The following is a 45,642-nucleotide window of genomic DNA, read 5'->3' as shown; positions in this document are numbered from 1 at the left end:
ACGTCGGCGACGGCGCGGGGCGCGGCCCCGGCGCGGTCGGCGGCCGGGAGGGTCGTGCCGGCGTCGAGCGGAAGCCGGCGCTCATCGCGGGTGCGTTCGGGCGTCGTGCCGACGGTCGCCGACAGCACGGTGCCGTGCCGGTCCGCGGCGAGCATGCGGTTGACCGGATCGACCCAGCCGGAGAACGCTGCCACCACGTCTTCGGCGGTTCGTGCGCGCAGCAGCCCGAGGAGCGCGCCGGCGCCGAGGTCGGCGTTCGCGCGTGCGGGCATGCGGACGCTCCAGCCGACCAGCTCCCCGCCGTCGGGTCGCAGGTCGGTCACCACGGTGCCGCGTTCGGTCTCGAGCGCCTCGACCTCGACGGCGCGCCCGCCGCGCACGCGCACGACGGTGCGTTCGACGTCGACCGGGCGCCAGCCGTCGGGGCCGAGCGCCTCGTATGCGCCGGCCACGGGCCGCAGACGCTCGCGGAAGACGTCGACCGCGTGCGCGATGGCGTTGGTCACGCCCCACGCCGCGTCGCCGGTGTGGCCGAAGTGCGCGATTCCGGGCACCCCGGGGAACGCGAGGCCGACGACGTCGAACTCGTCGCACGCCAGCCGCACCTGCTGGTAGACGCCGGGGAGCTCGAAGATGCGGTGCGGGTCGCCGGCGAGCAGCGGCATCCCGCTGTCGGTGCGCGAGCCGTGCAGCGCCCAGGCGTTGCTGCCCGACGAGGGCAGGGTCTCGTCGCCGCCGTCGCCGTAGCCCGCGAACACGTCGACCCACGCGTCGCCCAGGGTGTCTGCGACGTGCTGCCGCCACAGCAGCAGCGGGAACGTCGAGAACAGCGCGTGCGCGACGTGGAGCACGCCGAGCGGATCGTGGTCGGCCCACGGCTCGAGCGGTCGCGCGTCTCCGAAGATCCCGTCGAGCGTGCGGAACTCGGCTGCGTCGCCACCGACCTCGGTCATCCCGCGCCGGACCCCAGCGGCGTAGCGCGTCACGAAGGCGCGGGTCTCGGCATCCGCTCCCGCCAGCGCTTTGCGCGCGGTGTCATCGAGCCGCGCGCGGCGTGCGAACACGTCCCACGCGAGTCCTGCGTCGCCGATCAGCTCCGACAGCCGGCCCGCTGCGCGCAGCCGGTCGACCTCGATCTGCCAGCCGCGGTCGCGGGCGGTGACCTCTCCCTGCGCCTCGGCGAGTGCCCCGGCATCCGTCGCGCGGATGTGGGGGATGCCGAGGTCGTCGCGATACAGCTCCGCCATGGAGTCAGACTTCCAGAAGCTCGCGCGGGGCCGCGATCGGCGCACCCGACCGCGCGATCGGGTTCGTCAGGGTTCCGGCGTACATGAGCGACGCCGACTGATCGGCGAGGTCCACCATCTGCAGCGTGTTGCGCAGCTGCAGGCGGTTCAGGCAGGAGTGCGCGAACACGTGGGCGCGCAGATCGACGCGGGAATCGAGATCGGGATGCTGCCCCGCGTGCTCGTCGATGATGTCGGCGGCGATCCGCCAGAACTCGGCCTCGGGCAGCGTGCCGTCGACGTGCAGGATGCCGGCGAGGTGGCGCAGGACCCCGTCGAAGACGTCGGTGAAGATCGCGAGCGCCTTCTCCTCGTCGTCGACGGGTGACACGATGCGGCGGACGTCGTCGGGTACGGCGCGATCGGCGAGCAGCGCGACCTCCTCGCCGATGTCCTTCATGAACACCCCGGTGGGCACGTGACCCTCAAGGATCAGGATGAGGTTCTCGCCGTGCGGCATGAACGCGAGGTCGTGGGCGAGCAGGGAGTGCACGAGCGGGCGCAGGTAGACCCGCAGGTACGCCCGCACCCACTGCGTCGCCGGGATGCCCGACGCGCGCACGAGGGAAGTGGCGAAGGAGCGACCCGACGCGTCGCGGTGCAGCAGCGATGCCATGGTGGCGAGACGCTCGCCGGGGGCGATGAGGGGGATCGGGCTCTCGCGCCAGAGCGCCGCGAGCATCTTGCGGTGCGCCGACGGCGTCGGGGTGCGGTGGTATGCGTCGCCGGTGTAGCCGATCGACGCGCGCTCCCGCAGCACGCGGAAGCCGGACTCCCGGAGCGTGGCGTCGCCGGCGACGAGGTCGGCGACCCAGTCGTTGATGGCGGGTGTGACGCGCATGTACGCGGGAGACAGGCCGCGGAGGAAGCCCATGTTCTGCACCGCGAGGGCCGTCTTGACGTAGTGGCGGTCGGGGTGGGTGGTGTTGAACATGGTGCGCACCGACTGCTGGGCGCGGTACTCGTCGGCACTCTCGCCGATGAGGACGAGATCCCGGCGGGCGATGTCGGGAGCGAACGTGATCGAGATCCGGTTCTCCCACTGCCACGGGTGCGCGGGCAGCAGGTGGTACCCGTCGGGGTCTTCGCCGATCTCCTCGAGGCGTGCTGCGAACCGGGCGCGCTCTGCGGGCGAGAGCTCCTGGTGGAGGAGGGATGTCTCTTCGAGGCCGGCGCCGAGCGCGAGGTGGGAGAGCGACCGGCGGGCGGCGAGCCACACCAGCCGGAACGGACGGCCGGACTCGGGAGCGTAGGCGGCGTGGTCGGTCACGCCGAACCCGATGCGCCCGTTGTTGGCGACGAAGCCGGGGTGGCCCTCGGTCATGGCGGCCTCGATGGTCTGGAAGTCCGCCGTGGTGAGCTCGTCGGCGGAGGGTCCGCCCCGGGCGATCTTGAACGCGGCGCCGGCGAGCGTCGATGCGATCTCCTCGAGGTAGATCGGCAGCAGCTGGTCGGAGAGGCCGAGCAGCGGCTGCAGCTCGAGGATGAGCGCCTGGGTGTCGAGTTCGGCCGGTTCGCCGTCGACGAGACGGCGCAGGCTCGCCTCGTCGACGATCCAATGCTCGAGCTCGGTGCGGACGGCCTGGAACCGGTACTCGACGTCGGCGTGCGGCACGACGAGTCGCCAGCCCCCGACGATCGAGTCGGGGCTGAGCAGGCGTTCGTGGCTGAACTCGGCGATCGCCTTCGCGACGAGGTGGCGCTGGGCCCGGGCGAGCGCCACGGGGGAGAGGTGCGAGGCGGGGGAGATCATGCGAGTGCCTTTCCGGTGGCGGCCAGTTCAGAACGTCGATAGTCGTCGCGCGTGCACACCGACAGCACGGCTGCCTTGCTGTGGGCGCCGTCCTCGATCGTCACGTGGCGCAGTTCGGTGAATCCGGCACGCACGTTCTTACGGCGGATCAGGTGGTTGCGGGCGTCCGGTTCGACGACGACGCGCTCTGCGCCGAGTTCGTCGAAGCACCACGCCATGACGGCGGCGAACACCGCGTCGGTCAAGCCGTGCCGGGGGTGGTCGCCGGGCGGCGCGATGAGCACATGCATCCCCAGATCGCCGGGGACTGTGTCATGGATGCCGCTCAGCAGCACATGCGCCGGGTCGTACGTCTCGGCGAAGAAGGTCGGCACGCCGTCCACCAGCCCGAGCCAGGCATCCTGGTACGGGTCGGTGACCACGCTCGCGAGATAGTCGCAGACGGCGTCGACGTCGTGACCGCCCATCTCCCAGAACGCGGCGTGCGGGTCGGCGAGCCACCGCTGCAGCACGGGTGCGTCCCGGCGCGGGTCGGCGGCGACGAGCGACACGGACGCCATCATCGTGTCACCCCGGATCCCGCGCTCGCCGTCTCGAACGCGTCGGCGGGGACACCGAAGTCCTGGAAGGCGATGCGGCGTTCGATCGGATAGACCTCGCGGCCGATGATCGACGCGAGGATCGACGAATTGCGCCACGCCCCGAAACCGAGGTCGGGTGCCGTGAGGCCGTGGGTGTGCTCCTCGCCGTTCTGCACGAACACCCGGCCGCGGCCGCCGTCGACGCTGTAGTCGCGGGCGACCGCGAGACGCCCGAGAGCGTCGTGGTCGAGGCGCTCGGCCACGGGGGAGAGGAACGGCGGCGTCTCTGCGGCATAGCCGGTGGCGAGCACGAGGGAGGCCGTCTCGCGTTCGTGCTCGCGGTCGAGCTGTCCGTGGCGCAGGCGCAGACGGTAGCGATCGCCGTCCCACTCGGCCGACGTCACCTCCGTGTCGGTCAGGAGCGTGGTCGGCACCGGGCCGTCGGCGCTGAGGCGGTAGAGGGTGTCGTAGATGTCGTCGATGAGCTCGCCCGAGATCCCCTTGTAGAGGCTGCGCTGCTCACGGCCGAGGTGCTGACGGATGCCGAGCGGGAGGGCGTGGAAATGATCGGTGTACTCCGGCGAGGTCATCTCCAGCGTCAGCTTGGTGTACTCCATCGGGAAGAACCGCGGCGAACGGGTGATCCAGTCCAGTCGGTACCCGCCCTCGCGCACGCCGTCCAGCAGGTCGCGGTAGATCTCCGCGGCCGACTGCCCGCTGCCGACCACCGTGATCGAGTCCGACGCGCGCAGCTCGTCGCGGCGGTCGACGTAGTCCGAACTGTGGATCGCAGGGCCGTCGATGCCGCGCAGCGCCGGTGGGATGGTCGGCCGGGTGCCGACGCCGAGCACCACGTGGCGCGCCCGCAGCTCGCTCTGCTCGCCGGTGTCGGTGCGCATGGCGCGGACGACGTAGACGTCGTCCGCGAGGTCATGCTCGATGGCGACGACCTCGTGATTCCAGAGCAGGTTCGGCAGCCGATCCGCGGCCCACCGGCAGTATGCGTCGTACTCGGCGCGCAGCGCATAGAAGCTCTCGCGGATGTAGAACGGGTACAGCCGGCCGGTGTGCTTGAGCCAGTTGACGAAGGAGAACTCCGACGTCGGGTCGGCCATCGTGACGAGGTCCGCGAGGAACGGCACCTGGATGGTCGCGCCTTCGATCATCATGCCGTGGTGCCACCGGAACCCATCGCTGCGGTCGAGGAACACCGCGTCGAGCTCCGTGGGCTGGGCGAGGCAGGCCAGCCCGAGGTTGAAGGGCCCGATCCCGACCCCGACGACGTCGTGCACGTGCCCGGTCATGCGTTCGCCTCCGCATCGGCGAGAAGCTCGTCGAACTCCGGGGCGATCCCCGCCAGTGTGGTGGCGGCATCCTTCACCATCGCAAGGACCCCGCGGATGTCGTCGACCGTGGTCTCGGGGTTCAGCAGGGTGAGCTTCAGGCAGGGGCGGCCGTCGATCACCGTCTTGGCGACGAGCGCGCGCCCCGACTCGAACAGGACCCGCCGGACACCCGCCACCAGGGCGTCCTGCGTCGCGGCATCCGCTCCGTCGGGCCGGACACGGAACAGCACCGTGCTCAGCTGCGTCCGGCCGACGAGCTCCAGCTCGGGATCGGCCGCGACCGCGTCGCTCACCTGCCGCGCGAGGTCGATGACGGTGTCGAACATCTCGCCCAGACGCTCCGCGCCGACGGCGCGCAGCGTCACCCACAGTTTCAGCGCGTCGAAGCGGCGCGTCGTCTGCAGCGACACATCGACCTGGTTCGGCTCCTCGTTCTCGAGCGGATTGAGATAGTCGGCATGCCACGCGCCCGCCGAGAGGTCTCGCGGTTCGCGCACCAGCAGCGCGCTCGACGAGACCGGCTGGAAGAAGCTCTTGTGGAAGTCGACGGTGACCGATCGGGCCCGCTCGATCCCGGCGAGGAGGTGCCGGCGGCGGGGTGAGACGAGGAGCCCGCACCCGTACGCCGCATCGACGTGCAGCCATGCGCCGCCGGCGTCGCACACGTCCGCGATCGGTGCGAGCGGGTCGATGACACCGCGGTCGGTGGTGCCGGCGGTCGCGACGACCGCCATCGGAAGGCGACCGGATGCCTCGGCCTCGCGCAGCGCGACAGCCAGGGCCGCGGCATCCATGCGTCCCTCGCCATCGTCGGCCACGGCGATCACCGCGTCTTCGCTCAAGCCGAGAAGCATGGCCGACTTGCCCACGCTGAAGTGGCTCGACGCCGTCGCGAAAACGACCAGACGCGCAAGCGCCCGCGGACGCGCGAGCTCCGTCCGCGCGAGCGCGGCTTCGCGAGCGAGGAAGAGTGCGTGGAGGTTCGACTGCGTGCCACCCGAGGTGAACACCCCGCTGCCGTGCGGGAACCCGATGCGGTCTGACGTCCATGTCAGCAGGCGGCGTTCCATGAGGGTGCCGACGGTGGACTGGTCGTAAGTGTCGACCGAGGTGTTCACAGCCGCGAGGACGGTCTCGGCGGCCACCGCAGGCAGCGCGACCGGGCAGTTGAGGTGCGCCGCGTAGGACGGGTGGTGGAACCAGACGGCGTGCTCGAGGAACAGCTGATCGATCTCGCGGATGGCGCGGGCAGTCCCGACGCCGTCGGCGTCGAGCGCGACGCCGTCGACGAGTTCCTGCAGATCCGAGCGCGCCGCGCCGGAGAACGGCTGGGTCACCGTCTCGAAGCGCGTCGCCACTCGGGACGAGGTCTGAGCGACGAGCGAACGATAGAGGTCGGCAGTGGGGCGTGTCAGCAACTCGTGCACCAGCACTCCTTCAGTTAGGTTTGGCTTACCTAACTTCTACGATCCTGGTGAGGGTGTCAACTCGGACGTCATCGTCCGGTTCGCTACCCCGCGGTCGTCAGCACGCGGACGGCGGTATTGGCGGCGGCGCCATCCGGCTCCTCGCCGAGGTCTACGACGATCGGGCGATGGCGCGTCAGCTCTTCACGCTCGTACTGGCCGTACGACATCACGATGACGACGTCCCCGGTGTGCACGAGCCGTGCCGCCGCGCCGTTGATCTGCACCACCCCCGAGCCTCGTTCGCCCGCGATCGTGTAGGTCTCGAAGCGGGCGCCGTTGTTCACGTCCACCACGTGGACCTGTTCGTTCTCGAGGATGTCGGCGAGTGCGAGGAGGTCGGCGTCGATGGTGATGGAGCCGACGTAGTTGAGGTCGCTGCCGGTCACGGTCGCCCGGTGCAGCTTGGACTTGAGCATCGTTCGAAGCACTGATGTCCGTCCCATTCGACGCGATTGATGGACTGCATCCAAGAATAAGGGACCCGGGAGTGGCCGCGGAACACAGCGAGCCCGCGCTACGTCGCCCAGGACAGCGTCACATGTGCACTATCCCGAACACCTGTGTTCGGGTTAGTATCGACGTGAGACGAGCGATGAATCGGTTCCGAAAGTGAGGACAGTGCGATGTCAACGTTGATGGTGGACTACATCATTTCGCTCGACGGCTATGGTGCCGCCGAGGGCTGGCCCGGCTTCTGGGGTATGGAAGGACCCGAGTACCTTGACTGGCTGGGGGAGGACGGTCAGCAGGAGGTCATTCACCTCATGGGCGCGACGACCTACCGGCTGATGGCGGAGTTCGCGGGTCAGAACGACGATCCCGGTTCCGTGGCGCTGAACAGTGCGCGCAAGGTGGTGTTCTCCTCCACGCTCACCGAGCCACTGTCGTGGCCCAACTCCGAACTGGTCCGTGGCGACGCGATCGCCGCGGTCAGAGAGATGAAGGACGTCGAGTCTGCCGAGCTGCATACGCTCGGCAGTCTCAGCCTGAGCCGGTCGCTGATCGCTGCCGGGCTCGTAGACCGCTTCCGCGTGGTCGTGTTCCCCGTGATCACCGGGAAGACCGGGAAGGAGCGCATCTTCGACGGCTATCCTGACCTGTCCCTCGAACTCGTGCAGAGCCGTACCTTCGACGGCCAGATCCAACTGCTGGAGTACATTCCCACCGTCCTGGACGGACCTCCCGGGGCCGGTGCCTGATCCGGCTCATTCCTCTTGGATCCGTTTCGTTCATGTCGAAGCGGCCGGGTCGGGTCACTTCACTGGCTGGAGGAAGTGCCGATCAAGCCAGCGGGCGGCGCCTTCACCGATCCCTGCGCCCTGGACCTCGGCCTCCCGGAAGTGGAGACCTTGGTACACGCGCGCGTCGATGGTGTCGTCGACCACGGCACTGAAGTGCTTGTACTCGCGCGTCGCACCGGTCGCGATCCTCACCACACTGAAGTTCATCCTGTCGGTGCCGAAGAAGGCCATGCCAGCGTGCATGTATGCCGCCGAGACACAGTTGTAGCCAGATGGATGCTCGGAATACGGCGGAACTGCGAGGAGCGGCGCCCATTCTGTATCGCCCACGGTCTTGCGGTTGCCGTCATTGTCGCCTTCGTGGATGGCGGTCACCGGACGCCAGAAGTTCCAGAACGCCTTGTCGTCGAAGCAGCTGATGACACTGTCTGCAGTGGCCAGGTTCAACATGGCGAAGAGACGGGCTTCCTCGGCGAGCGTGAGTCCCTCCGCTTCGGATATCGCCCGGAATGTGCGGTTGAACAGCTCCGGCGGGTGCGCCGTGTACAGGTCGGCGACGAGGTTCTGCTTGGCGGTGCGGCGGCTGTCGATCGCCCCGAGGTCTTTCACCTCTCTGTAGTCCTTTGCGTAGTCTCGGCTGGTCAGTGCGTTCGGCCCTGCCGTCCGCAACTGGGATGTGCTCTCAAGCGTGAACGGATCGACCGCGCTCACCCAGGCAAGGGCGTTGCTAGGCTCCGGCGGCGAAATGGGACGCCATTCGCCTGGCCCGGTGCCGACCTGCCACAATATGGGCCCGCCGGTGGGAGAAAGCGCGTAGCGGCCATCATCGGTTCGTGCTTCGAGCATGGCCGCTGCGGCGGCTGCGCCTGCTGCCACCCCCTCGGTCTTGGCATCGCCGGCGGGGATGCTTGCGAGCGCAGCGGCATAGAGGCCATCAAGCCGGTCCCGGACCACCTGCGGCAACGCCGGTACCAGTCCGATCCCCAAGCCGACCAGCACGTGGTGCGCGGCGGTGGCGACGGCGGCGTCCTGCGACGCCGACCGGGACACCGGTGGAAGATCAGGCAGGTAGGGCTGGTATCCGCCGACGATCGCGTTGACCGCGTCGTAGACGGCTCCCTGCACCATCGCGAGGTGCAATTGCGAGACCGGCGGCGCCTGAGCGGCACCGGGGATATCCGCCCCTGTGGCGTTGATCAGCGCGTCCGAAGCATGGAGATTCCAGGCTCGCACCGCGTCGGAATGCTGCGGTTGTGCCACCGCGGGCGCGGCGCCGAGCGCTGTTGCCACCAGCGCGACGAGAGCTGTGAGCATGACCGTGCCGAGTGTGCGCTTGCGTAGTCCTGATCGCATGACCGTCCCCTCCTAGGACTCACCTGACCGCGGCTGGGCGGCTACGTCGCGACTCGTCAGATGACTGGTCGGTCTGGACGCAGTGCGAGTGGGTGCAACTCAACCAAAGCGGTGTATCAGTCCTGTATCGACCGCCCGGGTGCGTGAGGAGACCTGTCTCGGGCTCCTCGAGCGCGCGCGCCGTGATGCGCCGTGCCTCGGCGTCGTCGCGGCGAGATTCGCCTGGAGCCCCGCGAAGATGCCGGCCGCGACAGCGACGATCGCGAGGACGACGGCCCCTGCCGACACCCAGGACAGTCTGCGCACCATCCGGCGCTCTTTGCGGAGCTGTCCTTGCGCGGCGGCGAGTGCTGCGGTCTCATGTGCTGCAGCGGCGTCGAGGAACCCTCGCTCTACCGCCGTGAGGGCGGGGTCGACCGCATCCCGCCAGTGCTGGGCCGTGGACAGCCGGCCGCCGCGGTAGAGCTCGCTGTCGGGTCGTCCCATCGCGTCCCAGGCGGCGGCGGAGGAGCCGAGGTGTCGCATGATCCGTTGGCCCTCCACATCGTCCGCGAGCCACTGCCTCAACCGTGGCCATTCCCGTGCGAGCGCTTCGTGGGATACCTGCACCGACTCCTCGTCTGTCGTGATGAGGCGTGCATCGACCAGCCGGTCGACGATCTGGGCGTGCGCGTCGTCGATCGCGACGCGCGTGCGTTCGACGCGACGAGTGCCGACCGCACCGTCCGCGGAGGCTTCGACGAGACGGAGCAGGATGTCGCGCAGCAGCCGCACGCCCTCCTCCGAGAGCGTCGCGAAGACCTCCTCCGCGGTCTTCGCGACGGCACCATCGATCTCACCGGATGCCCGATATGCCTCGACCGTCAGAACGCGGCCCTCACGACGGAACCACACCTGACGCAGAGCGTGGGACAGCAGCGGAAGGGCGCGCCCATCCGCATCGCGGACCAGGATCTCCACGAGGCCCGGCTCCAGGATGAGACCCGCCTGATCTGCAGGCCTCTCGATCACGGTTCGGAGGCCGTCGGGCCCGAGCGCGGTGAGCAGGAGCAGGTGCGACTGGATGATCCGGGCGAATCCTTGGTGATCGGCCAGGTCTCCGAGACGGTCGGCGCGGATGGCGACGACGAGCATGCCGCAATACACCATCTGCGACAGGGAGTCGAAGAACTCGCGGATCTCGGCGGGGTCGTCGGCGGTGAAGGCCTGCTCGCATTGATCGACGATCAGCAGCGACTCTCCCACGGGCAGATCGACATCGCGAAGGACATCGATCGGATGCTCGCCGGGCGTCACGATGGCGACGTCGACACCTCGCGCGAGAAACTCGGCACCGATCCCTGCCCTTACGAAGGAGGACTTGCCGACGCCCGATGGGCCGGCGACGAGCAGCACGCCGCGCTCCTCGAGCACCCGAACAGCGCCGATCAGCTCCTGCTCGCGACCGAAGTAGCGCTCGGCATCCGCCACTCCCGCGGGAGGCAGGCCGAAGTACGGGCACTCCGGGCTCGCGGCTCGGAACACCCGGTCAGACATCAGTGCGGGATCCTGCCGGAGGATCGCCTGCTCGAGCTCGGCGAGTTCGGTGCACGGCTCCAGACCGAGCTCGGCGGCGAGCAGCACGCGCGCCCGGCGTACCGTGGCGAGCGCATCCGCTTGCCGACCCTGGCGGTATTGCGCCACGCTCAGCACCACCCAGCGTCGCTCGCGCAATGGTGCCTCGGCGACGCGGGCGCGCGCCGATGCGGTCAGCTCCTGCACATCACCTGCCTGCAGCCGCGCGTCCAGAAGCAGCTCCTCCACATCGAGCCGCAGCTCCGCCAGACGTCCCGACGCGATCCGCGCCGGCCCCCAGTCCATGAGCTCGACGTAGGGCTCACCCCGCCACAGCGCGAGCGCCTCCGAGAATGTGTGCGCGGCCCGATCGGGCTCACCGAGCTCCAGCTGTTGCGAACCCCTCGCGATAAGTCGTTCGAACCGCTCGGCGTCGACGTCGATGTGATCCGGGATCAATCGGTACCCGAGCGGGGTCGTCTCGATCCGGTCGGGCGCGATGAGACGGCGCAGCCGCATGATGCAGCCCCGAATGACATGGGACCGTGAGGCGGGTGGATCATCGCCCCAGACCGCGGCCGCGAGGGAGTCGACGGACAGGGAGGCGCCGAGCCGGACCGTGAGCGCACCCAGCACCGCACGATCCCGCGGAGCCAGTGGAATCCGGCCGTCGTCGAGAGTCAGCGCTCCAAGAACGCGAACCTCCATGGGGCCACTGTGCGCCCGGTTCCGACATCCGTCAAGACGGCTGATATCGGGCTGCGTCGGCGGGCCCGAGGAGCCGTCCGCTCACCCGCGAGCCCCCCGACAGGGCGACTTTCGGCTTGGCCCACGAGCGGCCGTGGGTGTCTTTGAGGATGTCGTACTCGACGTCCACGTGCGGCTCGATCGCGCTGTACTTGTCGTTCGGAGCGCCGATGATGAGCTGGAATCCGAGCCCGCGCCAGGCGCCGATCGCGCGCTTGGTGAAGTGCGCGTCGGCCTTGATGAGGGCCTCATCGAGGAAGACCGGCGCATACCGTGGGCGCTCGGCGCCGGCGTCACCCAGCTGGTATCGCAGCGCCGCTCCGACGATGAACGCGATGAGTTCCTGGGACTCGCCGCCGGACTTCTCGCCGATGTGATCGTAGAGCGCGACATGCTGCCCTGTGGTCGCGTGGATGCGCTCCGCGCTCACTCGCACGTGGTTGCGTACGTCGACGAGTTCGGCGAAGTCCGGAGCATTGCGGCGCAGGCGGCCGATCAGCCGCGACATCCGGTGGTAGGCGCGTTCGCGCTCCTCGTCGGTGGCGACGGATTCGATCAGCGCGCGCACCTCGCGGAGCTCTTTGCGGAAGCGCCGGCGCACCTCGGACTGGTTCTCGCGCGGCGTGATCTGCAGCCGATGGTCGTCGTCGTAGAAGGGGAGATCCTGCATGATCACGTTGATGGGCTCGATGCGATCGCGGATCTCCCGCAGCGAACGGCCGAGCGTCGAATCGAGGTTGGTGAGGTCGTTCCCCGAGAGCTTGAGCAGGCTGTCGCGCCACTCCGTCTCCAGTTCGTGCAGGCCACTGGTCTCGAGGTCGGCCAGGATGCGCTCGAAGTCGCCGAGCGAATGGTCCGGGTCGGCGAGAAGGTTCGGGTTGGGCCAGCGATCGAGGAATCCGCTCAGGGTCCGCCGCAGGCTCTCCCGCTGCTCCCTGACGGCGTCCTGCGCGGCGCGCTGATCGTCGCCGAACCGGCGCGCTGCGGAATCGAGCGCCGCATCGAACCGCGCGAGATCCTGCGTGCGTGTCGAGGATCCGGTCTGGTCGGGCGCAAGGAACTGCGTGTCGAGGTAAGACGCCTGGTCGTCGGTCAGCGCACGCCCTGCAGCCTCCGCCGCGTCGATCACGGACTGGGCGGCGTCGACCTCGTCGGTCGTGGCCGCCCACGCGTCGGCGAGGCGCTTGCGCTCCGCCTTGGCGCCGCCGATGTCCTCGCGCAGTTCGGCGGCCTCCCTTCTCTTCTGCTCGATCTGGGACTGGATGCCGGCGATCGCGGGGTTCGCGGCGGTGACGTCTGCGATAATCGCCTGCCAGCGTTCGCGCTCCCGTTCGAGGGAGGCGATGTCGACCTCTTCCCACGTGAGGCCCTGGATCTTCGCGTACGCGGCGAGCCGCGCGTCGAAGGCGTCGAGCTCGACGCCGGCCTCGGCGGCCGCCGTCCGGGCGGCTGCGAGCTCGGCGCGGACGGCCCCCAGCTGCGCATCGAGCTCGCCGAGGCGACGGTGGGTGGAGAAGCCGAGGACGTTGCCGCGACCGTGCCCGCCGTGCGCCCCGCGCGATCCGTGCGAGGTCTGCCCGGTGATCGTCAGCGTCATCCGGTGGCCAGCCGGCTGGGTGGCCGCGTCGACGCACACGTAGCCGAACCGTCGGTCCAGCTCCTCCTGCAGCCAGCCCGTGAAGGGCGTGCTCTTGTAGTCGAGCCGGCCGGCAAGGGTGTGAGGGTCCCGTGCGCCGGCCTCGGGGAGGCCGGTGTGCACGCCCTCGTAGCGGAGGCGATCGGCAGTGCGGACGGAATCGATGGCGGTGCGGAACGCCGGCAGCAGCGCGACGTCGATGAGCAGCGTCGTGGCGAAGCCGCCGAGTGCGAGGTTGAAGGCCTCCCGCCAGGGCTCGAACTCCGTGCGGACCTCGATGAGCTCGCCGACGAAGGGCAGGTCGCCGGTGGTCAGGCCGGCGGCGCGTGCCAGCAGCTCGCGGGATCGGCGGAGCCGGTCGGGGATGTTGTCGTCGCGGCCTTCGGCTTCGCGCCGCTCGGCCTCGAGGTGGGTCACGCGGGCCGCGAGGGCGTTCCTGGCGCCGACCGCCGCCGCGTACGCCTCGCGGAGTGTCTCCTTCGCTTGTGCGTCGGTGGCCGCCTCACGGGCGCGAAGCGACAATGCCTCGAACTCCTGCGCGGAGCCGACCTCGACCTGCAGCATCTCGAGCGCGACGTCGAGCTTCTCGCGCTCCCGTCCCACGCTCGTGAGCCGGTTCTCGAGTCCGCGCAGCTCCCGGTGGGCGGTCTCGAGCCGGTCGCCGCCCGCCGCGCGCAGCACCTCTCCGAGCCCTTCCCGCGCCAGGTCCGCTGCCTCGGCCAGCGTCTGCTTCTCACGCACCGCGGCATCGGCGGTGCGGGTCCCGGCCTGCAATTCGGCTTCGACGTCGCGCAGCAGGTCGAGGCGGCGGGATGCCCGCCACAGCGTCGTGAGCGAGTCCGGCTCGGTGAACCGGCCGATGTCGTCGAGCAGACGCAGCCGCTCGGCTGCCTCTTCGATCCGCGCCCGCGCCGATCTGAGCGGCTCCAGTGCGCGCACCTGCTGCTGCGCGGTCAGCATGCGGTTGCGGGTGCCCTCCAGGCCGTCGAAATGCGCGACCACCGCGTCGGCGGTCGCCAGTGTCTCGGGCTCCTCGAGCACCATGCGCTTGTAGAGGTCGTCGACGGTGGTGATCTGCTGACCGGCCTGGATGCGGGCGAGCAGGCTCATCGCCTTGGCGCCTGCGCCGGCCGCGCCGATGCCGAGCACGGTATGAAGACGAGCGGAGAACTCGCGGTCGGTCGCTACGGTGTCGAGTCCGACACTCTTCACCGCGGCATCCGTCAATCGCAGCGCTGCCGCGGCTTCGAGCGAGCTCAGATCGAACGGACCGTTGACCGTCGCGCGCACACGCACCGTGTCCTCCAGGACGCGCGCGGCCGCCGGGATGTACCAGGCGCGCACCGCCGTGAAGCGGGAGCCGTCGTGATCGAGCCAGGTCATCGAGATCGCCGACCAGGTGTCGGTGCCGTCGCCGCGGAGCACCGTCAGCTTCGTGCCGTCCTCGGTGCGGGTCTCGTCCGTCTTGCCCCGCCCGTACGAGAGGATGTTGCGCTGCTCCTGCCCCCGCGGCCGCCCGACGACGGCGCCGTTGGAGGCGCCGTTGAACGGCGTCGTGTGGGGCATCATGAGCGCCACGTAGGCGTCCATCAACGTCGACTTGCCGGAGCCCGAGCCGCCGCACAGCAGCGTGGCCGCCGGCGAGAAGCGCACACGGTGTGCGCCGTCGTAACCGCCCCAGTTGACGAGCTGGAGCTCATCGGCGACCCATTGCTGCCCGCGAGAAGCCGCCGGGATGAGTCCGAAGAGCGTGTCGAGCATGGTCACAGTGCGGCCTCCTTGTCGTCGACGTCGACGACGGGGTCGGCGTCATCGACGCCGTCAGCGGCGTCAGCCTGCTCGTCCTCATCGAGGTCGTCGATCGGTGCGGATTGTGCCGACCGCATCTCGAGCCAGTCCCGCAGCGCCCGCAGGCGCTCGGAGCTGAGCAGGATCTCGACCAGCGCGTTGATCCGGTACCGGCCCTCCGACTCCTCCTCGATGACGCCGTCCTGGCGCAGCCGGGCGACCGCGCCGCGGATCGCCTTCTGCCGGCGGGCGGTGCTGCCATCCGCCTCGGCGAAGTAGGTCAGGACCGTCTGCTCGATCTCCTCGATGTCGACGCGCGCCGATGACTCACCGGCGGTCGTCTCGCGCTGGTATACCGTGCGCAGGTGCACCAGCACGAGCGTCTCGGCGCGTGAGTACGCCTCATCGCGCAGCAGGATCGGGATCTCGAGCTCGTCCGACCGGATCTGCTCCTTGTATGCGACCCCGCGATCGTGGTCGACCACGAGCCGGACGAAGAGGTCGTTCAGGCGTGACTCGATGGTGTGCTGGTGATCCATCAGCACGGTCCACTCGCCGCGGTTGCGGTCGGCGAGTAGAAAGCGGCGCTGCAGCAGGCGCACGAGCACGCGCCGCACCTCGGGGTCGAGGATGCCGCGATCGCCGGGGAAGAGCTCCTCCGGATCGTGCTCCATCGCGATCGGATCGATGAACGGGTCGTCCGTCGCGGTGTCGGGCGCGGTCGCGAGGTCAGTCATTCTCAGGCTCTTTCACAGTGCGGGCGGTCACAGCGCCGAAAGCGAACCTGCGACTCGACCCGTCGGGCCGTCGCGCTTCGGCGACGGAGACGTCGTCGCTCTCGGTCATGCCGTTGCGATGGGCGATCTCCAGGAGTCCGAGGAGGTCGACGGGGCGGCGCGTGTCGTCCGCGGCGCCCTCGAAGGCGGTGGCGAGGTCGAAGCGATCGCCGAGCGTCGCGACGTACTCCTCGAGCTCCGCGTACCGTGGTCCGCCCCAGGCGCGGGTGTCGGCATCCACGAACTCGACGTCGTCCGGCGCAGGCAGCGGCGCCGGTGCGCCCTGCGGGCGGAGGTCGCTGAGGGACTGCCGCAGGTGCCCGATGTCGGCTACCGGGAAGGTGTGCAGCGGTTCGACGCGGTCGGTGGGCCTGGAGCTCTGCATCCACACGTGCAGTCCCGACATCACGCCTCGGAGGAGCTCGTCGACCTGACGGTCGCGGATCGGGTCATGGGTGCGCACCTGAGCGGTGATGACCTGCGACGCCCGGCGCTGCGCGGTGAGAACGTCCTGCACACCCTTCTCGACCTGGCGTCCGATCGAGTCGAGATCGCTGCGCTGCGCGGTGCCCATCAGCCGGGAGAACGGCTGAGCGAGCAGCGTGCGCAGCTGCGTCGCCAGGCGGTCGATGTGCTCGGGGTCGCCGATGAGGCGCAGCGCGCCTTCGAACGCCCGGCCCTCCGGCGTCGACTGCATCACGTGCCGGCCCCGCTGCAGGTACTCGCGAAGGATCTCACCGGTGGGACGGATGTCGCGGCGCAGGTCCGCGACGACATCCCGCTGCATCGCCTTGATCGATTCCGCGACGCGGGAGAAGTCGGCGGGCAGCTCGCGAGCGAGGTGGAGGATGTTCTCGGCCTCCTCGAGCAGCTGCTCGTCGTCGACCGGCTCCGCTTCGTTGTTGCGCAGCCGGGCGATCTCCGCATCGAGCGCGTCACGCTCTTCCCGCAGCAGGGCGATGCGCGCCTCCGGGTCGGATTCCGCGTCACGCGACAGCCGCTCGACGGCGTCCAGCAGCGTCCGCACCCGCGACCGTGAGACCCGCGCGCGTCCGCCGCCGGTCCGGCCGGCGATCTCGAGCGCGCCGACGGCGTGCGCGGTCAGCCGGTAGACCTCGACATCATCCTCGAGCTGCGGCGCCAGCCATCCGACGCGCACCCAGCTGCGGCAGATCTCGCGGGCGGTCCCGGCAGGAAGCCGGCGCTCGTCCTCGTCGTATCCTGCCGCGCGCAGCTCGTCGAGAGCCTCGCCGATCTCGGCATGGGCGTCGGCGACCGCGACCGAGCGGCGCTCAGCGGTGAACACGATCGACAGCATCGCCACGACGAAGGGCGCATAGCGGCCGTGGAGAAGATCGAGAGTCGGATCCTTGAACGCCAGCACCGAACGCTGGTAAGCCGCCTCGGCGCGCGTATTCGACATCGTTTCAAGATTAGTCGGCGCGGTCGGCACTCCCGCTGACGAGACCTCGCTGCTCGCCGCCGTCACCCGCCGACGCGTTCAGCGGCGCGTCCGGCCCGCTCGAGACTCCTGGAGGGGACCGGACGCACCGCGGGCGCTCAGAGCGCCGCGCGCAAGCCTTCGTCGAGCCGGGTCGTCGGGCGACCGATCAGGCGCGACAGCGTGCCATCGGTCTCGGCGAGTGCGCCGTCGCGGATATTCGCGTCGAGCGCGGTCACGAAGCCGACCGTGCCGGAGTCGAGGCCGGCGGCCTCGAGCGCGGCGGCGTGCTCCCCGGTCGTCAGCGGCGTGTAGCGCACCTCTCGGCCCGTCAGCTCGGACGCCGCCGCGGCAAGCTCGTCGAAGCTCCACGCGACGTCACCGCCGAGCTCGTAGACCTCACCGATGTGCCCGTCCTCTGTCAGCGCGACCGCCGCGGCCTCGGCGTAGTCGATGCGGCTCGCAGAGGCGACGCGTCCCTCGCCGACGCTCGCGGCGATGACGCCGGTGTCCTTGGCGCGCGCCACGTCGGGGACGTAGTTCTCGGTGTACCAGTTGTTGCGGAGGATCACCGCGGGGATGCCGGACGCCGCGATGGCCTCCTCGGTCGCCTTGTGCTCGGGTGCCAGAACGAGGTCGCTCGTCGTCGCCTTCGACGCGCTCGTGTAGACGAGCTTCGCGACGCCTGCGGCGTCCGCCGCATCGATGACGGCCTGGTGCTGCGCCGCGCGCTTGCCGACCTCGCTGCTCGAGACGAGCAGCAGGGCGTCGACGCCGTCGACGGCGGCCGCGACAGTCTCGGGAGCGTCGTAATCGAGGGGCACGACCTGCACGCCGAGCTCGGCGAGGTCGGCGGCCCTGGCGACGTCGCGTGCGCCCGCGCGGACGGCCGACGGCTCGATGCCGCGAGCGAGGAGGTTGTCGACGACGAGGCGGCCGAGCTGGCCCGTGGCACCGGTGACGAGGATGGTCATGAGGAGTCCTTTCTCAGAGGGATCGCCCATGACAACGCGGCATCTTCGCGCCACCTTCCCGACGAAGGGTACCCACTTTCGGGTAAGGTACGCACATGGTGGTTAGTTTCGCGCAGATCCGCGCGTCACAGGATCAGATCTTCGACGAGGGCTGTAGCACGCGCGTCGTCCTCGACCACATCATGAGCAAGTGGGGCGTGCTCGTGCTCTCTGCGCTCTCTGACGGAACGCTGCGGTGGGGCGAGCTGCGCCGACAGGTCGACGGCATCAGCGAGAAGATGCTGGCATCGACGCTTCGCACCCTCGCCTCCGACGGCCTCGTGCATCGGGAGTCGCTGCCGGCCGTTCCTCCCCACGTGGAGTACAGCCTCACCCCGCTCGGCCGCGACCTCATGGAGCGGATGCTCCCGCTCGTCGCGTGGGTCGCCGACCACGCCGACGCGATGGTCGGGCGGACGTAGGCGGCGCGGGCCGACTCCTTCGCGCCGAGCTCAGAACACGATGACGGGTTTCACGCTGACGCCGTGGTGCATGTCGTCGGCCGCGCGCGCGATCTCATCGAGGGTGTAGCGCTTCTCGATTCTCTCGAGCGGCAGCTTCCCCTCCGCGTGGAGCGCGATCAGTCGCGGAAGGAGCGTCGCCGGATCGGTATCTCCCATCGTGACTCCGCGCAGCACCTTGCCGGAGAGGATCCCCTGGATGTCGACGGGAATCTCGGTCCCCAGAGGCGGGGCGCCGCACACGAGCACCGTGCCGCGTACCGAAGCTGCGTCGATGGCCCCGCGCGCGACCCGAGGGCTGCCCGTCGTGTCGAAGCTCAGGTTGACGCCGCGACCGCCGGTCAGCTCGGCGAGGCGTGCGGCGACGTCCTCGGTGCCGGCGTTGATCGTCGCCGTCGCGCCGAACTCTTCTGCGAGCTGCAGCCGCTCGTCGACGAGATCGATCGCGATCAGCTGGGACGGATGGCGCAGCGAAGCCGCGATGACCGCCGAGAGCCCGACCGCGCCGGTCCCGTAGACCGCGACGATGTCGCCCTCGCCGGGATCGAGCACGTTCCACATCGATCCGAAGCCGGTGAGCACCCCGCAGCCGAGCGGTGCGAGCACGGCGAGATCCGCGTCCGCGCCGACCTTGACCGCCGCGCGCTCGTCGGCGATCGCGTACTGGGCGAACGACGACTGGCCGAAGAAGTGGCTCGCGACGGCGGTGCCGCCGCGCGTGACATCACCGGAACCCTCCGGTCGCAGCATCCCGAGGAGATTCCGCGGCAGCCAGGTCTCGCAGTAGGCGGGATGTCCTGACTCGCACACCGCGCACGATCCGCACGAGGTGAAGCTCAGCAGCACCTTGTCGCCGGCGGCGAGGCCCGCCACGCCCTCGCCGACACGTTCGACGACCCCGGCGCCCTCGTGGCCGATGATCCCGGGCGAGGGGAAGGGGATCCCGCCGGCGATCACGCCGAGGTCGGTGTGGCACACGCCCGAGGCGACGAGCTTGACGAGCACCTCCCCGGGGCCGGGATCCGCGAACTCGACGTCGCTGACGAGCAGCTCGCCCGCCTCGAGAACGGCGGCGCGTCCCGCCGTCACTGGGCGGTCCGCTGCTCGAGGTTGAACACCATCGCGTGTGAGCGCTGGTACGAGGCCATCGCCTCCGGTCCTCCCTCGCGACCCCAGCCCGACGCCTTGACTCCGCCGAAGGGGATGGCGGGGTCGAGGAGCGCCCAGCCGTTCACCCAGGTGATCCCTGCCTCCAGCCGCGCGGCGACGCGGTGCGCCTTCGCCAGATCGGAGGTCTGGATGCCGCTCGCAAGCCCGTAGCGCGTGGAGTTGGCGAGCTGGATCGCCTCCTCTTCGGTGTCGAAGGGCTGCACGGTGAGCACCGGGCCGAAGATCTCTTCCGACACGGCCTCGGCGTCGGAGCCGAGATCGGCGAGCACTGTCGGGCGGTAGAAGAAGCCGTCGCGGTCGGCTCGCTCACCTCCGGTGACCACCCGGGCGCCGGCCGCCTTCGCACGGTCGACGATCGCCGCGACCTTCTCGAGCTGGGTGGCGCTCGCGAGCGGGCCGATCACGGTCTCGGGATCCGTGATGTCGCCGAACGGCACGTTCGGCACGGCGTCGGCGAGGATGCCGAGCACGATGTCGTAGATCGGGCGCTCGACGAGGAGCCGGGGTCCTGCCATGCAGAACTGGCCGGAATTGAACACGAACGCGGCGACGACGGTGTGCATCGCCGTGCTCAGGTCGGCATCCGCGAAGAGGATGTTGGCGGCGTTGCCGCCCAGTTCGGCGGTGAACGGCTTGAGGGTGCGCCCGGCGAGCTGCGCCGCGTGGGCGCCGATCTCGGTCGAGCCGGTGAAAGCGACCTTGTCGACGTCCGGATGCGCGACGAGGTGATCGCCGATCGCGGCGCCCGAGCCCGTCACGACGTTGAAGACGCCGTCCGGCACACCGGCCTCCTGGAGGATCTGCGCCATCAGGAGCGCACTCAGCGGGGTGTCGCTCGCCGGCTTGTGCACGATCGTGTTGCCGGCGATCAGCGCGGGGGCGATCTTCGTGCTCGACAGGATGAGTGGGAAGTTGAACGGCGTGATCGCCGCGACGACGCCGATCGGCTCCTTCTTGACGTAGACGTGCGTGCTGCCGGACGTCTCGCGCACCGCGCCCTCGAGGTGGTGCCCGAGGCTCGCGTAATACTCGTACAGCTCGGCGGCGTTGTTGACGTCGACGACCCGGGCGAACGTGATCGGCTTGCCGACGTTGGTGCTCTCGACGTGGGCGAGCTGCTCGGTGCGCTCGCGCATGAGCGTGTAGGCGCGCTGCAGGATGCGCGCGCGCTCGCGACTGGACAGCCCCGACCACACTCCCGAGTCGAATGCGGCTCGGGCGGCCGCGACCGCGGCATCGACGTCGCCGGTCGTCGCCTTCGCGACCTCGGTGACCTTCCTGCCGGTCGCGGGTGCGACGACGTCCATGCGACCTCCGTCCGAGGCATCCCTCCACTGCCCGCCGATGAACAGTCGTCCGGGCGGGAATGTCGCGGCGGGTGTGGATGCGGATGCGGATGCCGCTGGCGGGGTCTGGGTGAGGGTCATCGTTCTGCTCTTCTCTGAGTGGTGGATTCGGTCGTCTCTGGGGTTTCGGTCGCGTGGATGTGTGCTCAGGTCGCGACCGACGCCGGGGTCGCGACGCGCTCGAGCAGGTCCGCGAAGCCGGCGGGGTCCTCCTGGAACGGTGCGTGACCGTGCGGGATGCGGACGATCTCGGCACTGCTGCGTACGGCGAGCGACTCCTGGAAGGCAGGCGGGACGACGCCGTCGTTCTCGGTGAGGACGTAGGTCGCGTGCTTCACCCGCCACGCGACGTGGGAGACCTGGTCGCTGAAGGAGGCGAGCGACTGCGGCCGGAACAGGTCGGCGAGCTGCTCGGATGCCTCGCGGGGAACTCCCGGGGGCATGTCCGCGGCGATCATGGCCACGCGCTCCTCCCGGCTGCGGCCCATCGTCAGCTGGTCGTCGGAGATGCCCCACACTCCGGGGAGGGCGCCGCCCATCGAGGTGATGACGCTCTCACCGGCGTCGAGGGCGAAAGCCGCGACGTAGACGATGCGCTCGACCGCGGGATGATCGCCCGCCTCGGTGACGGGCACGCCGCCGTAGGAGTGCCCGACGAGCACGACCGGCCCGCCGGCGCGATCGATCGCGGCGGTGATCGCCGCGGCATCCTGGAGCATGCTCTCGGTGCTCCCCGTCGAGGGCAGATCGAGCGCATCGACCTGCCACCCGCGCTCACGAAGGATCTGCACGAGCGGGTCGAATTCCCACGAGCCCACCCACGCGCCGTGGACGAGGATGATTCGGGGGCGATTGTTCGCGGTCATCGGAAGTTCTCTGCCTTTCGGAGGAGCTGCGCACGAGTTCGCTGTCGCGATGCCCGACGGTGCGCATCTGCTGGATCGACGTCGGTGTCGTTCCCCTAGGGTGCGCGCGCACGCCCGGCTCCGGTATCCGTAGGACTACGTAATCGGCGGCGCCGAGGCGAACATCGCCTCGTACCAGGCCGCGATCTGGGCGCGCGACGAGAAGCCGAGCTTGCCGAGGATGCGCTGCACGTGGGTGTCGACGGTCCGCACCGAGAGCACGAGTTCCGCGGCGATGTCCCGGTTGCTCATCCCGCGGTGGATGCGCATCGCCACTTCGCGCTCCCGCGCGCTGAGCCCGCCAGCGACCGTGGTCTTCGGTTCGAGCGCGAACGCGGACACCTCGTCGGGGTCGAGGTGTCCGCCCGCATCGGCGAGCTTGTCGTGGCGCTGGCGACCGAGCCGCTGCCGGAGTTCAGCGACGCACCGATCGTGATGCGCTGCGAGCTGCGGTCCGTGGACGGTGATCGCCGACCCGATGAGCCGCCAGCGGGCATCGGTCGCTCCCAGGAGGATCGCCGCGCGATCGGCCAGACCGCGCTCTGCGGCGACCCAGCTGAGCACTTCGAGCATGAGGCACTCGCCTACGGGGTCATCGAAGCCGCGATCCGTCACGAGGGCTTCCCGCGCGAACCGCTCGGCGGCATCCAGATCACGCTCGACGAACGCGGCGAGCCCGAGCGACCACAGCGCGTGCGCGCGCATCCAGCTCTCGCCCACGGACTCGGCATACGAGAGCGCGTCCCTGGCGGCACGGTCCGCCCCGGGCTCGCGGAGATGGCTGAGCGCCGTGGTCAGCTGGAACTGGGCGAGGAGCGCCTCTTCGGGATGATCGCACTCCCGAGCGGCACGGATGGATGCCTCGAACTCGCCCACGGCATCCTGCGGCCGACCGGAGAACATCGCATGCGTCCCGCGCCAGCGGTGGATCTCGACGCGCATCGTGGCGGCTCCGTCCGCCGTGAACGAGGCGCCCGGCAACTGGCCGTCCGCCTCGTCGAGTCGCGCCGCCGCTTCGTCGAGATCGCCCTGCAGCAGGCACAGCCAGGCCGCGTTGATGAGAGCGGGAACGCGGTGCGCCGCCGATCCTCCCGGCAGGGTGAGTACGCGCGTCGCCCAGCCGCGTCCCTCGGGGAGGAACCCGCCGACCGCCCAGTGGTAGCGCAGGTCGGAGAACAGGGCGAGGGCGGCGTCGGTGTCGATCGCGGTGGCCATGGTGAGAGCCGACTGCAGCTCGGCCCGGTCCGCGCGCAGTTGCGCGAGGACGGCGGTCTGGCGTGGCCCGTACCAATCGACGCGGGAACTCGCGGCGAGGGCGGCGAAGTGGTCGAGGTGACGGCGGGTCAGCGAGGGCGACCGCCCCTCCTCCTCGGCGCGCTCCCTCCCGTAGCCGCGGATCGTCTCGAGCATCCGGAACCGACCAGTCTCGTGATCCGCCTCGACGACGGACTGCGCGACGAGGTCGTCGAGGGGATCGACGATGGCGTCGATGGTGTACCCGCCGACTGCGGCAGCGGCCCCGAGATCGAACGTGCCGGAGAACACCGCGAGCCCGCACCAGAGCTCGCGCTGTTCGGGCGAGCACAGCTCGTAGCTCCAGTCGACCACCGCACGGAGGGTGCGCTGGCGCCCGACGGTGCTGCGGGAGCCGCCGCGCAGGAGAGTGAACCGGGAGGACAGCCCGCTCGCGAGCTCCGCGATCGAGAGCGTCCGCAGCCGTGTCGCCGCGAGCTCGATCGCGAGCGGCAGCCCGTCGAGGGATCGGCACAGGTCGGCCGCGGCTTCCGCGTCCGCCACCCCGAGTTCGAAGGCGGCGTCGGCGGCACGCGCTCGGGCGACCAGGAGCGACACCGCCTCGGACCGCCCGTCCGAGGGGGCCACCATCGACAGCGGAGGCACCGGGTAGACCAGTTCGCCGTCGAGCTCGAGTGGGCGACGGCTCGTAGCGAGCACCGTGAGCTGCGGGAGAGCGAGCAGCAGTTCGTCGATGAACGACGCGGCGGCATCGATGATCTGCTCGCAGTTGTCGACGACGAGGATCGCGGGCGTGCTGCGGAGCGCGTCGACGATGACTTCGAGCGGATCGCGCGCCGACTGGTCGGCGAGCGGAAGGGCGCGCACCACCGCGAGGGGAAGACGCAGCGGGTCCTGCACGGACTCGAGTGGGACGAACCAGCAGTCGATGCCCTCGCGCTCCGCATAGCTGTTCGCCACGCGCATCGCGAGCCGGGTCTTGCCGGTACCGCCGACGCCCGTCAGCGTGACCAGAGAAGACGCATCGAGGAGAGATTCGAGAGCCTCCAGCTCGCGATGGCGACCGACGAACGCGCTTCGCGGCTCTCTGATCATCACGACTCCAGGCGTCCTCGCCCACCACGGGCGCAGGTGCACTCGGGCGGGTCGATTATCGCAGTGTTTCCGGGGCCCGTTCCGGGTATCAGACGACCGTCGCCGTCTGGCGACACTCGACGGCGGAACGAATGACACACGCAAGTCCATGGGACGTTCGGCCTGCCCCCGTCACGTGTCACGTTGTCGACTGGATCGAGACGGACCGACGATCTGCGGCGATCTCTCGAGCAGACGGCGGATAGCGGGGGGAACGGAACATGACTCATACGGTTGACCGCACGAACGTCGAACATCGTGGCCGTGTCCATCTGCGCACCGGGCTGCTGCGGTCACTCGTGTTCTGGGCGCTGGTCGTCGTCACCGGGTTCAACGCGCTCTCGGCGATCGCCGGGGGGATCGCGGTCTTCGTCACGGACGGCCTGGGAATGCCCATGTCGTTTCTCGCGTCGGGACCGTTCACGTCATTCACATGGCCGGCGGTGATCCTGGCGGTGGTCGTCGGCGGCAGCCAGGTTCTCGCGGGCGGGCTGCTGCTCGCTCGCCGAGAAGCGTCCCTGCTGTGGGCTGCAGTCGCCGGATTCGTCATGCTCATCTGGATCTTCGTGGAGACCATCATGATCGGCGGGGGTTCGTTCCTGCAGGTCCTCTACTTCGCGACAGGAGGGGTTCAGATCATCCTCGTCCTGGCCCTGCTCGGCGTCGTCGCGTGGCTGCCCCGTCAGCCGTTGCGCGCCGCCCCGACCGTACCGTGACATGGTCTCTCCCGACGATCCGATGGTGCCGCCCGCCGGCATGTCAGCAGCGGGTGTGGCAGCCGAGAGCTCAATGAGCCCCAGTGGGCGGCTGCTCACGGTCGCGCTCACGATGCGGCTGGTCCTGTTCGCGGTCTTTCAAGCGATCGTCGCCGTGGTTCTGTTCGCCGGTGGTGTTCCCGAGCCGTGGTCGGCGTCGGCGGCTTGGTGGCCGCTCACCGCAACGGCGACGAGTGTGGTGACGTTCGTCTTCCTGCGGTGGCGGGCCAGGGTGGAGGGCTTCTCGCTGACCGCGTTCTATCGACCGGTGCGCCCAGGGGTTGCGAAAGACGTCCTGCTCGCCCTCGCCGTCGCGTTCGTCGGAGGAGGCATCGCCGTCGGTGCCAGCATCCTTCTGGCACCGATCTTCTTCACCGAGCCGACCACCGCGAATGCGCTCCTGATCCAGCCGTTGCCCACGTGGGCGGCGGTGCTGGCGGTTGCCTTGTTCCCGGTGTCGGTCGCCCTCACCGAACTCCCGCTCTACTTCGGATATGTCCAGCGCAGGCTCGGTGCGCGGACGGGCTCGGCCGCGGCAGCCGTCCTCATCCCGGCGGTGTTCCTCTCCCTCCAGCACGCCACGCTGCCGCTGATCTTCGACCTGTCGTTCATCGGATGGCGGGCATCGATGTTCCTCGGGTTCGCGTTGGTGCTGGCGTGGTCGCTCTGGAAACGACCCCGCCTGATGCCGTACCTGATCGTCGTGCACTTCCTCCTCGACCTGCAGGCGGCCATCTCCATCCTGCAGATCTCCGGATGACGCGCTGACGGCGAGAGAAGATCCGCACCTTCGGGCGGCTGCGCCGCGCCTGGCGGACGGCCGCTCACGGCATCCGGATCGACTCCGTCAGAACGCGTCCGTCGGCGCCGGACGGTCCATCGAACCCGAGCAGCGCGGCGATCGTCGGAGCGATGTCGATGTGACGCGGGTCGTGGGGCGCGGCGTGAGGACGCACACCCGCTCCCGCCAGCACCAGCGGCACCTCCATGACGCGCGTCATGCCGTGGACGCCGGCGGGATCAGCGGGCGCCGCGCCGAGGCTCCATCCCTCCGCCGGCTCGATGATGAGCTCGCCGTAGTTCGGGGACATGTGCATGGCCTGCTGCTCCTGCTTGTCGTAGACGGCAGCGACGTGGGGAAGCGCGGTGACCGCGGCCTCGATCGCCCCGGCAGCCGCGGGGTCGTCCGCGGCGTCGCCCACGAGGTGCAGCGAGCCGACGCCGCCGACGACGATGACCGCGTCCGTTCCGGGCTGCGGTGACTGCCCGGCAGAGAGCATCTCGGCGTCGTATCCCGCCGCGGAGATCGCCGCGAGCAGCTCGTCGCGCATGCCATCGGTGAACGTCTCCATACCGTGGTCTCCGGTCACCACGAACGCGGTGCGACCGTAGATGCCGGCGTCCTTCGTCGCCTGCACCAGCCGCCCGATCTGCACGTCGATGTCGGCCAGGGCGGCCGCCATCCCCTCGGCCTGATCGCCCTCGGCATGCCCGAGCGCGTCCAGCCGATCGCAGTAGACCGCGATCAGGTCGGGCACGCCCGGCGTCTGCACCGCCGTGCCGCTGCTCATCACCGGCTGGCCGCTGATGACGGCGACCGCGTCGTCGGTGCGACGGGCGCAGTCCCCGCCCGGCTGCGTGTAGAGGCCCTCGGGGTCGCCGAAGGTGACCCCGTAGTTCTGCACGATGAACCACTGGGCCGACATCACGGTGCCGCCCTGGTCACGGATCGCCTGGGCGATGGTGGGGACGGCGAGATCGCGCTGCTGACCGCGCGCTGTCCCTGTCGACGCGTCGAACCAGTAGGCGGTGTTGCGGTGCGTCTCGGGCCACGCGCCTGTCGCCACCGACGACCACGACGGATTCGTGATGGAGCTCATGACGCCCGTTGAGACGCTCAGGCTTCCCCGCCCTGCTAGTGCGCTCAGGTTCGGAAGCTCGGCGTCGTCGAGATAGTCGATGTCGAAGCCGTCCAGGGCGATGAACACGACGTGCTCGGCCGGGACGGAGGCGCCGGGTCTGTCACCCGCCTCGGCTGCCGGAGCCGGGTGGCCGCCCGCGGCGGCGGCGGCGGGCGCGGCGACGCCGAGCGTCACGGCGACGAGGCCGGCGGCGGCAAGGGCGGACAGGCGGCGGATCTGCTTCGAAGGTCGCATCGTCAACTCTCTCTCACGGTTCACACGGGTGCACCCGGGGCCTTGCCCCGGCCCTCCCGACGCTGGCCGTGCCGTCGGATGCGAGCAACACTTCGGCGATGTCGTGCAAGGAATCGGCCATCGGGTCAGCGCACGTGCGTGATTCCGCAAGGTGGTGGCGGCAGAGGCCGACGCGACGCGGCGCCGTCGCACGGTCCGCATCGCCGGTTTCTTGCGCCACCGTCCCCGCGGATGTCGATCCCTCGCATTTCGCGCGACGGCGCTCGGTGCCGTCGGCCGCCGGCCGGTTGGGTACTGGTCAGGACGCCCGACGACCGGAGGAGCGAGGATGACGGACCAGACGAACAGCAGCGGGCACGGCGAGACGGCTCTCAGCCGGCGCGGATTCCTCGGGCTCTCGGCGATCGGGCTCGGGGTCGGGCTGGGCGGCGCGGCCTGGGGGCCGTGGCCGGGCGCCGCGGTGGGGGCGCCACGCGCGGCGGATGCGGGCGAGCTCCGCTTCGTCGTGCTCACCGACACCCATGCGAACGACGAGGAGATCGTGCGGCTGGACAACCTGCGGCGTGTCTTCGCCGCCGTCGAGGCCGAGCAGCCCCAGTTCGTGCTGCACTGCGGCGACATCACGGACTACGGCAGCGACGCCGAGTTCGGCGCCTATCGCGACGCCATTCCGCCGGGTCTGTGGGACCGGCTGCGTCACGCGCCGGGCAACCATGAGATCCGCTGGGATACGAGCGCCCGCGAGCGCTTCCAGCGGTGGTTCGGTCCGACCAGCTACAGCTTCGATGCCGGCGGTGTGCACTTCGTCGCCCTGGATCCGACGCAGGCGCTGCAGGAGCCCGGACTGTTCGGCGATGATCTCGCTGCCTTGCGGGATGATCTGAGCGCCGCTCGCGGCATCCCTTCCGTGATGTTCCTGCACTACCCGATCGCCGGCCGCAACTACTTCGTGAACGACACCGACGAGCTGCTGCGCACCATCGCGCCGTTCGATGTGCGCGGCATCTTCGCGGGGCACATCCATCGCAGCGAGATCGACCGATTCAACGGGCTCACGCAGGTCGCCTCGGTGGCCACGCGCAGCGGACCCTTCTACCTGCGCGTCACGGCGCGCGATTCGCCGCAGGGCCGGGTGCTGGCCGTCGAGCAGGTGTCGCTGGGCGCGACGGATGCCGACGCCCCGACGGTCGCCCCGCTCACCGAGATCCCGCTCGAGGCGCCGCCCGGCGGTGCGGAGCCGATCCGCTCCGGAGTGCGTGTGCGCGAGGGCGCGATCGACCTCACGGCCGTCGCCGGGCGTGACGCGGTCGCCGTCGACGTGCGCGTGCACCCTCAGTCCGTCTTCGGCACCGTCGACGACGGGGTGTGGACCGCGCTCGCGGCGCGAGGCTCGTCGTGGCACGGGTCGCTGGATGCGAGCATGCTGGCTCCGGGCGCACATCGCGTGCAGCTGCGCGCCACCGACGGCGCAGGGGTGCGCCGCCACGACACCGTCCAGGTCGCCATCGATCGGCCCAGCGGTGCCCGAGCGGCCTGGGAGCTCGCCGTCGGCGGACAGCTCCAGGGTGCGCTTGCGGCCTTCGGCGGAACGGTCGTCGCCGGGTCGACCTCCGGACGGGTCGTGGCTGTGGACGTGGCCGGAGCTTCTGCGCACCGACGACGCTGGACGCGCGACCTCGGACCGATGCATCGGGGTGCGGCGTTCACGACCGACGGCAGCCTCGTCTGCCTGCCCGGCGCCGACCACCGACTCACGGCCCTGGATGCACGGACCGGCGCCGTCCAGTGGACGAGCACCTTCGACAAGCCCGTGATGTCCACGCCGGCCGTGGTGCGGTCCACCGCTTCCGGTGCCGATCGCGTCCTCGTCGCAGCCGAGGACCGGCTGCGGTGCCTCGATGTGACAGGGGCGACGCTGTGGGAAGCGGACGTGCCGGTGCGCACGGCGGGGCGGGCCGCGTCGGATGGAGTGCGGGTGTACGTCGGCGCGGGCGACGGGCGCGGGTACGCGTACGACCTCGCGACGGGAGCGCAGCTGTGGTCGTTCCTCACCAATGAACGGCCCGACGCCTATCGTCAGCTCATCTACGGGCCGTGGGACGACTGGGTGGAGGTGCTGCCGGGAGGTGCGGTGCTCTTCAGCACGGTCACCGACGCCATCGCGGTCGACCCCGCGACCGGGGCGGAGTTGTGGCGGGTGCCGGGTAGCCACATGTTCGCGCCGGCCCTGACGCTCGGCGACGGCAGCCTCCTGCTCACCACCGAGTGGGGTGTGGTGTCGGTGGTCGATCCCGCGTCGGGCGGCACGCGGTGGAGCGCTCAGGCGGTGCCGAGGGTGGTCAACGCCGGGCCGGTCATCGATCCCCGCACCGGCACGATGTGGCTCGTCTCGGTCGGCGGGCTGCTGGCTGCGATCGACCCCGTGAAGGCAGCAGTGGTGGTCGATCGGCAGCTGTTCACTGCGAACACCTTCTCGACCCCGGTCATCGTCGGCGGACAGCTCGTGGTCGCGGCGCAGGATGGGGTGCTGCGCGGGCTGACGATCTGAGGTCGTCCCGGCCGGCCACCGCTGGACGCTGTCACGCGGCGGTCACCGGGCGGATGCGAGCTCCCGCGCGCGCCCGGCCCGCTTCAGCGAGTGCAGTGCCACCGCGACATCGGCGTGCTGGAGCCCGGGCAGGCCGCCGATCGTGTCGGAGATGAAGCCGTACAGGGCCGCGTCCGACGCGATGGCGACCTCGCCGCACAGGTTCCGATCACCGGTGGTCGCGGCGATCATGAGCGTGGCAGGATGCTCCGCCAGCAGCTCGCCCGCTCGGCTCAGCTGCGTCGGGTTCACGCTCAGGGCGACGAACGCGTTCACCGGCAGCCCGATGCGCTCGGGCTCGACGACGGCCCGCATCCGCAGCGCGCCCGAGGCCATCATCGACTCGGCCCGCCGTCGCACCGTCACCGGGCTCGCCTCGCACACCTCACCGAGCCGCTGCCATCCCACCCGGCCGTCCTCCGACAACGCGGCCGCGATGCGTTCGTCGAGGGCGTCCGTCTTGACGCGTCGATCCGGAAGGGGATCGGTCCACGGGTCGAGGCGCTGAGATCGCAGCTGCTGAACGATGTCGGCGGGCAGCAGCTCCGGCAGCCAGCTGTGCGGGGTCGCGAACCGCCGGATGACCTGATTGCTCCACACGGCCATCACGCCGTCGAGCGCCGGGAGCTGCTCGAGGGTGAGCGCCAGGAGGTGATCGTTGGAGGTGTAGCTGATCTCGGCGATGCAGTCCACGCTGCCGGTGACGAGCTTCACGGACCCGCACTCCGGCCACGTCGCGAGGCGCTGCGCGGAGCGGTGCGCCGACCCCGGGCGGCAGCGCAGCCGCACGAACAATGAGCGCGACCGCCCCGTCGCCTCGCCGTCGAGCACACCGGTGACGCGCACGGTGCCATCCCGCACGAGACGGGCTACGCGTCGGGACACCGTGGCCTCGGAGGTGAAGACGGCCTCGCTGATCTGCGCATTGCTCGCGCGAGGGCAGGCGAGGAGCGCGCCGGTGATGCGTCGGTCGAGATCGTCCACGATGTGCACCTTACGTTTCAGAGGTAGCGTCTGTAGGGGTGCTTTCTTGCATTCTGTCACTGCATCTCATCGACATTGCTCGTTCGGCGGAAAGATCGCACCATCGGCGCAGCATGGACACGGCGCCTCGCCCCATTCCGGCGCTCGTCGCCAAGACAAGAGGAGTGATGCACATGACCCGGATCCGAGCACAACGGCTCGCAGCTCCGCTCGCGGTGGTGGCAGCGTTCGGCCTCCTGGCCGGCTGCTCCGCCGGCACAGATGACACCGGCTCCGAGGGGGACGGCGGCAGCGTGGTCTTCTGGACGCCCCAGGCGACCCCCGAGCGCCTCGCCGCTCAGGAGGCGGTCGCCGCCGCATTCACGGAGGAGACCGGAATCGAGGTCGAGGTCGTGCCCATGGCCGCCGCCGATCAGGACCAGGCGCTCGTCACCGGATCGGCGACCGGTGACGTCCCCGACGTCATCCTGCATTCGTCGAGCCAGACCGGCGCGTGGACGTCGCAGGGTCTGCTGGATGCGGAGGCGGCCGCCGCCACGGTCGACGCGCTCGGCGTGGAGACTTTCAACGAGCACGCGATCGAGGCCGTGACGATCGACGATCAGATCGCCGCCGTCCCCAGCGACGGCTGGACGCACCTCATCGCCTACCGCAGCGACCTGCTGGAGCAGGCGGGCGTCGATGTCCCGACGAATGTCGAGGAGCTCGCGGATGCCGCGACCGCCGTCAAGGAGAATCTCGGGATCACCGGCCTCGCGTTCGGCACGCAGGCCGGCACCGCCTCGGCGACCGAGGGCATCCAGTCGATCTTCCAGAGCGCCGGGTGCGAGCTGGTCGTCGACGGCGAGGTGACGATCGACTCGGATGCGTGCACCGACGCGGCCGAGCAGTTCCTGAGGCTGCGTGACTCCTCGGTGGCCGGCGATTTCGATGTCACCAGCGCTCGCGCCGCGTACATGAACGGCGATGCCGCGATGCTGCTGTTCTCCACGCACATCCTGGACGAGCTGGCGGGCCTCGACGAGGCGACGCCGGCGACGTGCCCGGAGTGCGCGGATCAGCCGACGTTCCTCGCCGACAACACCGAGTTCGTGACCGTGCTCGGTGAGGACGACCCGGCGCAGTACGGTGCCATCCTTGGCTACGGGATCCCCGCGGGTGCCGATACCGACGCCGCGCAGCAGTACATCGAGTACGTGATGAGCACCGGCTACGTCGACACGCTCGCCGTCGCGACGGAAGGCCGCATCCCGCTGCGCAACGGCTCCGCAGACGACCCGACGGAGTTCATCGAGGCGTGGGGCGGACTGGGCATCGGCCCGGGGCAGGAGATGACATCCGTCGAGCTGTACGGTGAGGAGTTCGTGGGCGAGATCCGCGACGGCATCAATTCCGTCTACCTGTGGGGCATGGGAACGCCTGACGCGACCCTCGCCGGCCTGGTGTCCAGCCAGGGCGTGCTGTCCGGACAGATCGAGCAGCTCTACAACGGGGTGCCCGCCGCCGAGGTGACAGCAGCCATGAAGGCGGCCGTCGAGGAGGTACAGGCGGGCTTGTGAGTACCGGAGCCATCCGCCACCGCTGGGGGCGGCCACGCAGCCGCTCCCAGCGGGACAACCGCAACGGCCTGCTCCTGACCGCTCCGACCTTCGTCGTCATCCTCCTCGCTTCGATCCTGCCGCTGGCGCTGGTCGTGGTCTTCGCCTTCAGCGAGATCCGCCTCGTCGACATCCCGAAGCTGGGCACGGAGCCGATCGAATGGTCTCTCGAGAACTTCCAGCGTGCGCTGGGCAATCCGGCCTTCTGGCGGGCGCTGGGAACGACGGTGCTCTACGCCTCGCTCACCATGATCGGGTCGGTGGGGCTGGGCCTCGTGCTGGCACTGGCGCTGCGGCGGCCGTTCCGCGGTCGCGGGCTGGTGCGGGCGCTCGTGCTCGTGCCCTACGTCCTGCCCGTGATCGCCGCGGTCACGATCTGGCAGACGATGCTCAACCCGCAGTACGGCGTGGTCAACGCATTCGGCCGCGAGGTCCTCGGGTGGGAGAGTTCCATCGGGTTCCTGAACACCTCCACGACCGAGATATGGGGCATCCCGATCCCGTTGTCGCTCCTGGTGGTCGTGGCGTTCGAGATCTGGACCTCCGCCCCGCTGTCCTTCCTGTTCATCACGGCACGGCTGCAGGGCGTCTCGCCCAGTATCGAGGAGGCCGCGGCGCTGGACGGGGCGAACGGAATCCAGATCACCGGTCGCATCGTGTTGCCGCAGCTGAAGGGGGTCATCCTGCTGCTCTGCCTGCTCCGGTTCATCTGGACCTTTCAGAGCTTCAGCGAGATCTACCTCCTCACCGAAGGTGCGGGCGGCACGCAGGTCATGGCGCTCAAGGTCTACACCGAGCTCGTCACCCGAGCCGACATCGGCAGCGCAGCCGCGTACGGCCTGCTGATGTCGGTCGTGCTCATCTCGTTGCTGGCCGTCTACGTGGCGCTCTCGCGCAGAAAGGTCGACCTCGAATGACCCGCCGCCGATCCCCGATGGCGCCGCATCCCCTGGCCAATGCAGGTCGCGTCGCGATCATCGCGCTCGCTCTGATCTTCGCGCTCGGTCCCGTCCTGTACGGCGTCGTGCTGTCGGTGCGCCCCTTCTCGTCGATCGTCCAGGCGCCGCTGGACCTGATCCCGACGCTGGACGAGCTCGACTTCTCGGGGTACACGACCGCGATGCTCGATCCGGCCCAGGGCGGCTTCGGGCTCGGGCGATTCGTGATCAACTCGCTCCTGGTCGCCGCGGGCACCGTCGTGCTGGCGATCCTGGTGTCGATCCTCGGCGCATACGCCGCAGCGCGGCTGCGCTATCGCGGTCGTGGCGCCGTGAACGGGATCATCCTCGGCGTCTACCTCTTCCCGGGGATCGTCCTGTCGGTGCCGCTGTTCGTCCTCCTCGCGAAGGCGGGACTGACCGGTTCGCTCATCGGGCTGTTCCTCGTCTACGTCGCCGCCACCGTCCCGGTGGCGATCTACATGCTGCGCAACTACTTCCAGGCCCTGCCCGAGAGCGTCGAGGAAGCGGCGATCGTCGACGGCGCCTCGCTGCCGCAGATGCTCCGCAGCGTCGTGCTCCCGATCGCGCTGCCGGGCGTGGTGGCGACCGCCATCTACGTGTTCATGATCGCGTGGAACGAGTACTTCTACGCGCTGCTGTTCCTGGTCCAGGACCGTGACCTCTGGACGGCGCCCCTGGGCATCTCGCAGCTGGCCGATTTCAACGTGCCGGTGACGGTGCTGCTGGCCGGCTCCCTCGCCGTCACCGCCCCGGTCATCGTGCTGTTCTTCGTCGCCCAGCGCTATCTGGTCGAGGGCCTGACGGCGGGAGCGGAGAAATGACGCGGGCCCAGCGCATCGTGGTGATCGGCGCGGGAGGGCGAGGTCGTGACGCCTACGGGCGGTGGATCGTCGAGCACCCGGAGCGGGCGCACCTGATCGCCGTGTCCGACGTGTCCGCCCCCCGCAGGGAGGCGCTCGCTGCGGAGGCCGGCGGCGCGGCCCAGTACGGCGACTGGCGGGACGTCGTGGCCGACCTGCACGCGCTCCGTGCCGACGGCGTGGTCATCGCCGTCCCGGATGCCCTGCACGTCGACGTCGCCATCGCGGTGGCGGATGCGGGCGTGCCGTTCCTGCTCGAGAAGCCGGCGGCGCCGAGCCTGCCCGAGCTCGAGCGGCTGGCCCGGCACGCCGCCGTGGCGTCATCGCGGCTGGCTGTCGGTCACGTGCTGCGGTTCACACCGTTCTGGCGCACCGTCAAACGCATCGTGGACTCCGGCGCGATCGGCCGGCCGATGACGTTGGAGGTGCGCGAGAACATCGGCTTCTGGCACTTCGCGCACTCGTACGTGCGCGGCAACTGGCGCAGCGCCGAGCACGCCGGCGCGATGGTGCTGACCAAGACCTCTCACGACCTCGACCTCATCCGCTGGATCGCGGGCGCTCCGCCCGAGAGCGTGTACAGCATCGGCGAGCTGTCGTGGTTCCGCGAAGAGAACGCTCCGCCCGGTGCCCCGCGCTTCTGCCTCGACGGATGCCCTGTCGCCGACAGCTGCCCGTTCTTCGCACCGCGGTACTACGTCGACGCGCTCGCCGAGGTCTCGGGGCACCCCGTCCATCTGCTCGGCGCCGACACGTCACCGTCCGGTCGCCTGGCGGCTCTGCGCACCGGCGATTACGGTCGCTGCGTGTACCGCAGCGACAACGACGTGGCCGATCACCAGCAGACGACAATGATGTTCCCCGGAGGGCTGACCGCAACGCTCACCGCGTCCGCGTTCACCGCGGAGAACACGCGCAACGTCGCGATCACCGGCTCCGCGGGCCAGCTGACGGGCCACATGGAGAGCGGTGAAGTCGTCGTCGACCTGTTCTCGCCGACCGCCACGCTTCCGGACGATCTTTCTCCGGCCGCGCACGAACTGCAGCTCAAGCCGCCGATGGGCCACGAACGACACACGCTGCGCGTCGTCATGCCCAATGCCGATCTCGGCGACCACGCGGGTCACGCCGGTGGTGACGCGGGGCTCATGGCGGAGTTCGTCGACGCCCTCGGCGCCGGAACCGTCGGCGAGGGTGAGCTCTCGTTCGCGACCGCGCTCGACAGCCACCTCATGGCTTTCGCCGCCGAGGAATCCCGCCTCACGGGGCGTCCGATCGACTTCGCCGCATGGTCGTCGAGCCTCAGTCTCCTTCAGAACGCAGAAGGAGACCTTTCGTCATGACCGAGCCGCACTTCGCAGCGTCCCTGCGGAGGCTGATCGAGCGAGTGGGCGGCGACGCGTCGCGCGTGCAGGTCGCGCTGCTGCCGGTGGGGGAGACGGATGCCGCGGCCGCCGCCTCCTTCGAGGCGCACGACGGCGTCCTCACCCTGCGCGGAACCGACCTCGTCGCGACGGCGAGCGCGTTCGCCCGCTATCTGCAATCGCACGGACAGCGCATCACATGGGAGTCTCCCGCGATCGCACCCGCGTGGACGGTGTGGCCCGACTCGCCCGAGACGGCGCAGACGACGGGGTTCGGCATCCGCTATCACTTGAACGTCGTGACACACGGCTACTCGACCGCGTACTGGGACTGGCCCCGCTGGGAGCGCGAGCTGGACTGGATGGCGCTGCACGGCGTCACCCACCCGCTCGTGCTCACGGCGTACGAGGTCGTCCTCTGCGAGGCGCTGCGGCGGTCGGGGGTGGACGCCGACGAGGCGCGCGCGTGGGTCGGCGGTGCCGCATCCATCCCGTGGATGTCGATGGGGGGCATGCACGATTTCGGAGGCCCCCTGCCGGCGATGTGGGCGGAGCGCCGTGTGGAACTCGCCCGGCGCATTCTCGTCCGCGTCGGTGAGCTGGGGATGACGCCCGTGCTGCCGGTCACGGGTGGGCATGTGCCGTCGTCGCTCGCCGGTGCGGATGCCGCCGAGATCCAGTGGCAGGGGTGGCGGACGCCGGTGCTCGAGCCCGGCTCTGCGGCCTACGCGCGGTTCGTGCGCACGTTCCTCGAGGCGCAGCGCGACCTGCTCGGCGACCCGGGCGCGCAGCCGTGGTTCGCCGTCGATCCGTACATCGAATCTCTGCCGCCCTCCGGAGAGCTGGACGAGCTGGCCCGGAGCGGCGCAGGGGTGCACGGGGCGCTGGCGTCGGTCCATCCTCAGGCGACGTGGCTGCTGCAGGGGTGGCCGTTCCACTACCACCGCGGATTCTGGTCGCCGGAGCGGATCGCGGCGTATCTGTCCGGCGTCCCCCGGGACCGGCTCGTGCTCATCGATCTCTGGGGCGAGCATGCCCCGATGTGGCGCGACGGCATGCACGGACGACGTTGGATCTGGACAGCCGTCCACAACTTCGGCGGGCGCTTCGCGCTCTTCGGGGATGTGCGCGGCCTGGTCGGCGACGTCGCGGAGCTGGCCGCGCTGCGGCCCGACGGACTGGAAGGCGTGGGTCTGGCTCCCGAGGCGATCGAGAACAACACGGTGTTCTACGAGGCGGCAGCCGATGCCGTCTGGCGTCCGATCGACGTCGACGAGTGGATCCCGGCGTTCGCGACGCAGCGGTACGGCGTCGACGACCCCGCGGCCCGGGAAGCCTGGCGGCTCCTCGCCGCGACGCTGTACGCTCCTGGCCGGACCCGCTCGATACCCTCGCCGGTGATCGCGCGCCCGTGGACGGAATCCGCGCCGTTCGCGACGCAGCGCCTGGCCGGAGAGGCGCTTCCCGCCGAGCCGACGCGCATGTCGGCCAACATCGATGCCGAGAACGACCCCGCCGTGCTCGGAGACCTGCCCGACATCGCGCATGCCGCGAGGCTGCTCATCGGGCTGGATGACCGCGCGGTCCACCGCGACGCACTCGAACGCGATGTCGTCGAGCTGACCGGGCACATCCTGGCGCAGCAGCTGAGACAGCACATCCGGGGCGTGCTCGCCGGGTACGCGGCCCGTGACGCTCATGCCCTGCGCGCGCACGCCGACCGGCTGCAGGGGGATCTGATCGCCCTCGACGACCTCGTCGCCACCCGCCCGGAGTCCCGCGTGTCGACCTGGATCGCCGCGGCCCGCTCGTGGGGCGACAGCTCCCGCGAAGCCGACATCATGGAGCGCGACGCACGCAGCCTGGTGTCGGTGTGGGGCCACCAGTCGAGCGGCCTGCACGACTACTCCGGCCGCCACTGGTCAGGTCTCGTGCGAGACCTGTATCTGCCGCGCTGGGCGGCGTGGACCGACTGGCTCGCCGACGCCGTCGAGGGCGGAACTCCGCCCGACGACACGGTGCTGCAGCGGCAGATCGTGCGGATCGAGGAGTCATGGCGCACCACGACCGGCAGTGAGGACGAGTCCTCGGCCGCCCCGCTCGCGATCGCGGCGGCGACGCTGGACCGGCTCGGCGTCTGAGCGCGGTGGGCGGGGTTTCACATGCACTGTCGCCGACAGCTGAGAAGGCCCGCGAGTTCGGCATGATCACGAGAAGGCCGGGACTTCCTTCATTTGCGCGAGTTCGCCGGGCGGCACTCCCTGTCAGTTCAAACCCCATGCCTCTCTGGGTGGGGTCCCCGTCCCCGGCTCGGCTCACCGAGCCCTAGGTGGCGCGACGGACTCGCGCCACACGACCTTCTGCAGGGCGTCGTCCTGCGTGGGCGGCTCAGTTCCACGGATGGCGGCGAGAAGGCGCTGCATCGAGTGGGCGCCGAGGCGCTGGCGATCCTGGAACACGGTCGTGAGCGAGGGGATGAAGTGGGCGCTCATGGTGAGATCGTCCCAGCCGGTCACGCTCACATCCCCGGGAACCGTCCACCCGCGTGTGATCGCGCCGCGGATTGCTCCGGCGGCGAGGACGTCGTTGGCTGCGATGACCGCCAGCGGCGGTGTGTCGTCGGGAAGCGCCTGAACACACTCGTTCGCCGTCGCGCCGCTCCAGTTCCCGCCGACGACCCCGAGAGATTCGACGCCGAGTCGATCGACCGTCGCAAGGTACGCGTCTCGGCGTGCCACCGCGGCCGGGTAGTCGGGCGGTCCTGCGATGTGCAGGAACCTGCGGTGCCCCATCTCCGCGAGTCTCTCCATCATCTCGGCGACGGGGCGGGCATCGCTGAAGGCGCCGGTGGCGTGCATGTTCTCATCGAATTCGGAGAGCGAGAGAAGAACCGGCGCCGATTCCGTCGAGGTCTGGCGCGGCGCTCGCATCGGAGTGAATGAGAGGATGCCCTCGTACTCGCCTGACTCGACGACAGAGGCGAGGTCGTCCGCGCGCTCCTCGGGTGAGGACGACAGGCTGATCACCTCGACGACGTAGCCGGCGTCGCGGGCCGTCGATGCAGCCCCCTCGAGGACCGGGAACAGGTTCAGGCCGGAGACGGGGATGACGACCGCCAGCCGTCCTGTCCGCTGGGTCCGCATGGAACGCGCGGCCAGGTTCGGGCGGTAGTTGAGCTCCGCGGCCGCCGCGAGCACGCGCTCCCGCGTCGCGGCCGAGATGCCGCTGCGTCCCGTGAAGACGAACGACACCGTCGACTGCGAGACGCCCGCGTGACGGGCGACATCGTGACTGGTCGGGCGTCTGCCCATGCCTTCATACCCCATCTCCGACATCCTGCCCGGAAAAAGTACTTGACCGTGCGGACGTGTCCTCCATACTATCTACTACGTCTTAGTAATACGTAGTAAGAACTTGCGAGGAAGCAATGCTCAGAATCGGAATCATCGGCACCGGCAGTATCGCGAGCGCCCACATCAGTGGGTATCTGGCGTTCCCCGGGCAGTGCGAGATCGTCGCGCTCGCCGATGTCATGCCGGGCAAGGCGGCCGCGAAAGCGGAGGTGTTCGGCCTGACGGGCGCGGTCGGCTATGACGACCCGCTGCGGATGATCGCGGAGGCACGCCTCGACCTCGTGAGCATTGCGACGCCGCCCTCGTCGCATGCGCAGCTCTCGATCGCCGCGCTGGACGGGGGCGTGAACGTCCTCGTGGAGAAGCCGATGGCCCCCTCCCTCGAGGAGTGCGATGCGATGCTCGCCGCGCAGGAGCGTTCGGGCAAGGTGCTGTCCGTCGTCGCGCAGAATCGCTTCCGCGACGACCTCGCGACCCTCAAGAGCGTCGTCGATTCGGGGCTCCTCGGCTCGATCTCTCACGTGCGCGTGGACTCCGCCTGGTGGCGCGGCCTGCCGTACTACGACCTGTGGTGGCGCGGCACATGGGAGAAGGAAGGCGGAGGCAGCACCCTCAACCACGCCATTCACCACATCGACCTGCTCCTCTGGCTCCTGGGCAGCCCGACTGAGATCACGGCGATGCTCGCGAACGCGCAGCACGACAACAGCGAAGTCGAGGATCTCTCGGTGGCGGTGTTCCGATACGGGCGGGGCCTGGCGCAGCTGACGAGCTCGGTGGTGCATCACGGCGAAGAGCAGGAGATCGTCATCCAGGGCGAGAACGCCCGCGTCTCGCAGCCGTGGAAGGTCGTCGCCGATCGAGCCGACGGCGGAGGATTCCCGGCGAAGGGCGGTGATCCCGAGCTCGTCGCGGCCATCGAGGCCGTCGTCGCGGAGCGCGAGCCGCTGCGCCACCGCGGACACGAGGGCCAGATCGGCGACATGCTCGCCGCCATCCGCTACGGCAGTGCGCCGATCGCGGACGGGAGGGATGGCCGCAACGCGATCGAGGTCGTCACGGCGATCTACAAGGCGGGCATCGAGCGCACGTTCGTGTCGCTGCCTCTCAAGGCGGACGACCCCTACTACCGAGCGGGTCAGCTCGTCGCGCATGCGCCGCACTTCTCCGAGAAGCAGACCTCCCTTGTCGAGGCGGGCGCGTCATGAGCGCCTCGTCGTTTCCGGGCGGCACATCGCTGTCACACCTCGACATCTACGCGGATGCCGCCGCCGACGGCGTGTGCGGTGGAAGTCCGCACATGCACCTGGTCTCGACCGAGGCCTACGTCGTCGTCGAGGGGCGCGGCGCACTGCAGACGATCGACGGCGAGGGCTTCCACGAGACCGAGCTCGAAGCGGGATCGGTCGTGTGGTTCACGCCCGGCACGATCCACCGAGCCGTGAACCGCGGAGGGCTCAAGGTCATTGTGCTGATGAGCAACGCGGGCCTGCCCGAGGCCGGCGACGCGGTGATGACCTTCCCCGCCGACGTCGTGGCCGACCCCGACGCGTACGCGGCGGCCGCGTCGCTCGGGGAGGCGGAGAGTCGTGCGGAGCGCGCACCACGACGTCGCGATCTCGCGGTGGCGGGGTTCGGGGCCCTGCGCGACGCTGTCACCGCCGGTGATCGCGGGCCACTCGAGGACTTCTACGCGGCGGCCGGCGCACTCGTCGCGCGCCGCGCCTCCGCGTGGGGGCAGCTCGTGCGCGAGCGTCCGCTCGCCCAGGCCGAGCGGTCGTTCGCGCTCACGGAGGCGATCGCGCGCGGCGATGTCGCACACCTGCGCGATGCGCGGGTTCACGAGGCGCCTGCCCCCGCCGCCGACCGCGGCTACGGCATGTGCGGCCGTATCCGCGCCTACGACGTCACCGATCTTCAGGAGAGTCCCCGATGAACCACCCGTACACGTTCGATCCCCTCCCGCAGCCGGTCGTCGCGCCCGGTGAGTTCGTCTTCGCGGCCGTCGGCCTCGACCATGGGCACATCTTCGGCATGACCGACGGCCTCATCGCCGCCGGGGCGGTGGTGAAGTGGGTGTTCGATGAAGACGCAGACCGGGTCGCGAGGTTCACCGAGCGGTACCCGACTGCCCGCGTCGCATCGTCGGAGCAGGAGGTGCTCGATGATCCCGAGGTTCGCCTCATCGCGACAGCGGCCATCGCCTCGGAGCGTGCGCCGATCGGACTTCGCGCGATCGAGGCGGGCAAGGACGCCTTCGTCGACAAGGCGCCGCTGACCACGTTCGCTCAGCTCGAGGCCGTCCGTGAGGCCACGGCGCGCACCGGTCGCAAGTACGCGGTCTACTACGGCGAGCGCGTGCACTCCGAGGCTGCGATCCTCGCCGGCCAGCTCGTCGAGCGGGGCGCGATCGGCACGGTCCTGCAGGTCGTGTGCTTCGGCCCGCACCGCATCGGCGGTGGTCGGCCGGACTGGTTCTACGATCCCGAACAGTACGGCGGCATCCTCTGCGACATCGGCAGCCACAACTTCGAGCAGATGCTCTTCTACACCGGCGCGACCGACGGACGCGTGTCGACCTCGACGGTCGCGAACTACGCCCACTCCGACACCCCGGGGCTGCAGGACTTCGGCGATGCGCACGTCGTGCTCGACAACGGCACGACCGGCTACGTCCGCGTCGACTGGTTCACCCCCGACGGTCTGGGCGTGTTCGGCGACGGGCGCACGCTGCTGCTGGGGACCGACGGCTACATCGAGCTGCGCAAGTACATCGACATCACGACCGACAACGGCGGCGGCCAGGTCATCCTCGTCAACCAGGAAGGCCAGTACCGCTTCAATGCGAACGGCATGACCGGATTCCCCTACTTCGGGCAGCTCATCCGCGACTGCATCGACCGGACCGAGACCGCCATGACCCAGGCCCACGCACTCAAGGCCGCAGAGCTCAGCCTCCAGGCGCAGGGCGAAGCGCTCGTGCTCGCCCCGTAACAGTCCATTTGAACCACGACGATGTGGAGTTCTCATGACACAGTCCCTTGACCGACCCCTGTCGCTGGTGGGCGATCCGCCGCCGGCCAACGAGACACGGGTGATCACGACCGCACCGGCGAAGCGACGGCGCTTCCGAGGGGACCCCACGCCTCGCGCGAAGCAGTCCTGGCGTCGTGCTCTCGCCCGCGACTGGCGGCTCTACACCTTCCTCATCGCACCGCTGATCTTCCTGCTGGTCTTCAAATACGTCCCGATGCTGGGCAACATCATCGCCTTCCGTCGATTCCGGCCCGGAGGGTCGATCTTCGGAGACGAATGGGTGGGGTTCTATTACTTCGAGACGTTCATCTCGAACCAGCAGTTCTGGACGGTGTTCTGGAACACCGTGATCCTCGGAGCGCTCACGCTGCTGATCACGTTCCCGCTGCCGATCATCCTGGCTCTCATGCTCAACGAGCTGCGGTCGCGGCGCTTCAAGCGCATCGCGCAGACGATCTCCTACCTGCCGCACTTCATGTCGGTCGTCATCGTCGCGGGGCTCGTGCTCCAGCTGACGGCACTCAACGGAACCGTGAACCAAGTGGTCGAGGCCCTCGGCGCCGACCCCGTGCCGTTCATGCAGAGGCCCGAGTGGTTCCGTGCGATCTACGTGTCCTCCGAGGTCTGGCAGACCGTCGGCTGGGGCACGATCCTCTACCTCGCGGCGCTCACGACGATCGACGACCAGCTCTACGAGGCGGCGCGGATCGACGGCGCCAACCGGTGGCAGCAGACCTGGCACATCACGCTGCCCGGCATCCAGCCGACGATGATGGTGCTCCTCATCCTGAACATCGGCACGTTCATGTCCGTCGGATTCGAGAAGGTGCTGTTGCTGCAGAACCCGCTCATCTACTCCACGGCAGACGTCATCGCGACCTACCTGTACCGCGTCGGCATCCAGTCGGCCCAGTTCTCCTACGGCACCGCCATCGGGCTCTTCGAGGCTCTCATCGGCCTGGTGCTCGTGCTTGGCGCGAACGCCCTCTCCCGTCGAATGGTTGGAACCTCGCTATGGTGACCGAATCCCTGCCCCAGAAGCCGGACATCGCCCATGTCCGAAAGGAGACCGGAGTCATCCGGGACTCGCGCGGGACCCAGGTGTTCCGTGCCGTCAACGTGATCTGCCTGCTGCTGGTCTGCGCCGTCACGCTGTACCCGTTCGTCAACCTGATCGCGAAGGCGTTCTCTTCCGAGGGCTACATCGCCGCCGGTGAGGTCAACCTCATCCCGCGCGGGTTCAACCTCGACACCTTCCGCGTCGTGCTGAGCGATCAGCTGTTCTGGACGAACTACGCGAACACGTTCCTCTACACGATCGTCGGGACGATCATCGCCATGGCGATGACGACGACGTATGCGTACGCGCTCAGCAAGCCGTATCTCAAGGGGCGCGCATTCTTCATCGGCATCGCCGTCTTCACGATGTTCTTCGGCGGCGGGCTGATCCCGAACTACATCCTCATCGCCAACTACCTCGGCTGGCGCAACAGCATCTGGGCCATCGTCGTGCCGGGTGCCCTGAGCGTCTTCAACCTGCTCGTCATGAAGTCGTTCTTCGAGAACTTTCCGACGGATCTCGAAGAGGCGGCAGCGATCGACGGGCTGTCGACGTACGGCATCTTCTTCCGCATCGTGCTGCCGCTGTCCAAGGCGGTCATCGCGACGATGACCCTCTTCTATGCGGTGAGCCTCTGGAACTCGTGGTTCAGCGCGTTCCTCTTCATGGACGACAAGACGCAGTTCCCCGTGACGGTCTACCTGCGCAACCTCATCGCCGCGGCGACGGGAACGCAGGAGGCGACCGGCGGCGAAGCCGTCCAGATCGCGTCCAACATCCAGGCCGTGACGATGCTGCTCACGGTGCTTCCGATCATCTGCCTCTACCCCTTCATCCAGCGCTACTTCGTCTCGGGCGTGATGCTCGGGTCCGTCAAGGGCTGATGATGCGCCGCTCTCGTATCCCATCCCCGCCGAACGAAGACGTTCAAGAACAGGAGACAATCATGACCATCACCCGCAAGGCACTCGCGGGCTTCGCAGGCCTCGCCGTCTGCGCGGTCGCGCTCGCCGCGTGCTCGAACAGCCCGACCGACGAGGCCGTCGCGAATGACGGCGGAGCAACCATCGACGAGGCCCACTCTGTGGGGGCCATGGAGGACTTCGGCGTCGACGTCACCTTCCAGGCGACCGAGCCCGTCGATTTCTCGCTCATGTACCGCGACCATCCGAACTATCCGGTCAAGGACGACTGGTCGGTCTTCCAGCACCTCGCGGAGGACCAGAACGTCACCTTCTCGCGCACCGACATCCCGATGGCCGACTACGACCAGAAAAAGGCCCTGCTCATCGGCAGCGGCGAGGCGACCGACATCATCTCGTCGAGCTACGCGGGCAGCGAGACCCAGTTCGTGTCGGGCGGCGCGCTGCTGCCCGTCTCGGACTACTTCGACTACCTCCCGAACTTCTCGCAGAAGATCGAGGACTGGGGGCTCGAGGAAGATCTCGACAACCGCCGGCAGGCGGACGGGAAGATCTACCACCTCCCCGGCCTGCGCGAGGCGCCGGACGTGCAGTACTCCGTCGTGATCCGCGAGGACCTGTGGGAGAAGGCCGGGATCACCGAGGACCCGGCGACGTGGGACGAGTATCTCGAGCAGCTCGAGCAGGTCAAGGAGGCCAATCCCGAGATCGACTACGCGATGTCGGACCGCTGGACCGACTCGCAGCCCCTGGGCTCACTGCTCAACGTCATGGCCCCGAACTACGGCATCGCTGCCGGATGGGGGTATGCGAACACCTGGTACGACGAGGAGGCCGGGGAGTACGTCTTCACGGGGGCGACCGACGAGTACAAGGAGGTCGTCTCCTACGCCGCGGATCTGGTGGCGGCCGGGGTGCTCGACCCAGAGATCACGCAGAGCGACGACCAGGCGGTTCAGAAGTTCGTCTCCGGACGGTCGGCCGCCATCTCGGGGAACACGCAGGCCCTCGCCGAATACCGGACGAAGCTCGCGGACGCGGGCAATGGTGATGTGCAGATCCGCCTGATCTCGATTCCCGGGGGACCCGCTGGTTCCAACATGGCGAGCGGGCGCTTCACCTCGGGTCTCCTCATCGGCAGCGACGCGGCCGAGAAGCCGTACTTCAAGGCGCTGCTGCAGTTCATCGACTGGCTCTACTACTCCGACGAGGGACTCGAGTTCGCCCAGTGGGGCGTCGAGGGCGAGACCTTCACCCGTGAGGCGGATGGCACACGCACGCTCAACGAGGACATCGCCTGGAGCTCGATCAACGCGGGCGCACCGAAGCTGCTCAATGCCGACTTCGGCTACAGCAACGGCGTCTTCCTGCTCGCCAACGGGTCTTCCCGCGACCTCGTGATCTCGATGATGACCGACGAGATCGCGGCCTGGACCGAGGATCAGCTCGACGCGAAGGAACAGCTGCCGACCGCACCCGCTCCGCTTCTGAACGAGATCGAACTCGAGCAGACCTCGCTCCTGCAGACGCAGCTGACTGACGCGGTGCAGTCGGCGACCGCGTCGTTCATCACGGGTCAGCGATCCATCGACGACTGGGACGCGTACGTCAGCGAGATGGAGAGCCTCGGCGCGAGCCAGCTCATCGACACGATCAACACCGCGCTCGAGCGCGGCCGGAGCGAATCCACCGAGTGAGGCCCGGCGGGCCGGCTGCCTCACGCCGCCGGCCCGCCGGCCCGCCGTCCCGG

At 69.5% G+C, this 45,642-nt stretch carries 35 protein-coding genes; 16 read left to right on the top strand and 19 right to left on the bottom strand.

Translation table 11 applies throughout. The features are described 5' to 3' along the window. From ACI3KX_RS14250 to panD, 6 genes are all read right to left on the bottom strand, one after another. Window positions 1-1,247 (bottom strand): penicillin acylase family protein (locus ACI3KX_RS14250; RefSeq protein ID WP_404910155.1); only part of this gene is annotated, 1,247 nt, incomplete at its 3' end. A gap of 4 nt (window positions 1,248-1,251) precedes the next feature. Next, window positions 1,252-3,039 (bottom strand): IucA/IucC family protein, encoded by a 1,788-nt coding sequence (locus ACI3KX_RS14245; protein WP_404910154.1) that lies wholly within the window; start codon window positions 3,037-3,039, stop codon window positions 1,252-1,254. After that, entirely contained in the window at window positions 3,036-3,599 is a 564-nt protein-coding gene (locus ACI3KX_RS14240) for a GNAT family N-acetyltransferase (protein WP_404910157.1), read from the bottom strand. Before ACI3KX_RS14240 ends, ACI3KX_RS14245 begins: the two co-directional genes overlap by 4 nt. Then, a complete protein-coding gene (locus ACI3KX_RS14235; RefSeq protein WP_404910153.1) occupies window positions 3,599-4,924 on the bottom strand; it encodes a lysine N(6)-hydroxylase/L-ornithine N(5)-oxygenase family protein in 1,326 nt (441 codons plus the stop codon). The genes ACI3KX_RS14240 and ACI3KX_RS14235 overlap by 1 nt, the downstream gene beginning before the upstream one ends. Beyond that, window positions 4,921-6,393, bottom strand: a complete 1,473-nt coding sequence (locus tag ACI3KX_RS14230; protein ID WP_404910152.1) for a pyridoxal phosphate-dependent decarboxylase family protein — start codon at window positions 6,391-6,393, stop codon at window positions 4,921-4,923. The genes ACI3KX_RS14235 and ACI3KX_RS14230 overlap by 4 nt, the downstream gene beginning before the upstream one ends. 83 nt (window positions 6,394-6,476) lie before the next feature. After that, window positions 6,477-6,863, bottom strand: a complete 387-nt coding sequence (gene panD, locus ACI3KX_RS14225; protein WP_404910151.1) for an aspartate 1-decarboxylase — start codon at window positions 6,861-6,863, stop codon at window positions 6,477-6,479. A 195-nt stretch (window positions 6,864-7,058) separates the two neighbouring features. Here panD and ACI3KX_RS14220 point away from each other — a divergent pair, with 195 nt between their 5' ends. Beyond that, the gene (locus ACI3KX_RS14220; RefSeq protein ID WP_404910150.1) at window positions 7,059-7,634 is read left to right on the top strand and encodes a dihydrofolate reductase family protein; all 576 of its coding nucleotides are present in this window, start codon (window positions 7,059-7,061) and stop codon (window positions 7,632-7,634) included. A gap of 54 nt (window positions 7,635-7,688) precedes the next feature. On the opposite strand, the gene ACI3KX_RS14215 is transcribed toward ACI3KX_RS14220, so the two are convergent. The 6 genes from ACI3KX_RS14215 to ACI3KX_RS14190 all read right to left on the bottom strand — a co-directional run bounded on the left by ACI3KX_RS14215 (window position 7,689) and on the right by ACI3KX_RS14190 (window position 17,945). Continuing rightward, on the bottom strand, window positions 7,689-9,029 hold the full coding sequence (locus ACI3KX_RS14215; RefSeq protein ID WP_404910149.1) for a vanadium-dependent haloperoxidase: 1,341 nt from the start codon (window positions 9,027-9,029) through the stop codon (window positions 7,689-7,691). A gap of 99 nt (window positions 9,030-9,128) precedes the next feature. Next, window positions 9,129-11,291 carry a BTAD domain-containing putative transcriptional regulator gene (locus ACI3KX_RS14210; protein ID WP_404910148.1) on the bottom strand — a complete coding sequence of 721 codons (2,163 nt, stop codon included), beginning with the start codon at window positions 11,289-11,291 and terminating at the stop codon, window positions 9,129-9,131. A gap of 31 nt (window positions 11,292-11,322) precedes the next feature. Continuing rightward, window positions 11,323-14,733: an ATP-binding protein gene (locus ACI3KX_RS14205; RefSeq protein ID WP_404910147.1), complete on the bottom strand. Its 3,411-nt coding sequence runs from the start codon at window positions 14,731-14,733 to the stop codon at window positions 11,323-11,325. Next, a complete protein-coding gene (locus ACI3KX_RS14200) occupies window positions 14,730-15,491 on the bottom strand; it encodes a DUF4194 domain-containing protein (RefSeq protein WP_404910146.1) in 762 nt (253 codons plus the stop codon). Before ACI3KX_RS14200 ends, ACI3KX_RS14205 begins: the two co-directional genes overlap by 4 nt. Then, the gene (locus tag ACI3KX_RS14195; RefSeq protein ID WP_404910145.1) at window positions 15,484-16,953 is read right to left on the bottom strand and encodes a DUF3375 domain-containing protein; all 1,470 of its coding nucleotides are present in this window, start codon (window positions 16,951-16,953) and stop codon (window positions 15,484-15,486) included. Before ACI3KX_RS14195 ends, ACI3KX_RS14200 begins: the two co-directional genes overlap by 8 nt. A 137-nt stretch (window positions 16,954-17,090) precedes the next feature. After that, the gene (locus ACI3KX_RS14190) at window positions 17,091-17,945 is read right to left on the bottom strand and encodes an SDR family oxidoreductase (RefSeq protein ID WP_404910144.1); all 855 of its coding nucleotides are present in this window, start codon (window positions 17,943-17,945) and stop codon (window positions 17,091-17,093) included. A 95-nt stretch (window positions 17,946-18,040) separates the two neighbouring features. Between ACI3KX_RS14190 and ACI3KX_RS14185 the strand changes: the two genes are divergently transcribed. Then, window positions 18,041-18,406 (top strand): winged helix-turn-helix transcriptional regulator, encoded by a 366-nt coding sequence (locus tag ACI3KX_RS14185; protein ID WP_404910143.1) that lies wholly within the window; start codon window positions 18,041-18,043, stop codon window positions 18,404-18,406. A 30-nt stretch (window positions 18,407-18,436) separates the two neighbouring features. On the opposite strand, the gene ACI3KX_RS14180 is transcribed toward ACI3KX_RS14185, so the two are convergent. The 4 genes from ACI3KX_RS14180 to ACI3KX_RS14165 all read right to left on the bottom strand — a co-directional run bounded on the left by ACI3KX_RS14180 (window position 18,437) and on the right by ACI3KX_RS14165 (window position 24,215). Next, the gene (locus ACI3KX_RS14180) at window positions 18,437-19,534 is read right to left on the bottom strand and encodes an NAD(P)-dependent alcohol dehydrogenase (protein WP_404910142.1); all 1,098 of its coding nucleotides are present in this window, start codon (window positions 19,532-19,534) and stop codon (window positions 18,437-18,439) included. Further along, on the bottom strand, window positions 19,531-21,042 hold the full coding sequence (locus ACI3KX_RS14175) for an aldehyde dehydrogenase family protein (protein ID WP_404910141.1): 1,512 nt from the start codon (window positions 21,040-21,042) through the stop codon (window positions 19,531-19,533). Before ACI3KX_RS14175 ends, ACI3KX_RS14180 begins: the two co-directional genes overlap by 4 nt. A 65-nt stretch (window positions 21,043-21,107) precedes the next feature. Beyond that, window positions 21,108-21,827 (bottom strand): alpha/beta hydrolase, encoded by a 720-nt coding sequence (locus ACI3KX_RS14170; RefSeq protein ID WP_404910140.1) that lies wholly within the window; start codon window positions 21,825-21,827, stop codon window positions 21,108-21,110. A 135-nt stretch (window positions 21,828-21,962) separates the two neighbouring features. Next, a complete protein-coding gene (locus ACI3KX_RS14165; RefSeq protein ID WP_404910156.1) occupies window positions 21,963-24,215 on the bottom strand; it encodes an ATP-binding protein in 2,253 nt (750 codons plus the stop codon). A 260-nt stretch (window positions 24,216-24,475) separates the two neighbouring features. On the opposite strand from ACI3KX_RS14165, the gene ACI3KX_RS14160 reads away from it, so the two are divergent. Further along, on the top strand, window positions 24,476-24,970 hold the full coding sequence (locus ACI3KX_RS14160; protein WP_404910139.1) for a hypothetical protein: 495 nt from the start codon (window positions 24,476-24,478) through the stop codon (window positions 24,968-24,970). A 1-nt stretch (window position 24,971) separates the two neighbouring features. Next, the gene (locus ACI3KX_RS14155) at window positions 24,972-25,769 is read left to right on the top strand and encodes a type II CAAX prenyl endopeptidase Rce1 family protein (RefSeq protein ID WP_404910138.1); all 798 of its coding nucleotides are present in this window, start codon (window positions 24,972-24,974) and stop codon (window positions 25,767-25,769) included. Window positions 25,770-25,833: 64 nt separating this feature from the next. Here ACI3KX_RS14155 and ACI3KX_RS14150 read toward each other — a convergent pair whose 3' ends face one another. After that, window positions 25,834-27,165 (bottom strand): alkaline phosphatase family protein, encoded by a 1,332-nt coding sequence (locus tag ACI3KX_RS14150; RefSeq protein WP_404910137.1) that lies wholly within the window; start codon window positions 27,163-27,165, stop codon window positions 25,834-25,836. 328 nt (window positions 27,166-27,493) lie between these two features. On the opposite strand from ACI3KX_RS14150, the gene ACI3KX_RS14145 reads away from it, so the two are divergent. Then, a complete protein-coding gene (locus tag ACI3KX_RS14145; protein WP_404910136.1) occupies window positions 27,494-29,713 on the top strand; it encodes a PQQ-binding-like beta-propeller repeat protein in 2,220 nt (739 codons plus the stop codon). A gap of 42 nt (window positions 29,714-29,755) precedes the next feature. On the opposite strand, the gene ACI3KX_RS14140 is transcribed toward ACI3KX_RS14145, so the two are convergent. After that, complete coding sequence (locus tag ACI3KX_RS14140; RefSeq protein WP_363356606.1) at window positions 29,756-30,736, bottom strand: Lrp/AsnC family transcriptional regulator; 981 nt, start codon at window positions 30,734-30,736, stop codon at window positions 29,756-29,758. Between the two features lie 173 nt (window positions 30,737-30,909). Between ACI3KX_RS14140 and ACI3KX_RS14135 the strand changes: the two genes are divergently transcribed. The 5 genes from ACI3KX_RS14135 to ACI3KX_RS14115 are packed head-to-tail and all read left to right on the top strand — an operon-like array spanning window position 30,910 to window position 37,661. After that, window positions 30,910-32,295, top strand: a complete 1,386-nt coding sequence (locus tag ACI3KX_RS14135) for an extracellular solute-binding protein (RefSeq protein ID WP_363356607.1) — start codon at window positions 30,910-30,912, stop codon at window positions 32,293-32,295. Next, window positions 32,292-33,251 (top strand): carbohydrate ABC transporter permease, encoded by a 960-nt coding sequence (locus ACI3KX_RS14130; RefSeq protein ID WP_404910135.1) that lies wholly within the window; start codon window positions 32,292-32,294, stop codon window positions 33,249-33,251. Before ACI3KX_RS14135 ends, ACI3KX_RS14130 begins: the two co-directional genes overlap by 4 nt. A 17-nt stretch (window positions 33,252-33,268) precedes the next feature. Next, entirely contained in the window at window positions 33,269-34,117 is an 849-nt protein-coding gene (locus tag ACI3KX_RS14125; RefSeq protein ID WP_363356609.1) for a carbohydrate ABC transporter permease, read from the top strand. Continuing rightward, window positions 34,114-35,499 (top strand): Gfo/Idh/MocA family protein, encoded by a 1,386-nt coding sequence (locus ACI3KX_RS14120; RefSeq protein ID WP_404910134.1) that lies wholly within the window; start codon window positions 34,114-34,116, stop codon window positions 35,497-35,499. The genes ACI3KX_RS14125 and ACI3KX_RS14120 overlap by 4 nt, the downstream gene beginning before the upstream one ends. Next, complete coding sequence (locus tag ACI3KX_RS14115; RefSeq protein ID WP_404910133.1) at window positions 35,496-37,661, top strand: alpha-N-acetylglucosaminidase TIM-barrel domain-containing protein; 2,166 nt, start codon at window positions 35,496-35,498, stop codon at window positions 37,659-37,661. Before ACI3KX_RS14120 ends, ACI3KX_RS14115 begins: the two co-directional genes overlap by 4 nt. A 174-nt stretch (window positions 37,662-37,835) precedes the next feature. Here the strand turns inward: ACI3KX_RS14115 and ACI3KX_RS14110 are convergent, their stop codons facing one another. Beyond that, the gene (locus ACI3KX_RS14110; protein WP_404910132.1) at window positions 37,836-38,846 is read right to left on the bottom strand and encodes a LacI family DNA-binding transcriptional regulator; all 1,011 of its coding nucleotides are present in this window, start codon (window positions 38,844-38,846) and stop codon (window positions 37,836-37,838) included. A 101-nt stretch (window positions 38,847-38,947) separates the two neighbouring features. Between ACI3KX_RS14110 and ACI3KX_RS14105 the strand changes: the two genes are divergently transcribed. The 6 genes from ACI3KX_RS14105 (at window position 38,948) to ACI3KX_RS14080 (ending at window position 45,589) form a co-directional block, all read left to right on the top strand. Further along, window positions 38,948-40,081, top strand: coding sequence for a Gfo/Idh/MocA family protein (locus tag ACI3KX_RS14105; protein ID WP_404910131.1), 1,134 nt, complete (start codon window positions 38,948-38,950; stop codon window positions 40,079-40,081). Then, complete coding sequence (locus ACI3KX_RS14100; RefSeq protein WP_404910130.1) at window positions 40,078-40,809, top strand: cupin domain-containing protein; 732 nt, start codon at window positions 40,078-40,080, stop codon at window positions 40,807-40,809. The genes ACI3KX_RS14105 and ACI3KX_RS14100 overlap by 4 nt, the downstream gene beginning before the upstream one ends. After that, window positions 40,806-41,867: a Gfo/Idh/MocA family oxidoreductase gene (locus ACI3KX_RS14095; protein ID WP_363356620.1), complete on the top strand. Its 1,062-nt coding sequence runs from the start codon at window positions 40,806-40,808 to the stop codon at window positions 41,865-41,867. Before ACI3KX_RS14100 ends, ACI3KX_RS14095 begins: the two co-directional genes overlap by 4 nt. A gap of 34 nt (window positions 41,868-41,901) precedes the next feature. Next, window positions 41,902-42,930, top strand: coding sequence for an ABC transporter permease subunit (locus tag ACI3KX_RS14090; protein ID WP_349426125.1), 1,029 nt, complete (start codon window positions 41,902-41,904; stop codon window positions 42,928-42,930). Beyond that, entirely contained in the window at window positions 42,924-43,853 is a 930-nt protein-coding gene (locus tag ACI3KX_RS14085; protein ID WP_363356621.1) for a carbohydrate ABC transporter permease, read from the top strand. Before ACI3KX_RS14090 ends, ACI3KX_RS14085 begins: the two co-directional genes overlap by 7 nt. A 62-nt stretch (window positions 43,854-43,915) precedes the next feature. Beyond that, window positions 43,916-45,589 (top strand): extracellular solute-binding protein, encoded by a 1,674-nt coding sequence (locus ACI3KX_RS14080; RefSeq protein WP_404910129.1) that lies wholly within the window; start codon window positions 43,916-43,918, stop codon window positions 45,587-45,589. The last annotated feature ends 53 nt before the right edge of the window (window positions 45,590-45,642 follow it).

It is taken from the genome of Microbacterium sp. ZW CA_36 (genome assembly GCF_044987475.1).
Classification (GTDB): Bacteria; Actinomycetota; Actinomycetes; order Actinomycetales; family Microbacteriaceae; genus Microbacterium.
The sequence above is the reverse complement of the archived record's forward strand: the minus strand, read 5'-3'. Positions and strand labels throughout refer to the sequence as shown.

What these genes read in the sequence shown, in the direction of transcription:
- ACI3KX_RS14245 (WP_404910154.1), bottom strand. Translation starts at nt 3,039, where the DNA reads ATGATCTCCCCCGCCTCGCACCTCTCCCCCGTGGCGCTCGCCCGGGCC.
- ACI3KX_RS14240 (WP_404910157.1), bottom strand. Translation starts at nt 3,599, where the DNA reads ATGGCGTCCGTGTCGCTCGTCGCCGCCGACCCGCGCCGGGACGCACCC.
- ACI3KX_RS14235 (WP_404910153.1), bottom strand. Translation starts at nt 4,924, where the DNA reads ATGACCGGGCACGTGCACGACGTCGTCGGGGTCGGGATCGGGCCCTTC.
- ACI3KX_RS14220 (WP_404910150.1), top strand. Translation starts at nt 7,059, where the DNA reads ATGTCAACGTTGATGGTGGACTACATCATTTCGCTCGACGGCTATGGT.
- ACI3KX_RS14215 (WP_404910149.1), bottom strand. Translation starts at nt 9,029, where the DNA reads ATGCGATCAGGACTACGCAAGCGCACACTCGGCACGGTCATGCTCACA.
- ACI3KX_RS14210 (WP_404910148.1), bottom strand. Translation starts at nt 11,291, where the DNA reads ATGGAGGTTCGCGTTCTTGGAGCGCTGACTCTCGACGACGGCCGGATT.
- ACI3KX_RS14200 (WP_404910146.1), bottom strand. Translation starts at nt 15,491, where the DNA reads ATGACTGACCTCGCGACCGCGCCCGACACCGCGACGGACGACCCGTTC.
- ACI3KX_RS14195 (WP_404910145.1), bottom strand. Translation starts at nt 16,953, where the DNA reads ATGTCGAATACGCGCGCCGAGGCGGCTTACCAGCGTTCGGTGCTGGCG.
- ACI3KX_RS14190 (WP_404910144.1), bottom strand. Translation starts at nt 17,945, where the DNA reads ATGACCATCCTCGTCACCGGTGCCACGGGCCAGCTCGGCCGCCTCGTC.
- ACI3KX_RS14185 (WP_404910143.1), top strand. Translation starts at nt 18,041, where the DNA reads ATGGTGGTTAGTTTCGCGCAGATCCGCGCGTCACAGGATCAGATCTTC.
- ACI3KX_RS14175 (WP_404910141.1), bottom strand. Translation starts at nt 21,042, where the DNA reads ATGACCCTCACCCAGACCCCGCCAGCGGCATCCGCATCCGCATCCACA.
- ACI3KX_RS14170 (WP_404910140.1), bottom strand. Translation starts at nt 21,827, where the DNA reads ATGACCGCGAACAATCGCCCCCGAATCATCCTCGTCCACGGCGCGTGG.
- ACI3KX_RS14165 (WP_404910156.1), bottom strand. Translation starts at nt 24,215, where the DNA reads ATGATCAGAGAGCCGCGAAGCGCGTTCGTCGGTCGCCATCGCGAGCTG.
- ACI3KX_RS14160 (WP_404910139.1), top strand. Translation starts at nt 24,476, where the DNA reads ATGACTCATACGGTTGACCGCACGAACGTCGAACATCGTGGCCGTGTC.
- ACI3KX_RS14155 (WP_404910138.1), top strand. Translation starts at nt 24,972, where the DNA reads ATGGTCTCTCCCGACGATCCGATGGTGCCGCCCGCCGGCATGTCAGCA.
- ACI3KX_RS14150 (WP_404910137.1), bottom strand. Translation starts at nt 27,165, where the DNA reads ATGCGACCTTCGAAGCAGATCCGCCGCCTGTCCGCCCTTGCCGCCGCC.
- ACI3KX_RS14145 (WP_404910136.1), top strand. Translation starts at nt 27,494, where the DNA reads ATGACGGACCAGACGAACAGCAGCGGGCACGGCGAGACGGCTCTCAGC.
- ACI3KX_RS14135 (WP_363356607.1), top strand. Translation starts at nt 30,910, where the DNA reads ATGACCCGGATCCGAGCACAACGGCTCGCAGCTCCGCTCGCGGTGGTG.
- ACI3KX_RS14125 (WP_363356609.1), top strand. Translation starts at nt 33,269, where the DNA reads ATGGCGCCGCATCCCCTGGCCAATGCAGGTCGCGTCGCGATCATCGCG.
- ACI3KX_RS14120 (WP_404910134.1), top strand. Translation starts at nt 34,114, where the DNA reads ATGACGCGGGCCCAGCGCATCGTGGTGATCGGCGCGGGAGGGCGAGGT.
- ACI3KX_RS14115 (WP_404910133.1), top strand. Translation starts at nt 35,496, where the DNA reads ATGACCGAGCCGCACTTCGCAGCGTCCCTGCGGAGGCTGATCGAGCGA.
- ACI3KX_RS14110 (WP_404910132.1), bottom strand. Translation starts at nt 38,846, where the DNA reads ATGGGGTATGAAGGCATGGGCAGACGCCCGACCAGTCACGATGTCGCC.
- ACI3KX_RS14105 (WP_404910131.1), top strand. Translation starts at nt 38,948, where the DNA reads ATGCTCAGAATCGGAATCATCGGCACCGGCAGTATCGCGAGCGCCCAC.
- ACI3KX_RS14100 (WP_404910130.1), top strand. Translation starts at nt 40,078, where the DNA reads ATGAGCGCCTCGTCGTTTCCGGGCGGCACATCGCTGTCACACCTCGAC.
- ACI3KX_RS14095 (WP_363356620.1), top strand. Translation starts at nt 40,806, where the DNA reads ATGAACCACCCGTACACGTTCGATCCCCTCCCGCAGCCGGTCGTCGCG.
- ACI3KX_RS14090 (WP_349426125.1), top strand. Translation starts at nt 41,902, where the DNA reads ATGACACAGTCCCTTGACCGACCCCTGTCGCTGGTGGGCGATCCGCCG.
- ACI3KX_RS14085 (WP_363356621.1), top strand. Translation starts at nt 42,924, where the DNA reads ATGGTGACCGAATCCCTGCCCCAGAAGCCGGACATCGCCCATGTCCGA.
- ACI3KX_RS14080 (WP_404910129.1), top strand. Translation starts at nt 43,916, where the DNA reads ATGACCATCACCCGCAAGGCACTCGCGGGCTTCGCAGGCCTCGCCGTC.